Annotated in this window: 50 protein-coding genes and 2 pseudogenes (1 of these 52 only partly in view); 20 read left to right on the top strand and 32 right to left on the bottom strand. The window is 47.1% G+C overall.

The window, feature by feature from the left end:
* Together HMPREF2872_RS02750 and hemB are read left to right on the top strand one after the other, a co-directional pair.
* Positions 1-417 carry the 3' portion of a DUF6973 domain-containing protein gene (locus HMPREF2872_RS02750; protein WP_070631032.1) on the top strand. It extends 294 nt beyond the left edge of the window, so only the last 417 of its 711 coding nucleotides appear in the window; its start codon lies beyond the left edge, outside the window; its stop codon occupies positions 415-417.
* 32 nt (positions 418-449) lie between these two features.
* A complete protein-coding gene (gene hemB / locus HMPREF2872_RS02755; protein ID WP_070631034.1) occupies positions 450-1,451 on the top strand; it encodes a porphobilinogen synthase in 1,002 nt (333 codons plus the stop codon).
* Positions 1,452-1,644: 193 nt separating this feature from the next.
* Here hemB and HMPREF2872_RS02760 read toward each other — a convergent pair whose 3' ends face one another.
* The 7 genes from HMPREF2872_RS02760 to HMPREF2872_RS02790 form a co-directional block, all read right to left on the bottom strand.
* Complete coding sequence (locus HMPREF2872_RS02760; protein WP_070631038.1) at positions 1,645-2,175, bottom strand: hypothetical protein; 531 nt, start codon at positions 2,173-2,175, stop codon at positions 1,645-1,647.
* A gap of 302 nt (positions 2,176-2,477) precedes the next feature.
* Positions 2,478-3,002: a hypothetical protein gene (locus tag HMPREF2872_RS02765; protein ID WP_070631041.1), complete on the bottom strand. Its 525-nt coding sequence runs from the start codon at positions 3,000-3,002 to the stop codon at positions 2,478-2,480.
* Between the two features lie 9 nt (positions 3,003-3,011).
* Positions 3,012-4,271, bottom strand: coding sequence for a hypothetical protein (locus tag HMPREF2872_RS02770; protein WP_070631042.1), 1,260 nt, complete (start codon positions 4,269-4,271; stop codon positions 3,012-3,014).
* On the bottom strand, positions 4,268-4,843 hold the full coding sequence (locus tag HMPREF2872_RS02775; RefSeq protein ID WP_283118969.1) for a hypothetical protein: 576 nt from the start codon (positions 4,841-4,843) through the stop codon (positions 4,268-4,270). Before HMPREF2872_RS02775 ends, HMPREF2872_RS02770 begins: the two co-directional genes overlap by 4 nt.
* Before the next feature lie 400 nt (positions 4,844-5,243).
* Complete coding sequence (lipA, locus tag HMPREF2872_RS02780; protein WP_003683323.1) at positions 5,244-6,227, bottom strand: lipoyl synthase; 984 nt, start codon at positions 6,225-6,227, stop codon at positions 5,244-5,246.
* Between the two features lie 129 nt (positions 6,228-6,356).
* A complete protein-coding gene (gene lipB, locus HMPREF2872_RS02785) occupies positions 6,357-6,959 on the bottom strand; it encodes a lipoyl(octanoyl) transferase LipB (RefSeq protein WP_070631046.1) in 603 nt (200 codons plus the stop codon).
* Complete coding sequence (locus tag HMPREF2872_RS02790) at positions 6,959-7,234, bottom strand: HP0495 family protein (RefSeq protein WP_003683543.1); 276 nt, start codon at positions 7,232-7,234, stop codon at positions 6,959-6,961. Before HMPREF2872_RS02790 ends, lipB begins: the two co-directional genes overlap by 1 nt.
* 219 nt (positions 7,235-7,453) lie before the next feature.
* Between HMPREF2872_RS02790 and lon the strand changes: the two genes are divergently transcribed.
* From lon to HMPREF2872_RS11215, 5 genes are all read left to right on the top strand, one after another.
* On the top strand, positions 7,454-9,913 hold the full coding sequence (lon, locus tag HMPREF2872_RS02795; protein WP_070631048.1) for an endopeptidase La: 2,460 nt from the start codon (positions 7,454-7,456) through the stop codon (positions 9,911-9,913).
* A 185-nt stretch (positions 9,914-10,098) separates the two neighbouring features.
* Positions 10,099-10,368, top strand: coding sequence for an HU family DNA-binding protein (locus HMPREF2872_RS02800; RefSeq protein ID WP_003683413.1), 270 nt, complete (start codon positions 10,099-10,101; stop codon positions 10,366-10,368).
* A gap of 346 nt (positions 10,369-10,714) precedes the next feature.
* A complete protein-coding gene (locus tag HMPREF2872_RS02805) occupies positions 10,715-10,984 on the top strand; it encodes a FeoA family protein (protein WP_049349822.1) in 270 nt (89 codons plus the stop codon).
* 27 nt (positions 10,985-11,011) lie between these two features.
* The gene (locus HMPREF2872_RS02810; protein ID WP_049352309.1) at positions 11,012-12,880 is read left to right on the top strand and encodes a ferrous iron transporter B; all 1,869 of its coding nucleotides are present in this window, start codon (positions 11,012-11,014) and stop codon (positions 12,878-12,880) included.
* On the top strand, positions 12,877-13,005 hold the full coding sequence (locus tag HMPREF2872_RS11215) for a FeoB-associated Cys-rich membrane protein (RefSeq protein ID WP_082156001.1): 129 nt from the start codon (positions 12,877-12,879) through the stop codon (positions 13,003-13,005). The genes HMPREF2872_RS02810 and HMPREF2872_RS11215 overlap by 4 nt, the downstream gene beginning before the upstream one ends.
* Positions 13,006-13,125: 120 nt before the next feature.
* Here the strand turns inward: HMPREF2872_RS11215 and HMPREF2872_RS02815 are convergent, their stop codons facing one another.
* Entirely contained in the window at positions 13,126-13,584 is a 459-nt protein-coding gene (locus HMPREF2872_RS02815) for a phosphatase PAP2 family protein (protein WP_283118970.1), read from the bottom strand.
* Between the two features lie 372 nt (positions 13,585-13,956).
* Positions 13,957-14,610, bottom strand: a complete 654-nt coding sequence (locus HMPREF2872_RS02820; protein WP_070631050.1) for a DUF1287 domain-containing protein — start codon at positions 14,608-14,610, stop codon at positions 13,957-13,959.
* 455 nt (positions 14,611-15,065) lie between these two features.
* Between HMPREF2872_RS02820 and HMPREF2872_RS02825 the strand changes: the two genes are divergently transcribed.
* From HMPREF2872_RS02825 to HMPREF2872_RS02835, 3 genes are read left to right on the top strand one after another with little or no spacing between them, the layout of a single operon-like run.
* Positions 15,066-16,073 carry a ubiquinone anaerobic biosynthesis protein UbiU gene (locus tag HMPREF2872_RS02825; protein ID WP_070631052.1) on the top strand — a complete coding sequence of 336 codons (1,008 nt, stop codon included), beginning with the start codon at positions 15,066-15,068 and terminating at the stop codon, positions 16,071-16,073.
* Between the two features lie 13 nt (positions 16,074-16,086).
* On the top strand, positions 16,087-17,004 hold the full coding sequence (locus HMPREF2872_RS02830) for a U32 family peptidase (RefSeq protein WP_070631054.1): 918 nt from the start codon (positions 16,087-16,089) through the stop codon (positions 17,002-17,004).
* Positions 16,991-17,431, top strand: coding sequence for a ubiquinone anaerobic biosynthesis accessory factor UbiT (locus HMPREF2872_RS02835; RefSeq protein WP_070631057.1), 441 nt, complete (start codon positions 16,991-16,993; stop codon positions 17,429-17,431). Before HMPREF2872_RS02830 ends, HMPREF2872_RS02835 begins: the two co-directional genes overlap by 14 nt.
* A gap of 262 nt (positions 17,432-17,693) precedes the next feature.
* Here the strand turns inward: HMPREF2872_RS02835 and mpl are convergent, their stop codons facing one another.
* Positions 17,694-19,070, bottom strand: coding sequence for a UDP-N-acetylmuramate:L-alanyl-gamma-D-glutamyl-meso-diaminopimelate ligase (gene mpl / locus HMPREF2872_RS02840; RefSeq protein ID WP_070631059.1), 1,377 nt, complete (start codon positions 19,068-19,070; stop codon positions 17,694-17,696).
* A 217-nt stretch (positions 19,071-19,287) separates the two neighbouring features.
* Here mpl and HMPREF2872_RS11945 point away from each other — a divergent pair.
* Together HMPREF2872_RS11945 and HMPREF2872_RS11950 are read left to right on the top strand one after the other, a co-directional pair.
* Positions 19,288-19,389: pseudogene (locus HMPREF2872_RS11945) on the top strand (hypothetical protein); the annotation flags it as partial.
* Positions 19,390-19,447: 58 nt separating this feature from the next.
* Positions 19,448-19,771 (top strand): BCCT family transporter, encoded by a 324-nt coding sequence (locus HMPREF2872_RS11950; protein ID WP_070631063.1) that lies wholly within the window; start codon positions 19,448-19,450, stop codon positions 19,769-19,771.
* Here the strand turns inward: HMPREF2872_RS11950 and HMPREF2872_RS02855 are convergent.
* A pseudogene (locus HMPREF2872_RS02855) lies at positions 19,742-20,860 on the bottom strand (low temperature requirement protein A). The gene HMPREF2872_RS11950 and the pseudogene HMPREF2872_RS02855 sit on opposite strands and share 30 nt — an antisense overlap.
* Before the next feature lie 74 nt (positions 20,861-20,934).
* Complete coding sequence (locus HMPREF2872_RS02865; RefSeq protein WP_070631069.1) at positions 20,935-21,648, bottom strand: aldo/keto reductase; 714 nt, start codon at positions 21,646-21,648, stop codon at positions 20,935-20,937.
* Here HMPREF2872_RS02865 and HMPREF2872_RS11725 point away from each other — a divergent pair.
* On the top strand, positions 21,634-21,861 hold the full coding sequence (locus HMPREF2872_RS11725) for a hypothetical protein (protein WP_003683601.1): 228 nt from the start codon (positions 21,634-21,636) through the stop codon (positions 21,859-21,861). The genes HMPREF2872_RS02865 and HMPREF2872_RS11725 overlap by 15 nt on opposite strands.
* 255 nt (positions 21,862-22,116) lie before the next feature.
* Here the strand turns inward: HMPREF2872_RS11725 and HMPREF2872_RS02875 are convergent, their stop codons facing one another.
* The 6 genes from HMPREF2872_RS02875 to yhbY all read right to left on the bottom strand — a co-directional run bounded on the left by HMPREF2872_RS02875 (position 22,117) and on the right by yhbY (position 31,390).
* Entirely contained in the window at positions 22,117-22,455 is a 339-nt protein-coding gene (locus tag HMPREF2872_RS02875; RefSeq protein ID WP_003683576.1) for a P-II family nitrogen regulator, read from the bottom strand.
* Between the two features lie 89 nt (positions 22,456-22,544).
* Positions 22,545-24,329: a dihydrolipoyl dehydrogenase gene (gene lpdA / locus HMPREF2872_RS02880; RefSeq protein ID WP_070631070.1), complete on the bottom strand. Its 1,785-nt coding sequence runs from the start codon at positions 24,327-24,329 to the stop codon at positions 22,545-22,547.
* Between the two features lie 78 nt (positions 24,330-24,407).
* A complete protein-coding gene (gene aceF, locus HMPREF2872_RS02885; RefSeq protein ID WP_070631071.1) occupies positions 24,408-26,018 on the bottom strand; it encodes a dihydrolipoyllysine-residue acetyltransferase in 1,611 nt (536 codons plus the stop codon).
* 148 nt (positions 26,019-26,166) lie between these two features.
* Complete coding sequence (gene aceE, locus HMPREF2872_RS02890) at positions 26,167-28,830, bottom strand: pyruvate dehydrogenase (acetyl-transferring), homodimeric type (protein ID WP_070631073.1); 2,664 nt, start codon at positions 28,828-28,830, stop codon at positions 26,167-26,169.
* Between the two features lie 620 nt (positions 28,831-29,450).
* Positions 29,451-30,878, bottom strand: coding sequence for a tetratricopeptide repeat protein (locus tag HMPREF2872_RS02895; RefSeq protein WP_070631074.1), 1,428 nt, complete (start codon positions 30,876-30,878; stop codon positions 29,451-29,453).
* A 224-nt stretch (positions 30,879-31,102) separates the two neighbouring features.
* Positions 31,103-31,390 carry a ribosome assembly RNA-binding protein YhbY gene (gene yhbY, locus HMPREF2872_RS02900; protein ID WP_070631077.1) on the bottom strand — a complete coding sequence of 96 codons (288 nt, stop codon included), beginning with the start codon at positions 31,388-31,390 and terminating at the stop codon, positions 31,103-31,105.
* A gap of 111 nt (positions 31,391-31,501) precedes the next feature.
* Here yhbY and HMPREF2872_RS02905 point away from each other — a divergent pair, with 111 nt between their 5' ends.
* Positions 31,502-32,122, top strand: a complete 621-nt coding sequence (locus tag HMPREF2872_RS02905) for an RlmE family RNA methyltransferase (RefSeq protein WP_070631079.1) — start codon at positions 31,502-31,504, stop codon at positions 32,120-32,122.
* 70 nt (positions 32,123-32,192) lie between these two features.
* Positions 32,193-34,154 carry an ATP-dependent zinc metalloprotease FtsH gene (gene ftsH / locus HMPREF2872_RS02910; protein ID WP_070631081.1) on the top strand — a complete coding sequence of 654 codons (1,962 nt, stop codon included), beginning with the start codon at positions 32,193-32,195 and terminating at the stop codon, positions 34,152-34,154.
* A 103-nt stretch (positions 34,155-34,257) separates the two neighbouring features.
* Here ftsH and tpx read toward each other — a convergent pair whose 3' ends face one another.
* From tpx to trpS, 3 genes are all read right to left on the bottom strand, one after another.
* Positions 34,258-34,752, bottom strand: a complete 495-nt coding sequence (tpx, locus tag HMPREF2872_RS02915; RefSeq protein WP_070631083.1) for a thiol peroxidase — start codon at positions 34,750-34,752, stop codon at positions 34,258-34,260.
* A 43-nt stretch (positions 34,753-34,795) separates the two neighbouring features.
* Positions 34,796-35,335: a hypothetical protein gene (locus HMPREF2872_RS02920; protein ID WP_070631086.1), complete on the bottom strand. Its 540-nt coding sequence runs from the start codon at positions 35,333-35,335 to the stop codon at positions 34,796-34,798.
* Positions 35,336-35,416: 81 nt separating this feature from the next.
* Positions 35,417-36,427, bottom strand: coding sequence for a tryptophan--tRNA ligase (gene trpS / locus HMPREF2872_RS02925; RefSeq protein ID WP_070631088.1), 1,011 nt, complete (start codon positions 36,425-36,427; stop codon positions 35,417-35,419).
* A 258-nt stretch (positions 36,428-36,685) separates the two neighbouring features.
* On the opposite strand from trpS, the gene clpB reads away from it, so the two are divergent.
* Positions 36,686-39,259, top strand: a complete 2,574-nt coding sequence (clpB, locus tag HMPREF2872_RS02930; RefSeq protein WP_070631090.1) for an ATP-dependent chaperone ClpB — start codon at positions 36,686-36,688, stop codon at positions 39,257-39,259.
* A gap of 229 nt (positions 39,260-39,488) precedes the next feature.
* Positions 39,489-41,477 (top strand): site-specific recombinase, encoded by a 1,989-nt coding sequence (locus HMPREF2872_RS02935; protein WP_070631092.1) that lies wholly within the window; start codon positions 39,489-39,491, stop codon positions 41,475-41,477.
* 65 nt (positions 41,478-41,542) lie between these two features.
* Here HMPREF2872_RS02935 and clpP read toward each other — a convergent pair whose 3' ends face one another.
* The 11 genes from clpP to HMPREF2872_RS11955 form a co-directional block, all read right to left on the bottom strand.
* On the bottom strand, positions 41,543-42,163 hold the full coding sequence (clpP, locus tag HMPREF2872_RS02940; protein WP_049328347.1) for an ATP-dependent Clp endopeptidase proteolytic subunit ClpP: 621 nt from the start codon (positions 42,161-42,163) through the stop codon (positions 41,543-41,545).
* 89 nt (positions 42,164-42,252) lie between these two features.
* Positions 42,253-43,563 carry a trigger factor gene (tig, locus tag HMPREF2872_RS02945; protein ID WP_070631094.1) on the bottom strand — a complete coding sequence of 437 codons (1,311 nt, stop codon included), beginning with the start codon at positions 43,561-43,563 and terminating at the stop codon, positions 42,253-42,255.
* A 192-nt stretch (positions 43,564-43,755) separates the two neighbouring features.
* Positions 43,756-46,200, bottom strand: coding sequence for a DNA translocase FtsK (locus HMPREF2872_RS02950; protein ID WP_070631095.1), 2,445 nt, complete (start codon positions 46,198-46,200; stop codon positions 43,756-43,758).
* 188 nt (positions 46,201-46,388) lie between these two features.
* Positions 46,389-46,940 carry a hypothetical protein gene (locus tag HMPREF2872_RS02955; RefSeq protein WP_070631097.1) on the bottom strand — a complete coding sequence of 184 codons (552 nt, stop codon included), beginning with the start codon at positions 46,938-46,940 and terminating at the stop codon, positions 46,389-46,391.
* Between the two features lie 36 nt (positions 46,941-46,976).
* The gene (locus HMPREF2872_RS02960; RefSeq protein ID WP_070631099.1) at positions 46,977-47,330 is read right to left on the bottom strand and encodes a nucleolar protein; all 354 of its coding nucleotides are present in this window, start codon (positions 47,328-47,330) and stop codon (positions 46,977-46,979) included.
* A gap of 47 nt (positions 47,331-47,377) precedes the next feature.
* Positions 47,378-49,297, bottom strand: coding sequence for an ATP-binding cassette domain-containing protein (locus tag HMPREF2872_RS02965; RefSeq protein ID WP_070631100.1), 1,920 nt, complete (start codon positions 49,295-49,297; stop codon positions 47,378-47,380).
* Positions 49,298-49,463: 166 nt separating this feature from the next.
* Complete coding sequence (locus HMPREF2872_RS02970) at positions 49,464-50,231, bottom strand: amino acid ABC transporter ATP-binding protein (RefSeq protein ID WP_070631103.1); 768 nt, start codon at positions 50,229-50,231, stop codon at positions 49,464-49,466.
* A 9-nt stretch (positions 50,232-50,240) separates the two neighbouring features.
* On the bottom strand, positions 50,241-50,957 hold the full coding sequence (locus HMPREF2872_RS02975; protein WP_083311721.1) for an amino acid ABC transporter permease: 717 nt from the start codon (positions 50,955-50,957) through the stop codon (positions 50,241-50,243).
* On the bottom strand, positions 50,947-51,771 hold the full coding sequence (locus tag HMPREF2872_RS02980; RefSeq protein WP_070631105.1) for an amino acid ABC transporter substrate-binding protein: 825 nt from the start codon (positions 51,769-51,771) through the stop codon (positions 50,947-50,949). The genes HMPREF2872_RS02975 and HMPREF2872_RS02980 overlap by 11 nt, the downstream gene beginning before the upstream one ends.
* 154 nt (positions 51,772-51,925) lie before the next feature.
* Positions 51,926-53,563, bottom strand: coding sequence for an alpha-amylase family protein (locus tag HMPREF2872_RS02985; protein ID WP_283118971.1), 1,638 nt, complete (start codon positions 53,561-53,563; stop codon positions 51,926-51,928).
* The gene (locus HMPREF2872_RS11955; protein ID WP_283118972.1) at positions 53,538-53,828 is read right to left on the bottom strand and encodes a hypothetical protein; all 291 of its coding nucleotides are present in this window, start codon (positions 53,826-53,828) and stop codon (positions 53,538-53,540) included. Before HMPREF2872_RS11955 ends, HMPREF2872_RS02985 begins: the two co-directional genes overlap by 26 nt.
* Positions 53,829-54,495: 667 nt before the next feature.
* On the opposite strand from HMPREF2872_RS11955, the gene HMPREF2872_RS02990 reads away from it, so the two are divergent.
* Genes HMPREF2872_RS02990 through HMPREF2872_RS03000 form a run of 3 tightly spaced genes read left to right on the top strand, consistent with a single transcriptional unit; the run spans position 54,496 to position 57,424 of the window.
* On the top strand, positions 54,496-55,275 hold the full coding sequence (locus HMPREF2872_RS02990) for a (Fe-S)-binding protein (protein WP_070631116.1): 780 nt from the start codon (positions 54,496-54,498) through the stop codon (positions 55,273-55,275).
* Positions 55,272-55,973 (top strand): LutC/YkgG family protein, encoded by a 702-nt coding sequence (locus HMPREF2872_RS02995; RefSeq protein ID WP_070631107.1) that lies wholly within the window; start codon positions 55,272-55,274, stop codon positions 55,971-55,973. The genes HMPREF2872_RS02990 and HMPREF2872_RS02995 overlap by 4 nt, the downstream gene beginning before the upstream one ends.
* Positions 55,970-57,424, top strand: a complete 1,455-nt coding sequence (locus tag HMPREF2872_RS03000; RefSeq protein WP_070631109.1) for a LutB/LldF family L-lactate oxidation iron-sulfur protein — start codon at positions 55,970-55,972, stop codon at positions 57,422-57,424. The genes HMPREF2872_RS02995 and HMPREF2872_RS03000 overlap by 4 nt, the downstream gene beginning before the upstream one ends.
* Positions 57,425-57,599: the final 175 nt, after the last annotated feature.

The following is a 57,599-nucleotide window of genomic DNA, read 5'->3' on the forward strand; positions in this document are numbered from 1 at the left end:
AAATTCGACAGCATTATTGCAGAAAAAGCAGGTAATGCGCGTCTGACGGATATGGAGTTGCGTGAAGGTAAAGACGACTACTTCAGCCGCTACCTTGCCGACCAAGCGGTCGATCAACGCAACAACCGTATCGGCCGCAGTATCGGCAGTGCCAAGCCTGACAGCGATATGAAAACGCTGGCGGCAAGCATTTTGTTCTACTACAACAAAGTAGGCTTGTGGACGGCTTCCGAAGTGAAAAACCGTTGGCATATCAAACAGGAAAAACTTTCAGACGGCCAGTATGCCGAGGCATTGAAAAATATCGCCAAATTGGATCAAAACGGCATGACCGAACAGGAACGTAGCGGTTATAAAACCGATACACTCAACGAAATCAAGCGTTCGGTTAAGGCCATGCGTCAAGTCGAAGACTGATTTTAAGACTTCATCATTTAAAGGCAATTATTATGAATTTCCCTCCGCGTTATGTCTCAAACACCCGTATGCGCCGTATGCGTAAAGACGATTTTTCACGTCGCCTGATGCGCGAGCATACTTTGACGGCAGATGATTTGATCTATCCGGTTTTTGTATTGGAAGGTCAGAATCAGGAAGAGGTAGTCCCATCCATGCCCGGCGTCAAACGCCAAAGTTTGGACAAATTGTTGTTTACTGCTGAAGAGGCACTGAATCTCGGTATTCCTATGCTGGCTTTGTTTCCCGTGGTAACACAAAACAAAACCGAGCTTGCGGAGGAAGCTTATAACCCTGAAGGCTTGGTACCGACAGTAGTACGAACACTGCGCGAGAAATTCCCAGAGCTGGGTATCATGACCGACGTTGCCTTGGACCCTTATACCATTCACGGCCAAGACGGTTTAACCGATGAAAATGGCTATGTCCTCAACGATGAAACCATTGAAGTTTTAGTAAAACAGGCTTTGTGTCATGCTGATGCGGGCGCACAAGTCATTGCCCCATCAGATATGATGGACGGGCGTATTCTTGCCATTCGCGAAGCTTTGGAAGATGCCGGACATATCCATACACGCATCATGGCATATTCTGCAAAATATGCTTCAGCATTCTACGGCCCATTCCGCGACGCTGTCGGCAGCTCCGGCAATTTGGGTAAGGCAGACAAGAAAACCTACCAAATGGATCCTGCAAACACTAACGAAGCCTTGCACGAAGTAGCATTGGATATTCAAGAGGGCGCAGATATGGTAATGGTAAAACCGGGTCTGCCGTATCTTGATGTCGTCCGTCGAGTTAAAGATGAGTTCGGCGTACCGACTTATGCTTACCAAGTTTCCGGCGAATATGCCATGCTTCAGGCAGCCATTCAAAACGGTTGGCTTGATGGCGAAAAAACCATTTTGGAAAGCTTATTGGCATTCAAACGCGCCGGCGCCGATGGCATTTTGACTTACTATGCGATTGAAGCGGCAAAATTGTTGAAGAAGTAAAATAAAGAAATAAATCAAAAAGCGGCAAACAGTGTTTATTCTGTTTTGCCGCTTTTTTGTATTACTTAAGATTGGCTCAATCATTATATTTCAGACGGCCTTAACACGGACAGATGTAATAGTTATTAAGATATTTATTGAGATTTAAGCTACTGAATTTCAATTTATGCAATTTGAAATTGATAGTTTGTTTTTAATAATATCGTCTGGTACCTAAGGCTTCCAATACGTTTTCAAGTAACGGCATGGTAACGAAGGATAGTATTAAGGAAGATACGATGCTTATCAAAATAATCTTATTTAAAAATTGAGCATATTGAGTTTTTGAAAAAGCCAAAGCCACAGCAATAATGAAATACAGTAATGTCATGAAAGGTGGGAACGCCAAGTAGTAAAAAGCAGCACCGCATATCACGCCGGATAGGACGATTTTGCTTAATTTGGATAGTTTCTCAAACTCAAGAGGAACGATAACTAGTGAAAGCACAAATGGTTTAAAAAATAGATAATTCATTTGTGTAAATAGTGGATCAAATGCCCAATATTCTTTTATGCGGACGTATTTCAAAAAAATAAAGGTCTGTAGGAATATGAATAGTAATACACCATAGAAAATAACTTGTTTTCCAAGCTGCTTCTTAGAGTAGAATCCAGCAAGCCTGATAAAGGCAATGACAGCTGCAACTAAGCATAGACCCATTAGGAGGAAAAGGATAAATCCCATTTTTTTCTCTATTCATTATAAATATCGGTGGATTGAATTTTTAGTTTTCTTTAGAGCCTGACTAAGGTTTATTTTTTGAAAATCTAAAAAAATCTTGTATAGTAATTTTGACCAAATAAAGGTCGTCTGAAAAATAGCCTACTGATTTTTCAGACTAAGTAGCCTAGAAGGTGATCCGAATGTCCAATTATCGAATATTCAAGGAGGAAAAGGGGAAATAAAGGGGAGATTTGGAACAAAAACAGCTGAAATCCTGTATTTGGATCTCAGCTGTTGGGTAGAGTTTTTGCCCAGGCATAGACTTATTGATCCAATCGGATTGACTTACCTTTTATTCTGGTGCAAATACCTCCATCCTCTCCACATCGCATCAGTTTACCATTGTCAATAGCTTTATTAATTTCCTCAACCCATTCTATACGTTTTATCTGGGTATTAGCCAGTTGAATAGAATAAACTATTGTACCTAAACATAATAGAGCAGTTAGGCAAAATAGAGTGATTGATGCTATTACCAAATATTTTAAATTTTTAGCTGATTGCTGCTGCTGTTTTTCAATTTCACGAGAATTTTCGAGCAACCATCTTCCACTTGTCTCCATCCTTTCGGTAAATTTATCTACTGACTGATTTAAACCACGATGTACTTCTTCTGCGGCTGTTTGCTTAATAGTATCTGCTGAGTGGTTCAAATTGGTAGTTGCTGTATTCAATTCTTGGAATGCTTGTGAAATTAATAGTTCAGCATTTTTTGCCCGCTTTTCCGTTTGCCCAGCTAAAGCAATAATATTATCAGTCAGATAATCAATTTTTTGGTCCAGATCCATATGCTTTCCTTAGCTTCGGGATATACCTGAAGCCCTTGATTGCTCTTCAGCCAATCTCATACTTTCCTGCTCCTGAAACATTTTTTCCGTATTTTGTTGTAAACCTCGATTAATGTTGGAAGCAAGTAGACTGTCTAGCGAATGTTGCATTGTTTTGTCGTCTGCTAATAATGCTGCAAAACCGTATTCACGGAATTCTTTAGAGGAAGCATTTGAAGCTAAAGGTTTGCTAAGATCAAGTTTATTTGCATCAGCATAAATAGTTTTATCGCTATGAGGATGTTTACCCTTATCTTGCATAAGATGCATTGACCGACTATCGAATATAGATTTTGGAGTAGGCGCACTATTAATAAACTCCTTAATCTTTTCCTGATCTCTATCAAATTTTTCTGTCATGTTACGTATGATTTTCATTTTTTCGAAAAGATTGGCATTCGCAAAACTGGCTGCAGCAAATAAAGTTTTTGCGGTAGCTACATCACCTCGATAGTCTGAAATCATAAATTTATTTGCTTCCGCTAGTTGGCGAGCACGAGTGTAATTATGTTCAGAAAGGATCGAATCTTTACCCACAAAATGATCAGATGAATGAGCTTTATATGATCTTGCTGCTGCAGTCACCGCATGGTAAGCAGACGTATTGCTGTTATTGTTATAGTCAGATTTTTTTAAAGGGGCAAGGTCGTCTTGTTCGGCTAGAATAATAACTTTACCGTAATGCGGATTAGCAGCAGAAACGGCATCTGCAGCTTTAACGTAATTGATCACATCACCATTACCCTGTCGTACACCATGCATACGGACAGCGCCATACGCATTAAAGGTCACTCCTTCATGGCCAAAGCGGTATGTTTGAATTTGAACGTGTGTCCCACCGAGTGAGTGTCCGGTATGAGTAACAGAAGGTTTGGGTAGATATGGGCGATTACGATGAAACTCTTCTGCTTTTGAAATAGCCATGCGTGTTAGTTTTTCTGCATCGGCTGATTGATTATTCATACTCCGGGTAACCATTTTTAAGTCTGTATACACATCACTCAAATCATTAAGACTGATTAAGGTTCCTCGATGGGCAGCGATAAAGTCATTGGTACGGACATCTTGATATACAGCACCATAATATCCAGTTTTCGGATTATTCCATACAGCAGCTACTTTATATTCATTACCTCCGATTCTAATAGTTTCATTTCCTTTGGTAACGGAGCGTGTGATATAAGCATCTACAGCCAAATCGGCATGTTGTTGTCTAGTAATTTCACTCATGGTTGAATTTCCTCTAAAGAAACGGTAATGCTGAATTTTTCTTTGTCTTGATCTGGATTATATAGCTCTGAGGGTGTTATGCCGTAATGAGTAGGATCATCAATATAAATGGTACCGTCTTCTTTTTTTGAAAAAGGATATGGTCGTGTTGAGAAATATTGTGTTAGTGTTTTTTTACTCAGTAGCTTTTCCAATATATCGCTAAAATTGAATCTAGTTTCTTCCGGTTTACCCGTTGCTGATAGTGAAAAACCAAATCCTTCAGGGTTCCAGTGACAAACTCCGTTGCCAAAGTAATCTTCATTTAAAACAGCATCTGCATATACAATGGATTCATATTCAAACTCATTGATTTGATGGATATCAAACTGCACATTTTTTTCAGGATGGGCGGGAGCTCCTTCAATTTTATTGATGATATATGTGCAATCCTCAGCTTTATAGCCAACGCCCATCTTTCCCATGAGTTTTAAGGGGCCTGGCGCATCATTGATTTTAATCTTGAGGCGGTATGCCTGCTTAGGCTGAGGATTTAAATGAAATTTGGCTTCTGTCTCTTGTTGAATACTCATATTGTTCTCCGAATTACTACAAGCACTTATACTGGAAATTGAAAGTAGGGTTGCAGTCAATAATACGGTCATCGGTTTCATTAGGTTATCCTATTAGAATAGAGGGATAGTCCGAAGACTGGTGCAGATGGCTTTTTATTTTACACGAATAAACTAGTGAATCAACATATTAATCATTTTGGACATTTCTTTATTGTTGGGAGAAGGTATTTTTAAGAAGCCTTTGATAGGAAATTATTGTTTTGTGGCCACACTTATTTATAATAATAGGTTTATCGAGTATAGATAAAATGCTGATACCTTTATAAAACAGCCTTTTCCTATCAATAGCCCAAAAATGTTTGAGTTCCGGTTATTGATAGGAAAAGGCTGTTTTATAAAGGTATCAAATATTTACATCTTAGTGGTGGCTACACCCGCCATGGGTCTCACGCAAAGCTTCGGCTGCTTGTTCGTCTGCGTGGTAGCTGGAACGAACCATTGCGCCGATGGCGGCATTGGTAAAGCCCAATTCGTATGCTTCTTTTTCAAAAACTTTAAATTGGTCAGGCGTTACATAGCGCAAGACGGGCAAGTGGCCGTCTGAAGGTTGCAGATATTGGCCGATGGTAATCATCTCGATATTGTTGGCACGCATATCGCGCATGATTTCGCGCACGTCCTCGTCTGTTTCGCCCAAGCCGACCATGATGCCGGACTTGGTTGGGATATGGGGCATCATTTCTTTGTAGCGGCGCAGAAGCTCGAGGGAGTGTTGGTAGTTGGCACCCGGACGGGCTTTTTTATACAGGCTTGGATGGGTTTCCAAGTTGTGGTTCATCACGTCGGGCGGTGTTTCTGCCAAGATTTCCAGTGCGATGTCTAGACGGCCGCGGAAATCGGGAACGAGGATTTCGATTTTGGTATTCGGACTGGTTTCGCGGATGGCTTTAATGCAGTCGGCGAAATGTTGTGCGCCACCATCACGCAGGTCGTCACGGTCGACGGAAGTGATCACGACATAGCGCAGGTTCATGGATTTGACGGATTCGGCCAAGTGTTTAGGTTCGTCGGGATCCAACATATTGGGGCGGCCATGACCAACGTCGCAGAACGGGCAGCGGCGGGTACAAATATCACCCATAATCATGAATGTGGCCGTACCTTTGGTAAAGCATTCGCTGATATTTGGACAAGATGCTTCTTCGCACACAGTATGCATTTTTTGTTCGCGAAGAATATTTTTGATTTCAAAGAATTTCTTGCCTGGTAATTTGGCGCGAATCCATTCAGGCTTTTTCAATTTTTGTTCCAATGGAACAACTTTAATCGGAATACGTGCAGTTTTGTCTGCGCCTTTCAGTTTGATGCCGCGTTTGGGGTCGTTTTTTACTTCTTCACTCATGGTGATGTGTTCTTTCTGTCGTTATAAAGGCCGTCTGAAAAGCTGATTGCGGCCTTTATGGCCTAAGGGCTTGTGGGTTCAGAGGGGCTGTTAAAGGATGGCGTTGGAGCTGAATATTTTCAGACGGCCTTATGCCAGCTCTTTTTGTAAATGCTTGGTCAGTTTGTCTGAAACTTCTGCCAAACTGGGTGCCGGAGAGACATAGTCGGCAATTTGGGTCATTTCCATACCGGCATAACCGCAGGGGTTGATATGGGTAAACGGACTTAAATCCATGTTCACGTTGAGGGCCAAGCCGTGGTAAACGGAGCCGTCTTTAATACGCAGGCCAAGGGAAGCGATTTTACGCTCGCCGACGTAAACGCCGGGACGTTTGGGGTCGGCGGTTGCTTCGATGCCATATTCTGCCAAGGTGGCGATGATGCTGTTTTCAAGTGCGGAAACAATATGGCGGACGCTGGTTTTACGGCGTTTGAAATTGATCATCGTATAGACGACCAGTTGACCGGGACCGTGATAGGTAATTTGACCGCCTCTGTCAATTTGGACAACGGGAATATCGTCGCGGATGAGGAGGTGTTCGGGCTTACCGGCCAAGCCTTGGGTAAATACGGGCGGATGTTCGACCACCCATAATTCGTCTTCGGTATTTTCGTCACGCGAGGCATTAAATGCCTTCATGGCTTCGAAAGTCGGCAGGTAATCGACCAAGCCTTTGTGCACGATTTTCATTACAGCACCACTTTTACCAATTCGTGTGAAGTCAGGTCGCGGTAGATATTGTCGAGCTGCTCTTGGTTGTCGACATTTACTTTGACGGTTGCGCCGGTGTAGTTGCCTTTGCTGCTTGGGCGCGTAGTGATGTGGTGCGGCTCGGTATCGGGAGCGTGTTTGCGCACGGTTTCCAAGATGGCGGATTCAAATTCGGGATGAACTACGCCCATAACTTTCAAGGGGAAAGTGCAGGGGAATTCAATCAGTGATTTTTTTTCAGTTGAGTCTGTCATGGTTTACTGCCTTGTTTGGTTTACTAGGGCCGTCTGAAAAGTTTTCAGACGGCCCGAAATCCGATATATTTTATCGTAAACGTCCATATCGGGCTATTAAAATTAAAAATGATGTTTTCGAAAATAGGTGCGGATAAGCTGTTTTCAAGTCTTGAAATGCAGCGCTTCAGCCCAATTTTGAGCTACATTCTGATTTAACAATGATTGAGATTTCTAACTATGCCGACAAAAGACAAATATTTCGAGGAATACAGTGCGCTGGCTACCTTGCCTTTACGCGATGTCGTGGTGTATCCGCATATGGTATTGCCGCTGTTCGTCGGTCGTCCTAAATCGATTGCGGCCCTTGAGGCGGCAATGGCCAATGATGATCCGGTTTTCCTGTTGGCCCAGCTTGACCCTAATACAGAAGACCCTAAAGCTGAAGATTTGCACCAGACCGGTACGGTCGCCCAAGTTTTGCAGGTTTTGAAGCTGCCTGACGGTACGGTTAAAGTATTGGTAGAAGGTATCCGTCGTGCGCGTGCATTGACGGTTGATGAAACAGGCGGATTGTTTTTGTCCCATGTTGAGGCGATTGATGAGAATAGCGACAAGGACAATCCTGAAATTGAGGCCTTGCGCCGTACTCTGCTGACTCAATTTGAGCAATATGCGAAGTTGAACAAAAAAATCCCTGCCGAAGTCATCAGCACCATCAGCAGTATTGATGACAACAGCCGCCTTGCAGATACCATTGCCGCGCATTTGCAGCTGAAATTGGAGCAACGTCAATATGTATTGGAGATTGCCGGCATTGTTGACCGTTTGGAATTTCTGCTGGCGCAGTTGGAAGCCGAACTCGACATCATGCAGGTTGAGAAGCGCATCCGTGGCCGCGTGAAACGTCAAATGGAAAAATCCCAACGCGAGTATTACTTAAATGAGCAAGTGAAAGCGATTCAGAAAGAGTTGGGCGAAGAAGACGAGCGCGGCGAACTGGATGCGCTGGAGAACAAAATCAAAGAAGCAGGCATGAGCAAAGATGCTGAAGAAAAATGTCTGTCTGAATTGAAAAAACTGAAAATGATGCCGCCGATGTCTGCGGAATCGACCGTCGTGCGCAACTATATCGATACTTTGCTTGAGTTGCCGTGGAAGAAAAAATCCCGTGTCAGCAAAGATATTGCCAAGGCTGATTTGATTTTGAATGCCGATCACTATGGTTTGGAAAAAGTCAAAGAGCGCATTTTGGAATATTTGGCCGTTCAAAAACGTATGGACAAGCTCAAAGGCCCGATTTTGTGTCTGGTTGGCCCTCCGGGTGTGGGTAAAACTTCCTTGGGTGAATCGATTGCCAAAGCCACAGGCCGCCAATATGTGCGTATGGCCTTGGGCGGCGTGCGTGATGAAAGCGAAATCCGCGGCCACCGCCGTACTTATATCGGCTCTATGCCGGGCAAAATCCTGCAAAACATGGTGAAAGCAGGTGTGAAAAATCCATTATTCCTGCTTGATGAAATCGACAAGATGGGTAGCGATTTCCGCGGCGATCCGGCCAGTGCATTGCTTGAGGTGTTGGATCCTGAGCAGAACAACAAGTTTGCCGACCACTATGCCGAAGTCGATTATGATTTGAGCGATGTGATGTTTATTGCCACTTCAAACAGCTTGAATATCCCGACTCCGCTGCTTGACCGTATGGAAATCATCCGTCTGTCCGGTTATACGGAAGACGAAAAAATCAATATTGCCATGCAATACCTTGTGCCGAAACAAATGAAGCGCAATGGAGTGAAAGAGGGCGAGTTGGTGGTTGATGAGAGTGCAGTGCGCGATATTATCCGTTACTACACCCGCGAGGCCGGTGTCCGCTCGTTGGATCGCGAAATTGCCAAAATCTGCCGCAAAGTGGTAATGCAGGTTACTTTGAATGAGGACAAGAAAAAAGCGTCCAAATCCAAAACAGTAAGCAAGGCCAAGCCTAAAGCGATTAAAGTTACTGAGAAAAATCTGCATGACTATCTGGGCGTGCGCCGTTTCGACTATGGTGTGGCTGAAAGCGAAAACCGTATCGGCCAGGTAACCGGTTTGGCTTGGACCGAAGTCGGTGGTGAGTTGTTGACTGTTGAGGCGGTTGCTTTGCCGGGCAAAGGTACGATTCAATGTACCGGCCAACTGGGCGATGTCATGAAAGAATCGGTATCGGCTGCATGGTCGGTTGTCCGTTCCCGTGCTGAGTCAGTGGGTTTGGCTCCTGATTTTTACGAGAAAAAAGACATTCACGTCCATGTGCCTGAAGGTGCGACGCCGAAAGACGGTCCGAGCGCAGGTATCGCCATGACTTTGGCGATGGTTTCTGCCTTCACCAAAATTCCGGTGCGTGCAGACGTGGCGATGACCGGCGAAATCACTTTGCGTGGCGAAGTTTTGCCTATCGGCGGTTTGAAAGAAAAACTGCTGGCTGCTTTGCGCGGCGGGATCAAGCATGTATTGATTCCAAAAGACAACGTCAAAGATTTGGAAGAAATCCCTGAAAATGTCAAAACCGGTCTGACCATTCATCCGGTCAAATGGATTGATGAAGTGTTGGCTTTGGGCTTGGAAACTCAGCCTGAGCAATGGGCGGCTGAATTGGCGGTTGCCGAGACCCCGCAAACTTCTAAGGCGAAGTCAAGAACAAAAGCAACCAAGCATTAAGTTGGCCGTCTGATGTTGCAAAAAATGTGGTTTTGCCCTGAATGCCACAAAAATAGGGTAATTCCACATCTTTTACTTGACATGATAATTTCAGAATTGCTATAAAGTGCGTATGTGCTTTAAAAGTGCTTAAGCCCCGAGTATTCGGGCATTTCATCATTTTTTACGATAGGAAGGGACTAATTGTGAACAAGTCTGAATTGATCGAAGCAATTGCTCAAGAAGCCGGCATTTCCAAATCTGCTGCGCAAAAAGCTTTGGATGCTACTACTAATGCCGTAACCAACGCGTTGAAAAACGGCGACACTGTTACTCTGGTCGGTTTCGGTACTTTCTACGTCGGCGAACGCGCCGAACGTCAAGGCCGCAACCCTAAAACTGGCGAGCCTTTGACTATTGCTGCTGCTAAAACTCCTAAATTCCGTGCCGGTAAAGCATTGAAAGACGCTCTGTAATTTAGAGTCTTTCCCTGAATGGGAATAAAAAACCGATTTGATTCGGTTTTTTATTTTGAAGGCCGTCTGAAACCTTTCAGACGGCCTTTAGTTTGTTGAGTGCATAAAAAGGCTGAAATCCTAATGATAAAAGGATTTCAGCCTTTTTAGTTTATCTTGTTACATTTGATTTTTATATTGATATACCTTATCATTAACGGAAACACAGTATTCAAAACAAACCGCACTTATCGAAAGAAGGGGCAAATAGCCATTCATAACCAATCTTTCAAATGTGCCACGCACTCGTCATACTTCTCACATTTTTTCAATAATCTGATTTTAAAACAAATGAAAAGAGAGGCTTATGTCTACCATTCCTTTATCAAGCCTTAAAAAAGGCGCAGTCGTACATATTGATTCCATTGCTCCCAACCCTGTTTTTGGTGATTTGGATACCTTGGTAACCCGTCGTCTTTCGGATTTGGGTTTTTCCAGCGGAATGCCGTTGCAAGTGATTGCAGTGGGTGGTTTTGGGAGAGGCCCGTTTGCGGTACGTTTGGGTAACCAATCCCAATTCTCCCTGCGTTTGGAAGAGGCCGGGAAGATTATGTGTCGTATCGTTGAGGCCGTTTAAGGCCATCTGAAAGAATAAGGAAAAATGATGGAACTAAGCTATTTTGCCTTGATTGGCGCGCCAAACTGCGGCAAAACCGTTTTGTTCAACGGTTTGACCGGCTCACATGCCAAGGTTGCCAATTATCCGGGCGTAACTGTCGATAAGCGCGAGGGCGCCTTCCTCGACGACGAGGCCGTCCGCATTATCGACCTGCCGGGCACATACAGCCTACGCACGACCAGCCCTGACGAAGCGGTGGCGAAAGATGTAATGGTAGGCAAGATGGGCATTCCGCCCGATGCCATTATTGCCGTTGCCGACGCGACCAACCTGCGTATGACCCTGCGCATGATTTTGGAACTGAAAACGCTGGGACTGCCTATGGTGGTGTCGCTGAATTTGAGCGACGTGGCCCGCAAAAGGGGCTTGAATATCGACGCGGCCAAACTGAGCGAGTTGTTGGATGCACCTGTTTTGGAAACAGTTGCAGTGAGCGCGTCGGGCGTACAGGCTGTACGCGAAGCCGTGGCGAAGCTGCCGCGCAAACGCTCTTTCCCCGCAAACCCCGCCTCTGCCGAACGCACGCTCGATGCGCTGGATAGCGACAAACTTTATCAAGAAGTCGAATCGATTTTAGCACAAGTGGTACGCACCCAGATGACGCTGCCCGCATGGCACAAAAAACTCGACGACATCGTGCTGCACCCCGTTTGGGGCATGATTATGCTGCTGGTGATCCTGTTTATGGTGTTCCAAGCGGTTTACACTTGGGCGGCACCGATTATGGATGCCATCGAAGGCGGCTTTGCCGCGCTGGGCGAATGGATAGGCGCCAACATGGAGCCGGGCATCCTCAACGACTTGCTCGTCAACGGCGTCATTGCCGGTTTGGGCAGCGTGTTGGTGTTCCTGCCTCAGATTACGATTTTGTTTGCCTTTATCCTGCTTTTGGAAGACTCGGGCTATCTGCCGCGTGCAGCCTTCCTGTTGGATAACATCATGGCGAAAAGCGGTTTGTCCGGCCGTTCGTTTATTCCCCTTTTGTCCAGCTTTGCCTGTGCCGTTCCTGCCGTGATGTCGGCGCGAACCATTAACGACCCGCGCGAACGCCTTGTTACCATTGCGGTTGCGCCGTTGCTGACTTGTTCCGCACGTTTGCCGGTATATGCGCTGATTATCGCCGCCGTCATTCCTGACCGTACAGTGGGTGGTATTTTCAACCTGCAAGGCCTGACACTGTTTATTCTTTATATCGCAGGCATCCTGTCGGCTGCATTAGCGGCATATATCATGAAACGCTTGGCGCGAATGAAAGGCAACGTGCAACAATTCCCACTCTTGATGGAATTGCCGACTTTCCGTACGCCTAACTTTAAACACATCATGACCAGCCTGTGGGATAGGGTGAAAGCCTTCCTGAAACGCGCGGGTACCATCATTTTTGCGTTGGCCGTGGTTCTGTGGGGCTTGGTAAGCTGGCCGCAACCGCCTGAAGGCGCAACCGGTGCAGCCATCGATTACAGCTTGGCAGGTACGCTTGGTCATGCTATTCAGCCGTTGTTTGCACCTTTGGGCTTTACTTGGGAAATGTGTATCGCCATGATTCCGGGTATTGCCGCGCGTGAAGTAGTTGTCGCCGCTTTGGGTACCGTTTACGCCGTCAGCGCGTCGTCTGAAGATGCGGTACAAAACGCACTGATTCCTATCGTACACAACAACTGGGGCTTGCCGACTGCCTTTGCTTTCTTGGCTTGGTATGTGTATGCTCCGATGTGTGCCGCGACTTTGACCGTGATTAGACGCGAAACCAAATCCACGAAAAATATGCTTATGATTACAGGCTATTTGTTCCTGATGGCTTATTTTGCCGCATTCGTGGTTTACCAAATTTCTTCAAGGATACTATCGTCATGACTCAATATATTATCGTCGGCTTGATTATGCTCACCTGCGTATTCTTCCTCTTGCGAAAATTCGTGTTCAAACCGAAAAAACGCGACTGCAGCAGCGGCTGCGGCAAATGCGGCGGTTGCGGTTAAATAAAGAGGGTTAGGTAAAAGTAAAAGGCCGTCTGAAATGGTTTCAGACGGCCTTTTTGTATGTTTGAACTATGGTTCAATCGTTGTTGTAGGGTTTTCTAAGATTCTGTGACAAAACGCTTAAACTGTCTTTTTTCTTGGGAAAATGATGCAAGTGATTAAAAATATCAATGTTCCCCCTACGAAATCAATCAAATGGTGCTGATAGACAAATAAGACCGAAATAGCGAGTAAAAATCCCCAGATACCAAAAAATGATTTTAAGAATTTGGATTTGAATTCTCTACAATAAACCTCAGCCGAAAGAAAAGCGAAACTCACATGTAATGACGGGCGTTGATTAAAACTACTGTCCAATTTTCCCAAAATATAAAAGAAGGATTTTAAAATTTGGTTATCGACTTCAGGCTTGGGAAAATAAAATTTCATAGGAGATATTACAAATAGAGCAGTAGAAACTCCGATTAAAAAGGTTGCTCTTTTTATCAGTAATTTCAGACTGCTTTCGTTCTTTTCCAAAAATATAGTGACCAAGAAGAAAAACGGTGGCGTCATATAAGGCAACATAAATATGGGCAAGAAAGGAATATTCCTTTCCCAGTCTATAAAATATGAAGGCACATTATCGACTGTATATGTATAAAACTCAGCTCCCTTTTAAAAAACGATAAAAAATATTGATATAAAAATTGTATATTTAATCTTTAGTTTCGATAGCTTATCCACTTACCAATTTTCTCCATCCATGATTCCAATATAATTAAAATCGTAAAAGTTCATCACACTATCATATATATCAGTGATATGGAATATGTCGCACTGTCTCTAATATTTTGTCGGATGGTTATTCCATCTATGGTTTCAGACGACCTCGAAAGGTGGATTGTAAAAAAAGCGCAAAATTACAGATTAGGTATGATATTGAAGTGAATCTTTCAGTAGTCTCATGATTTATTGAACGGGAAGTATGAAATGTCCGGTAATGGTGTAGCGGTTGAGGACATCGTCTTCACGGGTTCCCGAACCGATATTATGGATAATCAGTGGCCTGTCGCCGATTTTTCGATCGGAGACAATGCCGATATGGGGACGGTTGCCTTTTAGTTCCCAAGTTACAATATCGCCAGCTTGATAGTTTGTATCTTGAACGGCCCAGCCTTGACGCGTGAAATAAGTCATTAGGTTAGAGGCACGGCGGTGGTCGATATTGGTATCAGGTTGTTTCAAACCCCAGCGTTTAGGATAGACGGAAAAGTTACGGCTCATTTCTTGATGAACAAGCTCTTGCAAATCTATATTTTGCTCACGCAATGCACGGATGACCACGTCTGTACAAACGCCTTTTTCCATCGGCACATCGCCCATCGGATAAGTGAGCTTCGTGTAAGCCGGGTCGTAACGAAGGGTTTTACCAATTTGATTTCGTGCAGATTGGACAATTTGCGGAGATGGTTCTTCGGGTTCGGTAATCTCTTGTTGTAGGAAATCGGTATTAATACTTGGGATAGAGTTGTGATGACGGGCAAAAAATACAGCTGTTGTAATCAGAAGGATAGAAAGCACAATACTGATAACTATGGGCTTAAAGGCTGTTTTGTGTTTCATGATATATACACGGCTTAGATGTTGTTTGCATTATTATCAAATTTTTGGGTGGGTTGGCAATGCATAATGGAAAAATGGTCTTTAGCAAGTATGTATGGGTAAATAATAGATGAGTGTTATTTGGGTATTACTAAAACGTTTTTCGTAAATATAGATTTTAAATTGGTACATGATAAAAGGTCGTCTGAAACAGGTTTCAGACGACCTTTTATTGTAAAAATCTATAAATTTAATAGATAATAACTATTCTCATATTATCAAGCTAGAAAAGATAACCCGCTGATTAACTTGATATTTTATATGGTTAAATTATGTTAACTAAAACATACGCTATCCAAACCTGATTTCACAGTTGATTTAAATCATAATGTCTTGTGTCCAAATCTCTAAAATACCCGAAATCATATTAGATATTGATTTTCGAATAACAAACTACAAGAGTCGAGGAACGCAAAATGCCGAAAATCCCTGAGTTGGTTTGTCCTGCCGGTAATCTGCCTGCTTTGAAGACGGCGGTGGACAATGGCGCTGACACAGTTTATATGGGGCTGAAAGATGCGACGAATGCGCGCAATTTTCCGGGACTGAATTTCGATATGAAATCGGCGCAGGAAGGGGTAGCTTACGCCCATGCGCGCGGCCGCAATGTGTTGATGGCAATCAATACTTTTGCCCAGGCGGGGCAAATCGAGCGGTGGCATCGGGCTGTCGATACGGCGGTGCAACTGGGGGCGGACGCGATAATCGTTGCCGACCCTGCGATTATGGCTTATGCCGCCGAGCGTCATCCTAATTTGAGGCTGCACATGTCGGTGCAGGGTTCGGCGACCAATTACGAAGCCATCAATATGATGAAGGAACTGTTCGGCGTCCGCCGTGCCGTGTTGCCGCGCGTTTTAACGGTCGATCAGGTCAAGCATGTGATTGACAATACGGATGTGGAAATCGAAGTGTTCGGTTTCGGCAGTTTGTGTGTGATGGTAGAAGGGCGCTGCATTTTGTCGAGTTATGCGACGGGCGAATCACCGAATATGCAGGGCGTGTGTTCACCGGCGAAGGCGGTGCGTTGGGAGCAGCTGCCCGACCGCATGAACGTGCGGTTGAACCAGGTGTTAATCGACCAGTACAAACCGAACGAACCGGCAGGCTATCCAACACTGTGCAAAGGCCGTTTTGAAGTCAATGACGAAACCTATTACGCGCTGGAAGAGCCGACCAGCCTGAATGTTTTGGAAATGTTGCCCGAACTCATCAAAATCGGTGTATCCGCCATTAAAATCGAAGGCCGCCAGCGCAGCCCGATGTACACGGCGCAGGTTACCAAATCGCTGCGGCAGGCTTTGGACGCGGCCGCTGCCGATCCGGCTCATTTCAAAGTCAATCCGGTGTGGAACAACGCGCTGAGCAAGGTTTCGGAAGGGCATCAGACGACCTTGGGCGCATACAGCCGTCCGTGGAAATAAGGGAGGAGGAAAAATGAATCCGATGAAATTATCGTTGGGGCCGGTTTTGTTTTTCTGGCAGAAGGAAGCCCTGCTGGAATTTTACGCCGCCATGCTGGATGCGCCAGTGGACACCATTTATCTGGGCGAAGTGGTGTGTTCGCGCCGCCAGAAAATGCGTTTTGCCGACTGGGTCAGCTTGGCGGAAGATTTGGCGGAAAGCGGCAAAGAGATTATCTTGTCGTCGCAGGTGCTGCTGGAAAGTGAATCCGATTTGAAGCGCCTGCGTAAAATCACGGGGCAGGACAAATTCAAAGTCGAAGCCAACGACATGGGTGCGGTCAAATTGGAGCGCGAACACGGTATTCCGTTTGTCGCCGGCGCCAGCCTGAACATTTACAATGAAAGTACGCTGGCATTGTTTCAGAAACTTGGCGCATACCGCTGGATTGCGCCGTCCGAGTTGAGCCGCGACAAAGTTGCTGAAATCATCAAGGCTTCAGACGACATCGAAACGGAATTGTTTGCTTGGGGCAAAATGCCTTTGGCGTACTCTTCACGCTGCTTTACCGCGCGACATTACAACCTGAACAAAGACGGCTGCGAATTCCGCTGCTTGGATTACGAGCAAGGCATGGACATGAACACCCGCGAGGGCAAGCCGTTTTTAACCATCAACGGCATCCAAACCATGTCTTACGGCTGCCAAAACCTGCTGCCGCACCATGAGGATTTGCGACAAATCGGTGTGAACATGCTGCGCCTGTCGCCGCAAATGCACGGCATGGCGGAAATCGTCCGTATCCACCGCGATGTATTGGACGGCAAAACCGCACTGGCGGATGCGCTGCCCGAATTGGAAAGATTGACCACCGGCACGCTGGTGGACGGCTATTGGCACGGCCAGCCGGGTATCGAAGCCGTGAAGGAGGAATATTATGGCGTTGCCTGAAATCGTATTGCCCGCATGGGCGGGAAAAATCGGCGGTAAACTACCGGGCAGGCCGCCGCGTTTCGCTTTGGTTTTTGCCCTCAACACCATGCTCAAACGTGGATTGCTGCCCGCCGATATGAGCCTGTTTGACGGTCGAACCTTCGAAATTGACGTATTGGACGCAGGCATCAAGGTGCGTTTCACCGCCAATGCCGAAAAATTCATCGATGCGGATTTTTTGGGTACGCCCGATTTGCGCCTTGCCGCCAACGGCATCGACTTTATGCGCATGATGATGCGCGAGGAAGACCCGGATACTTTGTTTTTCAACCGCAAACTGCAAATCGAAGGCGATACCGAGCTTGGGCTGATTACCAAAAACCTGCTCGACAGCGTGGACTGGCCGTTCGGAGATTGGTTTTTGAAGCGGCAGATGTCCGACTGAATGCCGGTTCGTGCAAGAATAAAGCAAAGCATTCATCCATTAAGTTTATGATTTAAAAATAAAATATCCAATACCTTTTACAAAATTCCCAAATCCCTAAATTTCTACCAAGGTATTTAGGGATTTGGGAATTTGTGTTTGGATTTTGGCCACCGGGTAAAAAGGTATTTTGCAAAAGTCTCAATCCACAACAAAAAGGCCGTCTGAAAACCAAATTCCGGTTTTCAGACGGCCTCAATCATTTAAAACTTTCAACAAACTCTTATTTCAACGCTTCCAACAGCTTTCCGTGTATTCCGCCGAATCCGCCGTTGCTCATGATCAAAATATGGTCGCCTGCTTCGGCATTTTTCACAATTTCGGCAACAAAGGTATCGAAGTCTTTGCCGACGTGCAGCTTGCCGCCCAAAGGCGCGAGTGCCTCGGCAACGTCCCAGTCCACGCCGCCGGCGTAGCAGAACACTTGGTCGGCGCCTTTGAGGCTTTCGGGTAAGGCGGCTTTCATGGTGCCGAGTTTCATGGTGTTGGAACGCGGCTCGAGGACGGCGAGGATGCGGGCGTTTCCGACGCGCTGACGCAGGCCTTCGATGGTGGTTTCGATGGCGGTCGGATGGTGGGCGAAGTCGTCGTAAACGGTGATACCGTTTACCGTGCCTTTGATTTCCATGCGGCGTTTGACGTTTTTAAACGCGCTCAAGGCTTCGCAGGCCGTCTGAATATCGACTCCGGCATGACGTGCGGCGGCGATGACGGCGAGCGCGTTCATGCGGTTGTGTCCGCCCATCAAATCCCATGCGACGTGTCCGGCTTTTTTGCCGTCAAGCAACACGTCGAACGAGCCGTCGGTATTGACTTCGCCGACCTGCCAGCCGTGTTCGGTGCCGAATTTTTCCACCGGCGTCCAGCAGCCTTTGTCTAAAGTGTCTTGCAGACTTTGCTGCTGTCCGTTGCAGACGATTAAGCCTTCAGACGGCACGGTGCGCACGAGATGGTGGAACTGGGTCTGTATCGCGCCCAAATCGGCGAAGATGTCGGCATGGTCGAATTCCAGATTGTTTAAAATGGCGGTACGCGGACGGTAATGTACGAATTTGGAGCGTTTGTCAAAAAAGGCAGTGTCGTATTCGTCGGCTTCGATAACGAAGAATGGGGATTTTGAATTAGGATCTTGGCGCGGCGTTTGCGGCAGACGGGCGGAAACGCTGAAGTTTTCCGGTACGCCGCCAATCAGGAAGCCTGGTGCGAGACCGGCATATTCCAAGACCCAGGCGAGCATGGAGGCTGTAGTCGTTTTGCCGTGTGTTCCGGCTACGCCGAGTACCCAGTGTTGGTGTAATACGTTTTCAGCAAGCCATTGTGGGCCGGAAATATAAGGCAGGCCGCGGTTTAAAATCGCTTCAACCACATCCATGCCGCGTTTGGCAACATTGCCGATAACGTAAATATCGGCTTTAAATTCGTCTAATTGAGCGGCATCAAAACCTTCGTGTACGCCTATACCTAAGGCTTCAAGCTGGGTGCTCATCGGTGGATACATCTTCGCGTCGCAACCGCTGATTTTAAAACCTGCTTCTTTGGCAATAGCCGCTACGCCGCCCATAAATGTGCCGCCGATACCGATAATGTGGATGTGTTTCATGATAAGACCGTCTTGGGAATGAATTAATTTTAAAGCCGTCATTATAACGGAGTTTGGATAAAGGGGTCGTCTGAAAAGTAAAGCGGCAATAAGAATAGGGGAGAGATAGGGAGGATTGAATCTTAATAGGGAATTTTTAGGTTATAGTTGCTACTGAAATATTTATACTTTGGGTGCTGTGATGCCGATTGAAAAAGGTATGAAATGGCTGGGCGATATGACTGTAGTTCTGTCTTTGCTCATGCTGGTGTTTGTTTTCTTGGTTGACCCGACTCACTACTTCCTCAGCAACTTGGTTGTCTCTATCGATAATATCCTTACTCAAACCGTTCACCATTCTTTCGAGCTGTACTTGTTCCACAACCGCGATTGGTCTAATGGCTTACTGGGTATGGTGGATTACTTGGGCACCATTTGTGGGCGTGTTCTTAGCGAAAATTTCCAAACGCCGTACTTTGCGCGAATTCGTGCTGGCATCCATTATGGTACTAGCCGGCTTCCTCGTGATTTGGTTCTCCGTATTCTCCGGCTTCAGCCTGCTTGATACTGTTGAAGGTACTGGACGCTTGGCAGAAATTGTCAATAAAGGCGACTACGAAGGTACATTCTATTACCTGCTCAATATGCTGCCTCTGTCTTTCGCAACCAAACCGTTGACCGTTATCCTGTTCTTAGGTTTCGTGGTTCTGGTTTGTTTGTGAAAGTTGTCGGGTGCGACGTTCAAAATACACTGTTGCCATGGCAATCGCAGCGGTCATCAATGCCGTTGTGGTTAAGATAACAAGGGGCTGCGGCGGTAAAACGGTGGCCAGCCCTGCGCCGATAACGAATAAGGTCGTCTGAAAAATCCAAAGCCGTTGCGGTCGGCGGTGTTCGGGCTTGTTGTACGGTGTGTTGGCGGCAACCCCGAGATAAAACACGCCTAAACCGAGCCACAGCATTCGGACGGACTCAGCGGTAGCGGTGCTGTTTTGGTGCAGCCACGCCAGTGCCACCGTTGTCAAAGCGATGCCGATCAGTACGGCATAATGGCTGTACGAGGGCAATGCGCCCGAGTTTTGCGCTTTGTGTTCGTCGATAAAATAGGAAAACTGCATCACATAAACCGTAAACATCGCAAACAGAATCACAATCACGGGCAGTGCGCCGATTTCAAACTTCGCCACGTGGAAATAAGGGGCGATGTCGATCACGGTTTCGCCGAAAAAAATAATCACCAGCCCGTTTAGGCGTTCGAGTAGATGCGGAAAATTCACCGCAGGTTGCTTGTGGCTGACAAAGGTGGGCAAAATCCAACCCAAACCGAAACCGCCCAGCGCAACCCACTGTCCGATATGGGCGGGAAACAACAGCGAACCGAGCACCATCGCCGCCGTCAATCCGCGCAATCCCGCCACCAGCTTGATTCTGCGGCGTTGTTCGGGGGAAGCGTGGCGGGCAAGCTGCAACAGATATTGCAGGCAGACACTGCCGACCAGTAGCCCCAGCGCAAGATTAAACGGCACAAAATTCGCCAGTCAGTCGCTGCCCACCGCATTGGACAAAAACAGCAGCAAAAACATATCGGCAAACAAAAACAGCCGATCCCGCCAAGAGTTGTTGCCGAAGCGGTTGATGTAAATGCTCTGGTATAACCAAACGGTAAACAGAATCACCAGCGAAATCAGAAACGTGACGTAATCGGCTTCGTCGGCGTGGTGCACCAGCTCGGTGGTGCGGGACAAAGCATATACAAACACCAAATCATAAAACAGCTCGGGCAGCCCGACTTTTTTCTCTCCAACAGGCATAAGCCCTCCGGTTGTGATGAATAATTTATTGAAGAATAACAGTTTTTACCGACAAGTACCATTGACTGGGCGGCTTAAAAATAGCTCTCGTCAATGTCCATTTTGCCCAGTTTTTGGTTAATGGCGTGCAATTCGTCCGCAGTCAGGCGGATTCGCAGTGCGCCGAGGTTTTCCGCCAAGCGGTGTTTTTTGGTGGTGCCCGGAATCGGTACGATAAAGGGCTTTTGCGCCAGTTCCCACGCCAACACGATGTGCGCGGCGGTGGCGGATTTGGCGGCGGCGAGCTCGTGCAGCAAGTCCAACACAGACTGGTTTTTCGTCATCACATCCGCCGAAAAACGCTTCATCGTGCGGCGGAAATCGCCTTTGGCGTATTGGGTCTGCGCGTTAAAACGGCCGCTTAAAAAGCCGTTCCCCAGCGGGCTATATGCTACAAAGCCGATATGGTTGGCTTCGCAAAAAGCAAACAATGCTTTTTCGGGGGCACGGAACACCATGGAATATTGGTTCTCCGTGGCGGTAATGGGCGTAACGGCGTGGGCGGCGACCATATACTCAATCGGCGTGTTGGACACGCCCCAATGATGGATTTTGCCTGCCTTAATCAATTCGCCCATTACTTCCGCTACCGCCTCGGCGGGTACATTCGGGTCAATGCGATGCTGGTAATACAGGTCGATGTAGTCGGTTTGCAGATTGCGTAAGGATTCGTCCACTTGCTTGCGGATGGATTCGGGGCGGCTGTCCAGCACATTCTCCACGCTGCTGGCGGAATGAGTTTGCCCCACAATGCCGATCCAACCGTAGGCGACAACAGTACGGTAGTAAATTTTGCTTTTGCACCGACTTCAGTAGGCGGCTTGGGCATCAACTACACAATCACGCCGGAAGGCTGGTTGTATACGGTAAGCCATACTCAAGAGCAACAAGAGAAAGTCAACATATTCGTCAATGCTCTGAAAGTAGGCGGAAAAAATCTGCTCGAATTTCTTAATGCTTGATAATGTGAGATTTTTGGTAGATTGAACCTAAGTCAATCATAGAAAACGGATACATAAAATGCTGCTTGTTTGATAAGCGGCATTTTTATTATCTATGGTTTCTATGTTTATTCAGGCTGGCAGTGATGGTTTGATGTCTTAGAAAAGTTGTGGCTGTAATTGTGAAAATAATGCCGTCTGAAAAATAAGTTCTGAGCAAACCACGCTACGACTTATTTTCAGACGGCATTTGTCTTCTGTATTTTACGATTTCTATTAAAGTGCTGCTTCTGAGCGTTCTCCGGTACGAATACGGATCGCTTCTTCAACGGGATAAATAAAGATTTTACCATCACCGATTTTGCCGGAATGCGCGGTTTCTAAAATGGCGTCCACAGCCTGATCGACTTTGTCGTCAGCCAATACCAATTCGATTTTCACTTTAGGCAGAAAATCGACTGCGTATTCTGCGCCACGATAAATTTCCGTATGGCCTTTTTGGCGGCCGAAACCTTTGACTTCGCTGACAGTCATGCCGGTAATGCCGATTTCAGTCAGGATTTCACGTACATCGTCGAGTTTGAAAGGTTTGATAATGGCTTCGATTTTTTTCATATTGAGTCTCCTTATTTGCGAAAAGGCCGTCTGAAACATTCAGACGGCCTTTGTTCCATCAAGTTCGTTCAAATTTTATTTGAGTGAACTTATTTCTTTTTCTGAGCAGGCAGGTCGGTACATACGCCCAATGCCACTTCCGCAGCCATACCGATGGATTCGCCCAGAGTTGGGTGTGGGTGGAGAGTTTTACCGATATCGGCTGCATCACAGCCCATTTCAATCGCCAAGCAGACTTCGCCGATCATATCGCCGCCGTTAGGACCAACGATACCGCCGCCGATGATGCGGCCGGTTTCAGCATCAAAAATCAGCTTGGTGAAACCATTGTCGCAACCGTTGGCAATCGCACGGCCGGAAGCAGCCCATGGGAAGTTGGCTTTGGTGATTTTGCGGCCGGAAGCTTTGGCAGACAATTCGGTTTCGCCAACCCATGCCACTTCAGGAGAAGTGTAGGCAACGCCCGGAATAACGCGCGCGTCGAAGTAGGCTTTGTGGCCGGCACAGTTTTCAGCGGCAACGTGGCCTTCGTGTACGGCTTTGTGTGCCAACATCGGTTGACCGACGATATCGCCGATAGCGTAGATGTGCGGCACGTTGGTGCGCATTTGTTTGTCCACTTCGATGAAGCCGCGATCAGTTACAGCAATACCGGCTTTCTCAGCGCTGATGAGTTTGCCGTTAGGCGCACGACCGGCAGCTACCAGTACGGCATCGTAACGTTGTGGCTCTTTAGGCGCATTTGCACCTTCGAAGGTAACGTAAACGCCGTCTTCTTTAGACTCGACAGCAACAGTTTTGGTGTTGATCATGATGTTGTCAAAACGGTATTCGTTTTGTTTTTGCCATACTTTAACCAAGTCGCGATCTGCGCCTTGCATCAGGCCGTCCATCATTTCAACAACATCCAGGCGAGAACCCAGAGTGCTGTAAACCGTACCCATTTCGAGACCGATAATACCGCCGCCGATAATCAGCAGTTTGCCCGGTACTTCTTTCAGGGCCAATGCGCCGCTGGAGTCAAAAATTCGAGGATCTTCAGGGATGAAAGGCAGTTTGGTTACGCGGCTGCCTGCTGCAATGATACAGTTTTTGAAGGCAACGATTTTTTTCTCACCGGTAGGAGTAGCTTGCTCGTATACTTCGCTGGTCGTCAGAGAAACTTCCAAGTGGTGCGGATCTAAGAATTGGCCGTCACCTTGGATAATGTCTACTTTACGGCCTTTCGCCATGCCTGCCAAACCGGTAGTTAAGCGGGAAACAACGCCGTCTTTGTAAGCGCGCAGCATGTCGATATCGAGTTCAGGCTCAGGATATTTGATACCGTTGGCAGCCAAGTGGCGTACTTCATCGATAACGGCAGCATTGTGCAACAGGGCTTTGGAAGGGATACAGCCGACGTTCAAGCAAACGCCGCCCAAAGTTTTATAACGTTCAACGATGGCAACTTTCAAGCCTTCGTCAGCAGCGGCAAATGCCGCAGAATAACCGCCAGGGCCGCCACCCAATACAACTACGTCGTATTCGGCATCGGCAGAACCGCCGAATTGAGCAGCTTGAGGAGCAGGAGCCGCTGCTTTAGGTGCTTCTTGTGCAGGAGCGGCAGGCGCTTCGACTTTAGGGGCAGATGCTGCACCTTCGGCCTCAACGACAACAATCAAACCGCCTTCGGAGATTTTGTCGCCCACTTTAACTTTAACTTCTTTGACTACGCCTGCAACTTCGGCAGGGACGTCCATAGTCGCTTTATCGGTTTCCAAAGTAATCAGTGTATCGTCCACAGCAATGGTATCGCCCACATTTACTTCAACCGCAATAATATCTACATTTTCGTGACCGCCAATGTCGGGCACTTTCAATTCAATTAAGCTCATGTCTAATCTTTCTGAATGATGTTCGGGCTTCTTTTTTTCAGACGGCCTTTCTATTCAGGCCGTCTGAAAATGCTCGGATTACAGAGTAATGCGGCGGAAGTCTTTCAACAGGTTAGCCAGGAATACGGTGAAGCGCATACCGGCGGCACCATCGATGACACGGTGGTCAAAGGACAGGCTCAATGGGCACATCAGGCGTGGAGCAAATTCTTTGCCGTTCCAAACCGGTTTGATTTGGGATTTGCACACGCCCAAGATAGCAACTTCAGGAGCATTCACGATTGGTGTGAAGCCTGTACCGCCGATACCGCCCAAGCTGGAAATGGTAAAGCATGCGCCTTGCATTTCTTGAGGTTTGAGTTTGCCTTCGCGGGCTTTTTTAGACAATTCGGTCAGCTCTTGGCTGATTTGTTTCAAGCCTTTTTGATCCACGTCTTTGATGACTGGAACAACCAAGCCGTTTGGCGTGTCTGCTGCGAAACCGATGTTGAAGTAGTTTTTCAGCACCAAGTTGTCGCCATCCAGAGAGGCGTTGAATTCAGGGAAGGCTTTCAGCGCAGCAACAGAGGCTTTAATGATGAACGCCAATGGGGACAATTTCACGCCTTCGCGTTCCCATTCTTTGTTCAGCTGTTTGCGGAATTCTTCCAATTCGGTCATGTCCGCTTCTTCGTGTACGGTAACGTGAGGAATCACAACCCAGTTGCGAGACAGGTTTTGACCGGAGATTTTCTTAATGCGTGACAGTTCTTTAACTTCGACGCTGCCGAATTTAGAGAAGTCAACTTTAGGCCATGGCAACAAGTCCAGACCGCCGCCCAAAGAAGCAGCGGCAGGTTTGCCTGCACCGCTTTGCATAACGGATTTAACGAAGGCTTTAACGTCTTCGCCCATGATACGGCCTTTCAGACCGGTACCTTTGACTTGGCCCAAATCTACGCCCAATTCGCGCGCCAGTTTGCGTGCGGAAGGACCTGCATGCGCTTTTGCAAATGCAGCTTCATCGATTTTGGCAGCAGCAGGAGCAGCAGGAGCAGCAGGTGCAGGCGCAGCTGCTGGTGCAGTAGGAGCAGGAGCGGCAGCTGGTGCAGGTGCGGCAGCTTGAGCGGCAGGAGCAGGGGCTGCTGCGGCAGAGCCGGCAGTTTCTACTTCAATAATGGCGGAGCCTTCGGATACTTTGTCACCAACTTTCAGGAATACGGCTTTAACCACACCGGCTTCGGTACATGGTACGTCCATGGTGGCTTTGTCGGTTTCCAGAGTAATCAGGGTGTCGTCAACGGCAACAGTGTCGCCGACTTTAATTTCAACGGCAATAACGTCAACGTCAGAGTGACCGCCGATATCAGGTACAACAACTTGTACGGTAGCGCCACCGGCAGGAGCGGCTGCAGGCGCAGCAGCTGGAGCAGCAGGAGCTTCTGCTGCAGGAGCGGCATCTGCAGCGGCAGCACCGGTTTCAACGGTCAGAATAACGCCGCCTTCAGAGATTTTATCGCCAACTTTAACTTTAACTTCTTTAACAACACCGGCTGCATCAGCAGGTACGTCCATAGTGGCTTTGTCGGTTTCCAAAGTAATCAGGGTGTCGTCAACGGCAATGGTGTCGCCTGCTTTAACTTCTACAGCGATGATGTCGACGTTTTCATGACCGCCGATATCAGGGACTTTGATTTCTACGATACTCATTTGAGTTCCTTTAATATTTTCAGTTTGATGCCGTCTGAAAACTGTTTCACACGGCATCGGTACAGTTTATCTGTTCAAACCATTCAAGCATTTGGTTTTCAGACGGCCTAATGTTGGCATGAAGCAAACAGGCTGTCTGAAACATCAATTAGCGTTTCCAGCTAGGAGCTGCATCGGCTTTGATACCATATTTTTCAATGGCTTGTTGAACGGTTTCTTTGCTGACTTTGCCCTGTTCGGCCAGAGCGCTCAATGCAGCAACGGCAACGTTGTAGCGGTCAACTTCGAAGAAGCTGCGCAGGTTGGCACGGCTGTCGGAGCGACCGAAGCCGTCAGTACCCAAGACGTGGTAGTCGTTAGGAATATAGGCACGGATGCGGTCAGCATAGCTGCGGATATAGTCGGTAGCGGCAATCACTGGGCCGTCATGACCTTGCAGTTGAGAAGTAACAAACGGTACTTTTGCAGTTTCCAATGGGTTCAGACGATTGAAGCGTTCCACTTCGATGGCATCGCGGTGCAGCTGGTTGAATGATGGGCAAGACCAGATGTCTGCTTCTACGCCGAAGTCGGCTTTCAACAATTCGGCACCGGCAATTACTTCTTGCAGGATGGTACCGGAACCCATCAATTGGACTTTTTTATCGCCTTTGCCGCCGGCTTTCAGCAAGTACATACCTTTCAGGATGTCTTGTTCTACGCCTTCAGGCATGTCCGGATGAGTGTAGTTTTCATTCATCAGGGTGATGTAGTAGAACACGTCTTCGTTATTGGCATACATACGGCGCAGACCGTCTTGTACGATAACAGCTACTTCGTATTGGAAGGTCGGATCGTAAGAAACGCAGTTCGGGATCAAATCGGCTTGAATGTGACTGTGGCCGTCTTCGTGTTGCAGGCCTTCACCGTTCAGTGTTGTACGGCCGGCAGTACCACCCAACAGGAAGCCGCGTGCGTGCATATCGCCGGCAGCCCATGCCAAATCGCCGACACGTTGGAAACCGAACATAGAGTAGTAAATGTAGAAAGGAATCATGGCAAAGTCGTTGTTTGCGTAGCTGGTCGCAGCAGCAATCCAGTCAGCCATGGCACCTGGTTCGTTAATACCTTCTTGCAAGATTTGACCGTCAACAGACTCTTTATAGAACATCAGTTGGTCTTTATCTTGAGGGGTGTATTGTTGACCTTTAGGGTTCCAAATACCATATTGGCGGAACATACCTTCCATACCGAAAGTACGGCTTTCGTCAGGAACGATAGGTACAACGCGTTTGCCGATTTTTTTGTCTTTCAGCAGAGTAGACAGGATGCGTACGAAAGCCATGGTGGTTGAGAATTCACGGTCACCACTGGATTTCAGTTGGGCATCAAATGCTGACAACTCAGGCACTTCCAGAACGTCTTGGGTAGGGTTGCGTTTAGGCAGGTAACCGCCCAAAGATTCACGGCGTGCGTGCAGGTATTTGTATTCTTCGCTGTCAGGAGCAAAAGTCAGGTAAGGCAGGTCGCCACTGTCGATTTGCTCGTCAGTTACCGGAATGTCAAAGCGGTCACGGAATTGTTTCAGAGACGCTTTGTCCATTTTTTTGGCTTGGTGGGCAACGTTTTGACCTTCGCCGGATGCACCCATACCGTAACCTTTAATGGTTTTCGCCAAGATTACAGTAGGTTTACCGTCTGCGTGGTTCACAGCGCGGTCGTAAGCGTTGTACACTTTTTGAGGGTCATGACCACCACGGTTCAATGCCCAAATTTCGTCATCAGTCATATCGGCGACTAATGCTTTCAGTTCAGGCGTATTGAAGAAGTGTTCGCGAACGTATGCACCGTCTTTGGATTTGTAAGTTTGGTAGTCACCGTCCAAGCACTCTTCCATACGTTTGCGCAGGATACCATCTTTGTCTTTTGCCAAGAGGCGGTCCCAGCGACGACCCCAGATGACTTTCACAACATTCCAGCCGGCGCCGGCAAAGTTGCCTTCCAGCTCTTGAATGATTTTGCCGTTACCGCGTACTGGGCCGTCCAAACGTTGCAGGTTACAGTTGATGACGAATACCAAGTTGTCCAAGCCTTCGCGTGAAGCCAGAGCAATAGCACCTTGGCTTTCAGGTTCGTCCATTTCGCCGTCGCCACAGAATACCCATACTTTACGGCCTTTGGTTTTAGCCAGACCGCGAGATTCCAAGTATTTCAGGAAGCGTGCTTGGTAAATTGCCATCAATGGGCCAAGACCCATAGATACGGTTGGGAATTGCCAGAAGTCAGGCAACAGGTGAGGGTGAGGGTAAGAAGGCAGACCTTTGCCGTCAACTTCTTGACGGAAGTTGTTCAGCTGGTCTTCAGTCAGACGGCCTTCAACGAAAGCGCGTGCATAGATGCCAGGGGCAACGTGGCCTTGGAAGAATACCAAATCGCCTTCTTCGCCTTCGCCTTTAGCTTTCCAGAAGTGGTTGAAGCCGACTTCGTACATAGTGGCGGCTGATTGGAAAGATGCAATGTGTCCACCCAATTCCAAATCTTTTTTACCCGCGCGCAAAACGATAGCGGCAGCGTTCCAACGAACGAATGCACGGATGCGGTGTTCGATGTTTTGGTCGCCAGGGATGCCTTTTTCGTCTTCAACGGAAACAGTGTTCAAGTATGGAGTAGTGGTGCCGTGAGGCATACGGATGCCTTTGTCACGGCTGTATTTGACCAAACTTTCCAGCAGGTATTGGGCGCGCTCGCTGCCTTCATATTCTAAAACAGAGCTTAACGCGTCTAACCATTCTTTGGTTTCAATTGGGTCAACATCGTGTAATTGGGTGGACATAATATCTATCCTTGTGTTGAGTGTTTTTCAATGACGGAGTATTACTCCGATATTTTCGTTTGCGAACAAATGTGAGTTAAAAACGAAAATTCCTAGAGTCAAATTCGAAAAAGTTTTAATTACTGAAATATTTTCAATACGTTATAACCATTGATGAAAAATCAGAAAGAATTGAACTTTTTGCGAACCGGCTAACCTGCAAATGCTATCAGTAATTGGGCAAACTGGCAAATCATGCTGTAGATATTGATAGGATGTAGAGGTTGGAATTAGGATTTTTTAAAAGAGTTATAGAGTTTGTTTTAAATCGAGATATTGAGTGGATACAGTAAAAAGTATCAGGTGTTTGAGTAAATAGATTCGAATACGAAAAACATTTTTAAAATTTTGTTGTAAATTGAAAGTTTGGATTGGGTTTAGGGTTTGAAAGGGAAAATTTAGATTATCTGATTCTTTACAAAGAGAGTAGGCCGTCTGAAGACTTTAAAGAGATTAAGAGGGAATGGGATTTGAAGATAACGATTATTGAGGAAGGGTAAATGAAAAAAATGACATGTACAGGCTGTTTAGTTTAGCTCTGACATGCCATTTATGTAGGAAGTTAGAATTTCAGACGGCCTTTAATCGGCAGAGCCTTTTTGAGCGAATTGCTTCCATTGAGCCAAAAGCTCTTTGAGAACGTCTTGCTGTTCATGTCCATGTTGGATGGCTTCTTGCAGCCAGAAACAAGCATTATTGATGTCTTTTTCTACGCCCATACCGTGATAATACAGACAGGCAAGATTATATTGAGCCATCGTGTCTCTTTGTTTGGCTGCTGCTTCAAACCATTTTGCAGCTTGGGCATAGTCGACAGGTACACCTTGTCCACTGTAATACATCATGCCAAGATTGGTTTGGGATTTGCTGTGCCCACGTTCTGCGGATTGGTGGTATAGATCCAGTGCTTCAGCGTAATTCTGTTGGCGTTTTAAGCCATAGTGCGCTGCAAATGCCAGCTTGTATAGACGTTCAGCCTCCTGACGTTGGAGGGCGATTTCTTTCGTCAGCTCATAATTTTGCTGGTTATTCAATGCGCTGTCAGACAGAAGTTTTTGGTAAGCGACAAGATTACCTAAATCAGCCGAGCGTTGATAATATTGACGTGCGGTGTCTGCATCAACTGCTTGTCCCAATCCGTAGCGATAGATATCACCTAAAAGGCGCAATCCTTCCGGATCATTTTGATCCGCAGCAAATTTAGCGTGCTGATAGGCCTTTTGAGGGTCTCGTTCGGTGTTTTTACCCAATAGATATATTTCGGCAAGTGCTACATGCGCATTACTGTCACCTTGTTCGGCAGCTTTTTCGAACCATTTCAATGCTTCAGCAGGATTTGATGCGGCTAAGAGTTCTCCAAGAGAAGTTTGCGCCGGAACAATGTCGTAATCGGCGGCAATACGCAAATGTTCGATGGCTTTTTCAGGATTTTGTGTAACACCTTGCCCCAATTTGTATTGAAGGCCGAGTTGCCAGTGGGCCGCAATAAATCCCTGTGCAGCGGATTGCTGATAAAGTTTATGGGAATATTCCAAATCAGGAGAGCTGGAGTATTGGTAATGTTGGGCTAAGAAGTATTGTGCCTGAGGATTTTGTTGTTCGGCAGCTTTTAATGCCCATTTGACTGCTTCTTGGTCATTGCCATTGTCTGCGTATAAACGCATCAGGCGCAGTTGGGCAGGAGCCAATCCTTCTTCGGCAAGCTCTTGATAGGTTGCAATGAGCTTTTCTACTTCTATTCCATTATTTTCTTGTAACTGGAGAAGATTATAGCGGGCATATGGATGACCAGCTCTTGCAGCTTGTTTTAAATATTCAACTGCAATTACTAAATCTTGCTCATTTTCATGGTGTTCGATCAGGCATCCTGCCAGCTGAAATGCAGCCTCAATATGCCCGGCTTCTGCTGCTTCGCAGAGCAATGGAATGGCTCGTGCAAAGTCAGGTGGGTTTTGAGTGATTAATTTTTCTGCTAGCAGAAAAGATTCTTCATATTGTTGAGCATTCATCGGTTTGCTTTTATATTTTGTGAAGGATTAAGAATAAAATTATCGGCCGACAAGGTGCGGCCGTTATGATTTTGTAATTTTGAGGTTATTTACAAAAACAGACAACCGGATTTGTATTTTTATACTTAGAATAATGGAATAATTTGTTTTATGCTGCATAAATACAACAGAAGGGTGTGATAAAGTGGGTTGAGAAAATACTTCTGCTGTTTATTCAGTTTAAATTATTCATCGTCCGGTTTTTTACGCCACAAAACAAGTAATTTACCAATATGTTGCACCAGTTGGGCACCCAGTGTTTCACACAGGGCATCACAAATTTCAATACGTTCAGCACGATCATCGCCAAAAACACGGACTTTAATCAATTCGTGTGCTGTCAATGCGGCATCGGTTTCTTTGATGACCGAGTCGGTCAAGCCTTGTTGGCCAACCATAACGACAGGGTGGAGGTGGTGTGCTTGGGCTTTCAAGGCCAAAATTTCTTTGGTGCTTAATTTGTTGTCGCTCATATTAATAAGTATCCAATTAAAAAGAATAATGGCTATATTGTACGCGATTTAGAACATTTACGGGGGAAATAACGTACAATGCTGATTTTAACTTAAGCATTTCAAATCAAGATGGCTGTACGCTCAAAATCTTCAAAAGCATGGCTGCATGAGCACGTCAACGATCATTATGTCCATATGGCACAAAAGGACGGATATCGTGCCAGAGCGGCTTATAAATTATTGGAAATCAATCAGAAAGACAAATTAATCAAGCCAGGTACAGTTTTGGCGGATTTGGGCAGTGCGCCGGGAAGTTGGTCACAAGTTGCGGCCAAGCTGGTCGGTAAAACAGGGGCAGTGTTCGCTTTGGATATTTTGCCAATAGATGCTATTGAAGGTGTGTCGTTTATTCAGGGTGACTTTAGGGAAGATGCTGTTTTGGAGCAGTTTGAAGCCTTATTGGATAATCGTCCGTTAGACCTTGTAATCTGTGATATGGCACCCAATATGTCAGGCAATGCCGTAACCGACCAGGCACGCAGTTTTTATTTGTGTGAACTGGCTTTGGATTTTGCCTCCCAGCATTTGAAAACCGGAGGCAGTTTTTTGGTGAAGGTGTTTCAAGGCGCGGGTTATCAAGAGTATACGGCGGCTATGCGTGAAATTTTTGCCAGTGTACAAACCCGAAAGCCGGATGCTTCCCGCAATCGTTCCAGTGAGATTTACCTATTAGGTAAAAATAAACGCTGACAATGTAGGGTGGGTGCTTTAAAATTCTTTCCCTTGATTTTATTTATTTTGTAACCATGGAGCCTGTTCAGTGGGGAATACCATTAAAAACATATTAGTCTGGGTAGTGGGTGGTGCTATGCTTTTAGCAGCATTCAATGCACTCAGCGATAAGCAGGAAGATAAACAGCAAATCGAATATTCTCAATTTATTCAGCAAGTTAATAGTGGCGAAGTATCCAATGTCAATATTGAAGGATCTGTTGTCAGCGGCTATCTGATTAAAGGTGAGCGCACCGATAAAACTGCCTTCTATACCAATGCGCCTTTGGATGACAACTTGGTTAAAACACTGTTGGACAACAAAGTACGCGTCAAAGTGACTCCGGAAGAAAAACCAAGCATGTTGGCCAGTCTGTTTTACAGCCTGTTGCCTGTTTTGTTGTTGATTGGCGCATGGTTCTACTTCATGCGCATGCAAAGCGGCGGTGGCGGTAAAGGCGGCGCATTCTCTTTTGGTAAGAGCCGTGCACGTTTGTTGGACAAAGATTCCAATAAAGTGACTTTTGCCGATGTTGCCGGTTGTGATGAGGCAAAAGAAGAAGTACAAGAAATCGTGGATTATCTGAAATCGCCTAACCGTTACCAAAGCCTGGGTGGTCGTGTACCGCGCGGTATTTTGTTGGCCGGTAGCCCTGGTACGGGTAAAACATTGCTGGCTAAAGCGATTGCTGGTGAAGCCGGTGTGCCATTCTTCAGTATTTCAGGTTCTGACTTCGTAGAAATGTTTGTCGGTGTCGGTGCGAGCCGTGTCCGCGATATGTTCGAGCAGGCCAAGAAAAACGCGCCATGTATTATCTTTATCGATGAAATTGATGCTGTCGGCCGTCAGCGCGGTGCCGGTTTGGGCGGTGGTAATGACGAGCGTGAGCAAACATTGAACCAATTGTTGGTTGAAATGGATGGTTTTGAAAGCAACCAAACCGTTATTGTGATCGCAGCAACCAACCGTCCTGATGTACTTGACCCTGCGTTGCAGCGTCCGGGCCGTTTTGACCGTCAAGTCGTTGTTCCATTACCTGATATCCGTGGCCGTGAGCAAATCTTGAAAGTACACGCTAAAAAAGTACCTTTGGATGCATCCGTAGATTTGACTTCTTTAGCACGCGGTACCCCTGGTTTTTCAGGTGCGGATTTGGCAAACTTGGTCAATGAAGCAGCTTTGTTTGCCGGCCGCCGCAATAAAGTTAAAGTCGATCAAAGTGACTTTGAAGATGCGAAAGACAAAATTTACATGGGTCCGGAACGTCGCAGCATGGTGATGCACGAAGATGAAAAACGTGCGACAGCCTATCATGAGGCCGGCCATGCCATCGTAGCGGAAAGCCTGCCGTTTACCGATCCTGTTCACAAAGTAACCATTATGCCTCGTGGCCGTGCATTGGGTTTGACTTGGCAGCTGCCTGAGCGTGACCGTATCAGCATGTACAAAGACCAAATGCTGAGCCAGCTCTCAATCTTGTTTGGTGGCCGTATTGCTGAAGATATTTTTGTCGGCCGTATTTCTACCGGCGCATCTAACGACTTTGAGCGTGCAACTCAAATGGCACGCGAGATGGTAACGCGTTATGGTATGAGCGACAAAATGGGTGTGATGGTTTATGCTGAGAACGAAGGCGAAGTATTCTTGGGTCGCAGCGTAACCCGATCTCAAAATATTTCCGAGAAAACCCAACAAGATATCGATGCGGAAATCCGCCGTATTTTGGATGAGCAATACCAAGTCGCTTACAAAATCTTGGATGAAAATCGCGATAAGATGGAAACCATGTGCAAAGCGCTGATGGATTGGGAAACCATCGATCGAGACCAAGTTTTGGAAATTATGGCCGGTAAACAGCCTAGTCCGCCTAAGGATTACAGCCACAATGTCCGCGATGACAAAGTAGAAGAGCCTGAAGCGCCTGTTGCTGAAGCTGTTGAACCTGTTGAGCAAAATGAGGTTCAGAATACTGAGCCAGTAGAAGCAGACAAAACAGATAAATCTGTATAAGGTTTGAAACAGAAAACGGTAGCTTTTAAGCTACCGTTTTTATTTTTAAGATAAGCAAAAGGCCGTCTGAAAATTTTCAGACGGCCTGATTTTATTTGGTTGATTACAAAACAGCCAAAGCCGCTTCGTAGTCAGGCTCGTTCGCAATTTCAGAAACCAATTCAGCGTGGAGAACTTGGTTTTGCTCATTTAAAACCACCACTGCGCGGGCAGTCAGGCCGCGTAATGGGCTTTCTGTCAGTGTAACACCGTAATCGTTAGAAAAGCTGCTGCGGAATGTAGAAAGTGTCACTACATTTTCCAAACCTTCTGCGCCGCAGAAACGGGCTTGTGCGAACGGTAAATCGGCAGAAATACACAAGACGACGGTATTTTCTAACGAAGAGGCACGTTTGTTGAAAGTGCGGACGGACTGGGCGCATACGCCGGTGTCAATGCTGGGGAAAATATTCAGCACTTTGCGTTTACCTGCAAAGTCAGCCAATGATTTCTCAGATAGGTCTGCCGCTACCAATGTGAAATCAGGTGCAACTTGGCCGATAGCGGGCAAATTGCCGTTTGTAGAAATAGGTGAGCCTTGGAAAGTAACTTGGGCCATGATTCAGTCCTTGTGTCAGGGGGAAAATAGGATGGTCAGGAGTTTAGTAATGACGGCGACGGAAATAGAACGTGCCTTCACTGTCAATTTCTAAAATATAGCGGCCGTTTTGTACGGCGGCATAACCGCTTTTGCCTTCGGTATAAGGTTGCAAAGCAGCGTGTGAAATCAGATAGTCGGTCAGTTTGCTGCCGTCTTGGGCAATATTGTCCACCATTTTTGCAAAGGCAGTGTGGCAGATGCCGTTGGCTGACCAGCCGGCTGAAATGCCTTTTTCATTTTTTTCCATGCATTGGCCGCTGATGACTTCTAAGTCGGTAGGGTGCTTGCCAATCAGATTGATGACGCCACCCTCTATGCCGTTAATCGGATAGGTGCGTTGTTTTTTACCTTCTTTCGTTTCGCCTTCTTGAGCTGTACCTAAATCCAAACCGGCTATGGCTTGTTCATCGATATATTTAACTTTGAAGGTAGGCTTTGGCGCTTTGCCTGAAGCAGCATCATTGGCTGCATTATCTTCAGATTTACCGCCGCAGGCAGCCAATGAAAGGCTGAGCAAGATAAGGGGAAAGGTTTTTTTCATATAAGAAACCCTAGAAAAACGATTATATTTTAAATAATAAACGATATTATGGCCGTCTGAAATTTTCAGACGGCCTTGCTATTATTTCAACGGACGAATACCTACTGCATCGCGTACTTTATCCAACAATTCGCGTGCTTCTTTACGTGCTTTTTGTGCGCCGGACTGCAAAATGTCTTCAATTTGAGAGGGTTTGGCGGTCAATTCATTGTAGCGCTCGCGCGGCTCTGCGAGTTCGGCATTGATTTTTGCGCCCAAGAGTTTCTTGGCCTCACCCCAAGCAAGGCCTTCGGCCAGCATTTGCGTGAACTCGGCAGTTTCAGACGGCGTGGAGAAGGCTTTGTAGATTTCAAACAGAGGACTTTCATCAGGCTGTTTCGGCTCGCCGGGTTCTTTCATATTGGTGATGATTTTGTTGACCGATTTTTGGGTTTTCTTGTCGTTTTCCCAAAGCGGAATGGTATTGCCGTAGGACTTGGACATTTTGCGTCCGTCTAAGCCGACCAAGAGTTCGACATTTTTGTCGATTTTTACTTCTGGCAGGGTGAAGAGTTCTTGGAAGCGGTGGTTGAAGCGGCCGGCAATATCGCGTGCCATTTCAACGTGTTGGATTTGGTCGCGACCGACTGGTACTTCATGGGCATTGAACATAAGGATGTCGGCAGTCATGAGGATAGGGTAGCTGTACAGACCCATTTCCACGCCGTGATCCGGATCTTCCTGACCGTTTTCGGTATTTGTCTGTACTGCGGCTTTATAAGCGTGGGCGCGGTTCATCAGGCCTTTTGCGGTGATACAGGTCAGAATCCAGTTTAGCTCCATCACTTCGGGAATGTCGCTTTGACGGTAGAAAGTGGTCTGTTCCGGATTGAGTCCGCAGGCGAGCCATGTGGCGGCAACAGCTTGAGTAGATTGATGAATCATTTCCGGCTCATGACATTTGATGATGCCGTGATAGTCGGCTAAAAAGAGGAATGATTCAGTATTGGAATCTTGCGCCGCGCGGATAGCCGGGCGGATGGCACCGACATAGTTGCCTAAGTGTGGAATACCTGTTGTGGTAACGCCTGTTAAAACTCGTTTTTTGCTCATGAAAGTATCCTTCGGCACAAAGGCCGTCTGAAAATAAATATGGTGCCGATTATACCTGATTATTCTTGATTTTTCAGACGGCCTTTTGGGCAAAGGGTAACTGGATAATAAAAGTTATGCACATAAAATTATAAAAATAAAACTTTATAAAACAATAACATAGTAAAAATTTTTGATTAATGGAGTAAATAGCTATTGAGTTATCCACATTTGCGCTTATATAGGCTCTAACAGAATATATTTGAAGAGGAACGTAAAATGAGATTTGATAAATTGACTGCTAAATTCCAGCAAGCTCTGCAAGAAGGTCAAAGTTTGGCTTTGGCTGCGGACAGCAGCTACCTTGAGGCCGGCTTTATCTTAAAAGCGTTGCTTGACGATCAAAACAGTGGTGCTGCTGCGTTACTGGCTCATGCAGGCGTGAATGTGCCTCAAGTAAAACAACGTTTGCAGCAACATTTGAGCAGCTTGCCAAAAGTATCCGGTCAAGGCGGCGATATTATGCCTAGCCGTGAGCTGCAAGCTGTATTGAACTTGATGGACAAGGCTGCAACCAAACGCGGCGATGCCTATATCGCCAGCGAACTTTTCCTGCTGGCTTTGGTTCAGCAGAATGATGCTACCGGCAACATTTTGAAAGAAGCCGGTGCGACCGAACAAAATATCAATGCCGCAATCGATGCGGTACGAGGAGGACAAAACGTGAACGATGCGAATGCCGAAGACCAACGAGATGCTTTGAAAAAATACACACTTGATCTGACTCAACGCGCCCGTGATGGTAAGCTCGACCCTGTTATCGGTCGTGATGATGAAATTCGTCGTGCGATTCAAGTATTGCAACGCCGTACCAAAAACAACCCTGTGCTGATTGGTGAGCCAGGTGTGGGTAAAACCGCTATTGTTGAAGGCTTGGCGCAACGTATTGTTAACGGCGAAGTACCTGAATCCCTGCGTAACAAACGCCTTTTGGTTCTGGACTTGGCGGCTTTGATTGCCGGCGCGAAATACCGCGGCGAATTTGAAGAACGCTTGAAAGGCGTGTTGAACGACTTGGCTAAAGACGATGGCAACACTTTGATTTTCATTGACGAAATCCATACCTTGGTTGGCGCGGGCAAAACCGACGGCGCAATGGATGCGGGCAATATGTTGAAACCGGCTTTGGCACGCGGCGAATTGCACTGTATCGGTGCGACTACTTTGGACGAATATCGTCAATACATCGAAAAAGACGCGGCACTCGAACGCCGCTTCCAAAAAGTATTGGTTGGCGAGCCAAGTGTGGAAGATACCATTGCTATTCTGCGCGGTTTGCAAGAGCGTTATGAAATCCACCACGGCATCGACATTACCGACCCCGCCATCGTTGCCGCCGCAGAGTTGAGCGACCGCTACATTACCGACCGCTTCCTGCCCGACAAAGCGATTGATTTGATTGACGAAGCCGCCAGCCGTATCAAAATGGAGCTGGACAGCAAACCCGAGCAGATGGACAAACTCGACCGCCGCATCATTCAGCTCAAAATGGAAAAAATGCACGTTGCCAAAGAGAGCGATGACGCCAGCAAAAAACGTTTGGAGCTGATAGACGAAGAAATCGACGGCTTGCAAAAAGAATACGCCGATTTGGACGAAATCTGGAAAGCCGAAAAAGCGGCATCTTCCAGCACCGCCGACATCAAGAAACAGATGGACGACATCAAAGTCAAAATCGAGCAAGCCAAACGCCAAGGCGACTTCGCCCGCGCGTCCGAACTCGAATACGGCGAGTTGCCGAAATTGGGCGCGCAGTTGCAGGCGGCGGAAAGCAACCCCGATGGCAAAAAACAAAACAAACTTTTCCGCACCGAAGTCGGCGCAGACGAAGTGGCCGAAATCGTATCGCGCATGACCGGCATCCCCGTGTCCAAAATGATGGAAGGCGAACGCGACAAGCTGCTGAAAATGGAAGAAGTATTGCACCGCCGCGTGGTCGGTCAAGATGAAGCCGTGCGCGCCGTGTCCGATGCTATCCGCCGTAGCCGTTCCGGTTTGGCCGATCCGAATAAACCTTATGGCAGCTTCTTGTTCTTAGGCCCGACCGGCGTGGGTAAAACCGAATTGTGTAAGGCATTGGCAGGTTTCCTGTTTGACAGCGAAGATCATCTGATTCGTATCGATATGTCTGAATACATGGAAAAACATGCTGTTGCCCGCTTAATCGGTGCGCCTCCCGGCTATGTCGGCTACGAAGAAGGCGGTTACCTAACTGAGCAAGTCCGCCGCAAACCATACAGCGTGATTCTTTTGGATGAAGTGGAAAAAGCCCATCCGGATGTATTCAACATCTTGCTGCAAGTATTGGATGACGGCCGTTTGACCGATGGACAAGGTCGAACCGTGGACTTCAAAAATACCGTTATCGTGATGACTTCCAATATTGGTAGCCAACATATCCAACAAATGTGTACTCAGGACTACGAAGCGGTAAAAGAAGTTGTGATGGAGGATGTGAAAGAACATTTCCGTCCTGAAATGATCAACCGTATTGACGAAGTAGTCGTGTTCCACGGTTTGGATCAGGCCAATATCCGCAGCATTGCGAAAATCCAGCTTAAAGGTTTGGAAAAACGTTTGGAAGCACAACATCTGCATCTGAAAGTCGATGATGCTGCCTTGGATCTGATTGCTAAAGCCGGTTTTGATCCTGTGTATGGTGCCCGTCCGCTCAAACGCGCCATTCAGTCAGAAATCGAAAACCCGCTGGCAAAAGCATTGCTTGAAGGTAAATATGCACCGGATAGCACAATCCATGTTAAAGAAGAGGGTGGTAAGCTCTTGTTTGCATAAGGTTAAAACAATGTAGTATGCTGTTGTAAAAGGCCGTCTGAAAGAATTCAGACGGCCTTTCCTAGTTATTGATTCACATCATATATTTGTTATGTAATTTGATTATTCATTGAATTTTAGAGAATATTAATCGAAAATCTTGTGCCATCGGTTGATAAAGAATGCGATATAATCCGACCTGTTTGCCGAGGTTCTTGCTAAATATCTCATTTTGTGTAATAATACTACAATGCAAAAACTGACTAATCAAAATCTTCACATTGTTTTGTCGGAGCGCTTAAATGATACCGACTTTGTTCTTATTCTCAATGCATTAATCAAATTTTTGCGCCGAGGAGGTAAAAAACAGGCTTCCGAGCGTTTCGATTTGATTTTATCTACTTTAAAACAAGACGATGCTTTATGCCGTCAATTCAGCCTGCGCTTCTATGCATGGTTGTCCAAGGTTCACATCTATCCTGCGCTGATTAAGCTGGGTATTTTCTCGCGCCATAGTTTTACTCGGGAAATGGGCATACGGATTTACGAACGTTTCAGCCCGTCTTATAAAGATTTTTCCAATCTGCGCGAAGTATTTTTATATCTTTTTCATTCGAAAAACGATGATAAATGGTTGCAGACTTTGAGTTTGCGTCAATGGTTGAGCATGTATGAATTGCTGCAGGGTAAAGCGGATCCTGCTTTGCTTCAGACGGCCAGCCGACAGTTGGCAGATGCCCGTTTGCGTGCAGTGGAAATGCTGTCTATTTGGATTGCTTCCGAAGCGATTGAGCCGGATTTAATACGGATCGCCCCCCGTTTGTTGGAGGCGGATTCGGCATTTGTTGCTTTGCAACGTGAAATTGCAAAATTGGTTGAACACTATCGCCATAGCGAAGAAACTTACGATACGGCGCACTTGGAGGTCATGTTTGACCAGTGCGACAAGCAAATTGAGTATCTGCGTCGTAGAGGGACTGGGGCAGGGTCTGGCTCGTCAGTGAAAGTTGCGCACTTGTTGGAGCGCCTGCAACAAACCATAGACCGTCTGAAACTGTTGACCAATATTCAAATCGAAACCGGCAGCCGTACCCGCTTAACCATTAATCTGATGAATGCGATGATTTATGCGGCGGTAGAGCAATACAGCACCAGCCACTTGCGTAAAAGCAGTATCCGAATGCTGGCGCGCAGTATTACGGAAAACAAAAGCCATCATGGTGAGCATTACATTACGCGCAACCGTAGCGAATATTTCAAAATGTTTTATTCCGCAGCAGGAGGCGGCGTGATTATTGCTTTGATGGCATTGAATAAAATCCATATTGCGTCTTTAGGATTCGGCGAGTTTACTACTTCATTCCTTGCCGGGCTTAACTACGGTTTAGGCTTTATGCTGATTCATATGCTGCATTGCACTGTTGCGACCAAGCAGCCTGCCATGACGGCGGCGAGCTTTGCCGAGCAGGTGGACTCAATTGAAGGCAGCAAAGCGGTGGACAACAAGTTGGCAAAACTGCTGATTGATGTGTGCCGTTCGCAAAGTGTTGCCGTGTTTGGCAATGTATCGATTGCCGTATTGTTGGCGGCGGGGATTGCTTGGGGTTATGCCTACACGCATGGCCAGCCCTTGTTGAACGAAGCGGTTACAGCCTACCAGCTTAAATCTATTGAGATTTTTACCCAGCCGACTTTATGGTATGCCGCTATTGCCGGTGTATGGTTGTTTTGCTCGGGGATTATTGCCGGCTTCTTTGACAACCGTTCCGATTATCTGAACCTGCGTCAGCGTCTGCCATTTAATCCGTTTTTACGAAAAATCATGCGTCCACAGCCGCGCCGCCATTTGGCCGCTTATATTCATAAGCATTACGGATCGCTTATGGGCAATTTTATTTTCGGTATGCTTTTGGGTATGACCGGCTATTTTGGCCATCTTTTCGGCTTGCCGCTGGATATTCGCCATGTGGCGTTCTCTTCGGCAAATTTGGGTTATGCCGCGATTAGCGGTCATACAGATATATTCACTTTTATTCTTGGCTTGGCAAGTGTATTGGCAATCGGCATGGTGAATCTGGTGGTCAGCTTTTCTTTGGCTTTGACTGTTGCGCTTCGTTCTCGCGGCACGCGTTTGGGCAGTATGCGTAATCTGCTGAAGAGCTTCTGGAGTCAAGTGAAAGCCAATCCTTTGATTTTGTTGTATCCGGTTCAAGTGAATAACAAAGATAACACGAAGTAAGATTGAAGAAAGGCCGTCCGAATATATACTTTTCAGACGGCCTTTTAATTTAAAACCGATAAAGATTAGGCTTGCAGAGAGGCGCGGTTTTCCAAAACTTGGTCAATCAAACCATATTCTTTAGCTTCATCGGCAGACATATAATTGTCGCGGTCGGTATCGCGCTCCAAGTCGGCCAAATCGCGGTCACAATGTTTGGCGAGTAAGCGATTCAGTTTCTCTTTGATTTTCAACAGCTCTTTAGCGTGAATTTCAATATCGGAAGCCTGACCGGCCAAACCGCCGCTGATGAGCGGTTGGTGAATCATGATACGGCTGTTTGGCAGGGCAAAGCGTTTGCCTTTTTCACCTGCGGACAACAGGAATGCGCCCATACTTGCCGCTTGGCCCAAGCATAAGGTAGAAACATGAGGCTTGATGAAGTTCATGGTGTCGTAAATCGACATACCTGCAGTAACCGAACCGCCCGGAGAGTTGATATAGAAGAAGATATCTTTATCAGGGTTTTCACTTTCCAAGAACAGCAATTGCGCAACAACCAAGTTGGCAGATTCGTCCGTCACCGGGCCGACCAAGAAAACGATGCGCTCTTTCAAAAGGCGTGAGTAGATGTCGAATGCGCGCTCGCCGCGACCACTTTGTTCGATAACGGTAGGGACAAGGTAATTATTGAGATCGAAGGACATTTTTGTCTCCTGTTAATGATGGAAAAGCACCAAAGCATTTAAAGCGCTTCGGTGCTTTTGATTGTCTGTTTCAGACGGCCTTAGAGCAATTAAGCTTGTGCGCCCATTACTTCGTCAAAAGACAGCGCTTTTTCAGTTACTTTAGCTTTGCTCAGAACGAAATCAACAACGTTGCTTTCTACTGCCAAAGAAGTCGGGCCTTGCAGGCGGGAAGGCTCTGCGTAGTACCAGTCGATAACTTCTTGAGGATCTTCGTAGCTTTCAGCAAAGTTGGCAACAACGGCTTTGATTTGGTCTTCAGTCGGTTCCAGTTTGTTTTCTTCAACCAATTTAGCCAAAATCAGGCCTAAAGAAACGCGGCGTTCTGCTTGTTCTTTGAACATATCCAAAGGCAGATCCAAGTTGGCAGCGTCAGCCATACCTTGGTTAACGAAGTTTTGTTTCATTTCGTTTGCCAAGCGGGCGGCTTCTTCGTTGACCAAAGTAACAGGAACTTGCAAATCGGCTGCTTTGAGCAGGGCGTTCATTACAGATTCTTTAGTTTGTTCACCGATGCGGCGCTCAACTTCGCGGCTAACGTTTTTCTTCACTTCTTCACGCATTTTGGCAACGTCGCCGTCTTCAATACCCAAAGCTTTAGCGAAGTCTGCGTCAACTTCAGGCAAAGTAGCTTCAGAAACGTTGTTCAGAGTGATGGTGAATACGGCAGATTTACCGGCAACATCTTTACCGTGGTAGTCTTCAGGGAAGTTTACGGTAACATCTTTGCTTTCGCCGGCTTTCATGCCGACAACACCGGCTTCGAATTCAGGCAGCATTTGACCTGCACCCAATACGAAAGCGTAGTTTTTAGACGCACCGCCAGCGAAAGGTTCGCCGTCGATTTTGCCTTCAAAGTCGATGATGACGCGGTCGCCGTTTTGGGCTTTGCGATCAACATGGTTGAAGCGGGTGCGTTGTTTACGCAGGATTTCTACAGTTTGGTCAACTTCGGCATCGCCAACAATCGCAGTAACTTTTTCTACTTCTTGGGCAGACAGGTCGCCAATAGTTACTTCAGGGAAAACTTCAAAAATAGCGGCAACTTTGAAAGACTCTTGATTGTCTTGTTCTTCAACGGCTTCAAAGCGTGGGTAACCGGCAACTTTCAATTCTTGGGCAACGGCAACTTCGTAGAATTCGCGTTGTACCAATTCGTTGATAACGTCGTTTTGTGCGCTTGCACCGTACATTTGGGCAATCATTTTGAACGGTGCTTTACCCGGACGGAAGCCGTCAATTTTTGCACGGCGTTGGGTTTGTTTCAGTTTTTTCTCAGTTTCTGCGTTGATTTCGGACCAAGGCAGAGACAATACTACTTTGCGTTCCAGATTTTCTAAAGTTTCAACAGTTACGCTCATCGTAAGCCCTTAAATTTGTTGTGTTTAAACGGTTATCCTTCTGCTCAGTATTCCGAAGAATTTCGGAAGCGTGCATAAGGTCAAAATTTAGCTGCTTAGTATAACACAATGTTTCACGAATAACATAAAAAGGCCGTCTGAAAAGTGGGAAATTCTTTTCGGACGGCCTTTTCGTTTCGATATTGTTGTTTTTTACAGCTGGTCTTTTTGTGCCAGAATCCGTCGGCTACCGTTGATGTCTGCCGGAGAGAGGACACCGGCATTTTCAAGCGCATCTATCAAATTGGCGGCACGGTTGTAGCCGATGCGCAATTGGCGTTGCAGGGCAGAAATGGAAGTCTTGCGGCTCTCCAATACGAAGGCAACGGCTTGATCGAATAGCTCATCGCTGTTTGCGTTCGGATTGACAATATTGGTGGTTTCGATGGCCGCTTCGCCACTGAGCAGGCCTTCAACATAATTGGTTGGAGCCTGTTCTTTGACGAAATTGACGACTTGATGTACTTCATCATCAGAAACAAATGCACCCTGCAGGCGTGTCGGTTCTGCGTTGCCCGGTTGCAGGAATAACGAGTCGCCGTATTTGAGCAATTCATCTGCACCCATTTGGTCAAGAATGGTGCGGCTGTCGATTTTACTTTGTACGGTAAAGGCCATGCGGGTAGGAATGTTGGCTTTAATCAGGCCGGTAACCACGTCGACACTCGGGCGTTGGGTGGCGACAATCATGTGAATGCCTGCCGCACGTGCTTTTTGGGCAAGGCGTGCGATTTGCTGCTCAACGGATTTGCGTTCGGTCATCATCAAGTCTGCCAACTCATCGATAACAACCACAATCAACGGAAGTTTTTCCAGAGGCTCAGGATCGTCAGGATTTAAGCTGAACGGATTGAGTAATGGTTTGCCTGCTGCTTTGGCTTGTTCGACTTTTTGGTTGAAGCCGTCCAAATTACGCACGCCGGCGTGAGAGAGCAGGCGGTAGCGTTTTTCCATTTCGGCAACACACCAGTTCAACGCTTGTCCAGCCTCACGCATATCGGTCACAACCGGACAGAGCAGGTGCGGAATGCCGTCGTAAATGCTTAATTCCAGCATTTTCGGGTCAATCATAATGAAGCGAACCTCGTCGGGCGTGGCTTTGAAGAGCATGGACATAATCATGCCGTTCACACCGACGGATTTACCTGAGCCGGTCATACCTGCGACCAAAAGATGCGGCATTTTTGCCAAGTCGCCGACAACGGGCGTACCCGCAATATCTTTACCCAAGGCAACAGTCAGTTTGGACTTGGCGTCGGTAAATACGGGTGAAGAGAGGATTTCGCTCAACATCACGTCTTGGCGTTTCTCATTGGGCAATTCAATGCCCATGGTGTTTTTACCGGCAATGGTTTCTACGATGCGTACAGCTTGCAGAGACATTGAGCGCGCCAAATCTTTGGACAGGGCGACAATTTGACTGCCTTTGACACCTTGTGCCGGTTCGATTTCGTAGCGGGTAATCACGGGGCCAGAAGTGGCGGAAACAACCTGTACGCCGATACCAAATTCAGCCAGCTTGGCTTCGATCAATTCTGCGGTTTGTTGCAATTCATCCGGATTGACGGCGACCGGTTCTTCAGACGGCATACGCAATAGGTTTATGTTGGGTTTGTGGTATTCGCCGTTGTTTTTAGGTTCAGTATCGTCAAACAGGGAAGTTTGGATTTTAGGAGGCGGCGCAACGGATACGGCAACGGTTTTACGGTTGCTGCTGCTGCCTGCCAACGGAGCAACCGGAGTGGCGGTAATGGTTTTGGCCTCTTTAACCATGCGGCGCGTATTTTGAGTTTCCAAAGCTTCGGTGCGGATATCTTCTTTTTTATTTTGGAATTGAGACAGTTTTTTCATCAAATTGCCAAACAGACCGCCCATATGGCTGCCGGATTTGGCCATGACTTCCAACCATGACACCTGAGCCAGCAGGGAAATGGATAAAAGCAACATTACGAGCATAATTAACAGACTGCCCGATTTGCCCAACAGCCAAGCCAAGCCTGAACCGGCCAACAAGCCGACTAAGCCGCCCGCACCGACGGGAAGGGATTCGCTCAATGCATTGTCAAACAGGAAATGTTCGATAATCGGGCTGCACACCAGCAGGAGAAACAATGCCAAAGCGGCTACGCCGTGATTGTAGGGCTTGTGGTTTTCCTGCTTTTTCATGGGGCGGAAATTTTTGTAGAGGAAGACGCAGGAGGCGGCTATCCACCACCAAAACGATAAGCCGAACAAATAATATCCGACATCGGAAAGATAGGAACCAAAGAGGCCGCCGAGGTTGGCGACATCATTGCTTTTGGGAACGCTGCGCGACCATGCAGGGTCGTCCATGCTGAAGCTGGCCAGAGAAATGGCCAGATAAATGGTGATAACCAAGCCAAACAGCCATAAAGCATCATTAATCAAGTTAACGACATGCTCGGGACGCGCTTTTTTTTCTTCATTTTTTTGCAGCTCTTTGGCGGCTTTCAGGCGTTGGGAGACTTTATTGTCGGCTTGAGTTTGTGCTTTAGTGGATTTGCGTGTAGTCGGTTTGGCTGCCGGTTTGGTAGAGACGTGTTTTTTTGTTTGGGTTTTAGAAGATTTTGCAGTCATGAGATAAAGGCCGTCTGAAAAGACCGGGGGTAATGTGCGTAAAGGGCAAATTATACCGTATTTACTAGGCACAAGAAATTGAAACGGGAGTAATCATTATAGGATGCAGGCCGTCTGTTTGGCGTGACGAAAATATTGGATTTCGTTTCCACCTGTTCAGACGGCCTGATGTTTTGATTGATTTGGACTTACATTCTGCCCAGTTCGCGCTGGAGGGCTTGAATGTTTTTTTCCCTATCCAAAACAGCGCCTTGCAGCGTACTGATGGCCTGTTGATTGACGCTGCCGCCTTTGGCTGTCCGTGCTTGGCTCAGTTGCTTTTTGGCATCGGCCAAAGCCGCGCGTTCATTGGATAACTCGGTTTCCAAAATAGAGCGGCGACTGTTGACACCGGAGGATTTTGGAACCGGAGGAGGAGCCGTTTCAGAAGCAGTGTGGACAGGGGCAGGTTTGGGTGTTGCTTTGTGGTTGGATTTTGCCGCTGTGTTTTTGCTTTTTGCCGGAGCCGTTTGTGATGTCGGCGCGTCGAGTGTAGGCGCATCGCTAACCGGGGCATCGTATCGGCTGCTGCTGTATTTGCCGACAATCGGTAAGTCGTTGACAGTTTGGCAGTTTCCGCTTGGGCGCGAGGTATAGACAATTGAGCCGTTGATTTCACAGGTGTAGATTTTTGCGGCGTGTGCTTGGCTGTTGAAAACGGCAAGCGGCAGCAGGGATAGGGTAAGCAGATATTTTTTCATGATTCAGGTAGGGCTGATTCGTTGCAGTTGAGCATTTTATTCTTGTTCAGATGGCATGGGCTGCTGTTTTTTAGCTTTTGAACTGTTTTTGTTTTTGCTCGGTTTGTCGGCTTTTTTCTCTTGTTTATCGGATTTTTCCACGCGTGCCTTTTTCTTAGGCTTTGCAATTGCGCGTTCATTAGAGGCGTTGAGGCTGCGGATGTTGAGGTGGTAACCGCTGCCTTGATGGCCGCTGATTTTAGGCAATTCGGCCTGTGCACAGGAGGATTTGGGTTCGGAAGTATAGCTGCCGTTGCCGCAGGAATAAACTGCGGCGGCAGCGTGAAGAGAAGTGCCCAAGACGAAAGAGGATACAAAGAAGTATCCGGCTTGTTTGATGGTTGAAGTCATGTTTTTCCGTATTGTGTTTTATTTCAGACGGCCTGACGGCTCTATTTTTATTGGGAAAACTCGGCTTCGACATCAACTTGGATTTGCTCAAGCTCTTCCTGCCATTGCAGCCAGTTTTCTTCCAGTTGCGTTAATTTTACTTTAGTTTCTGTTAATTGTGCGAGTGTCTCTTGCAATTTGGGTTTATTTTCTTCTGAATAAGCAGATTCTTGTGCCAAAAATGCTTCACAGGCCGTCTGAATATCAGTCAAACGCGCGATTTCTTTTTCGGCTTTGTCGATTTTCTGCTGAATCGGTTTGCTGCGTTTGGCTTTTTCCTGACGGATTTGTGCTTCTATGCGCTTTGTATCCTTACGGCTTTGGCTTTGTGCAGAAGCGGCGGGGGCTGCTGCGGCGTTTTCTTGTGCCAACCGCCATTGACGGTAGTCGTTCAAATCGCCGTCGAAGTTGTTCAGATGGCCTTTATCAATCAATAGGAAGCTGTCGGTAGTCGCTTCAAGCAGGCTGCGGTCGTGCGAAACGACAATCAATGCACCTTGGAAACTTTGCAGGGCAAGTGTCAGGGCGTGGCGCATATCCAAGTCTAGGTGGTTGGTCGGTTCGTCAAGCAGTAGCAGATTAGGTTTTTGCCAGATAATCATGGCAAGGGCGAGCCGCGCTTTTTCCCCACCGGAGAACGGCTCGGTCTTTTGAACCGCCATATCGCCGACAAAGTTGAAACCGCCTAAAAAGTTGCGGATTTCCTGTTCGCGGACTTCGGGCGAAAGCTGCTGGATATGCCAAACCGGACTTTGGTCGGCGCGTAAGGTATCCAGTTGGTGTTGGGCAAAATAGCCGATATTGAGCTTTTCGGAGCGGACGATGCTGCCGGAAAGTAAATCGATTTTTCCTGCCAATGCTTTGATAAATGTGGATTTACCGCTGCCGTTAACGCCCAGCAGGCCGTAACGTGCGCCGCTTTCCAAAGACAGGGTAATGTTGTGCAAAACGGTATTGTCGCCATAACCCAAGTCGGCATGGTCAAGTTTCAACAATGGATTGGGCAGGTGGGTTGGATTGGCAAACTCAAAGGAAAACTCGCTATCCAAATGCGCCGGGGCTATGCGCTCGAGCTTGGCTAATGCCTTCATGCGACTTTGAGCTTGTACGGCCTTTGTGGCTTTGGCTTTGAAACGGTCGATAAAGGATTGCAGATGTTTGATTTGTGCCTGTTGTTTGACGTAAGCGGCTTGTTGTTGCGCCAGACGTTGGGCGCGTTCGGCTTGGTAGAAATCGTAATTGCCGCCGTATTGCGTGAGCTTTTGCTGGGACAATTCGATGGTTTGGGTGGTGGCCGCATTGAGGAAATCACGGTCGTGGGAAATGATGATTTGCGTGCAAGGTAAAGAGGCAAGGTGGTTTTCCAGCCACAATACGGTTTCTAAATCCAAGTGGTTGGTCGGTTCGTCCAAAAGCAGCAAATCGGCACGACAAATCAGTGCTTGGGCAAGGTTGAGGCGCATACGCCAGCCGCCGGAAAAAGATTTGACGGGGCGGGTATGTTCTTCTTGTGCAAAACCCAAGCCGTTAAGCAGTTTGGCGGCGCGTGCCGGAGCGGTATAGGCATCGATTTCTTCAAGTTTGGCGTGATATTCGGCTTGCTTCATACCGTCGTTTTGCGCTTCTGCTTGGGCTAAGGCCGTTTGAAAAGCCTGTAATTCGGCATCGCCTTGCAAAACGTAGTCTAAAGCGGAAATATCTAAATCAGGCGTTTCTTGAGAGACGGAAGCCAGACGCCATGTTTTGGGAATAAGGATTTCGCCGCCATCTTGAGTGATTTCACCTTTTATCAGCGCAAACAGACTGGATTTCCCCGTACCGTTTTTGCCGATTAAACCAACGCGTTGGCCGGGGTTGATTACGGCATCGGCTTTATCAAGCAGGACTTTCAAACCGCGTTGCAGGGTGAGTTTTTTAATTTCTATCATGATGGCAGGCAAGGGGGAAAACAAAAGGCGTTATTTTACCTGAAAAGACATATAAAAGGCCGTCTGAACAAGTATGAAAACGAAATCAACGATTTCTATTTCACTTATTCAGACGGCCTTTATGAAATGACAGTCGGAAAGGCTTTCAAATTGTCTGTTGTTTCAATTAAATTTGAAGATCGGTATTGTCTGCACGGATTTGACGCAGGAATTTTTGTGTCCGCTCATGTTTGGGATGATTGAACAAATCTTGCGGGCTGCCTTGTTCGACAATAACTCCGCCGTCCATCACGACAACGGTGGTTGCCACTTCTAAGGCGAATTTGATTTCATGCGTAACGACAACCATGGTCCAGCCTTCTTGCGCCAATTCCTTCATGGTATCCAAAACATCTTGCACCAATTCAGGGTCAAGCGCGGAAGTCGGTTCGTCAAACAGCATTAATTCAGGCTGAATTGCCAACGCGCGGGCAATGCCGACACGCTGCTGTTGACCGCCGGAGAGTTGGTAGGGGTAGAGGTCAATCTTATCGCCCAAACCGACTTTTTCAAGCAATTTGACAGCCTCTTCACGCGCTTTGGCGACAGGCTTGCCTTGTACGGCAACCGGCCCTTCCATGACGTTTTCCAACGCAGTTTTGTGCGGAAAGAGGTTGTATTGTTGGAACACCATGCCGGATTTGCGGCGCAGTGCCAAAATATCGTGTTTGCTTGGTTTTTTGGAAAAATCGATGCTTAACGGCTGCGCATTGTTAAACTCGATCTGACCTTGTTCAGGCATTTCTAAAGCGTTTAAACAGCGTAAAAACGTGGTTTTGCCTGAGCCGGAAGGACCTAAGATAACAATCACTTGTCCTTTGCCGACATCCAAATCGATGCCGCGCAAAATGGTATTTTCGCCAAAGGTCTTATGGATATTGCGGATTTTAATCATGACAACTCCTTATTTGGCGACATAGCGGTCGAAACGTTTTTCCAAACGCGCCTGAATCAAAAACAGCACTTTGCAGAAACACCAATAGACCAATGCGGCTTCGATATAAACCGGCAAGAAGTCATAAGTACGGTTTGCTGTCTCTTGAGCGACACGGAAAAGCTCCGTTACCGTTACCACGGCGGCAAGCGAGGTGTTTTTGAACAAGCCGATAAATTCGTTGCTTAAAGGTGGTACGGCAACGCGGAATGCCTGTGGCGCGACAATGCGGCGGAAAGTCTGCATATAGGTCATACCGATGGAGAAACCTGCTTCCCATTGTCCTTTAGGTACGGACAAAATTGCCGCGCGTATGGTTTCGGAAGCGTATGCGCCGACATTGAGCGAAAAGCCGATGATGGCGGCAGGAATCGGATCGATATAGATGCCGACGGAAGGCAAACCGTAGAATACGATGACCAACTGCACCAATAGCGGCGTACCGCGAATGACGGAAATATAAAATTCAACCAGCTTCAGCAAGCATTTTTGGAAAATGCTGTCGGAGGGCATGATTCGCACCAAAGCAACGGCTACGGCAATAATCATGCCGATAACGAAAGAAGCGATCGCCAAAGGCAAAGATACTGCGAAGCCGGCTTTGACCATAGGCCAAAACGCGCTGATGAGCATATCAGCGCGTGTTTCCGTCATAAACGGCAGAGAGGCAAGGAAATTATTTAACACTGATGTCTTTTCCGAAGAATTGTTCGCCTAGTTTTTTCAGTGTGCCGTCGGCTTTCAGCTCGTTGATTGCCGTGCTGAATTTGGCCACGACTTCGTCATTGCCTTTATTGACAATCAGGCCGGAACCGACTTTTTCGTCAGCAGGGGCAGACCAAACGATTTGTACGCCGGCATTTGGGTTTTTCTTCAGGTAGTCCAATACCGCCAATTCGTCGTTCAGGGTTGCATCGGCACGTTTTTGTTCAATCAGGGTCAGAGATTGCGCCAAACCGTCTACCGGTACGAGTTCTGCGCCCGCAGCTTTGGCTTTTTCGCCATAGTTGCTGGTCAGGGATTGTGCGGTTTTTACGCCTTTGATGTCGTCGATGGATTTGATGTTGCTGTCTTTACGGGCAACCAATACGGCACCGCTCCAGCTGTAAGGCTCGGATTTGTCAAAAGTCGCTTGACGCTCAGGGCTGGTCAGGCCGACTTGGTTGGCGACTACGTCAAAACGGCCGGCTCTCAAACCTGCCATCATGGAATCCCATTGAGTTTCTTTAAATTCAACTTTGATGCCCAGTTTGTCGGCAACTGCGCGGGTTACTTCGACATCGTAGCCGGTCAATTTGCCGTCTTTATCGTGGTAGGTGAATGGTGCGTAAGTACCTTCCGTACCGACAGTGATGGTACCTTTGTTGTTGATACGCTCAATCAGTGAACCGGAGGCCGCACCGGATTGTGCCGGAGCAGAAGAAGCTGAGTTGCTGCCTTCTCCGCCGCAAGCAGCCAAAACTACTGCAGCGATGGTGCCAAGTACGAATTTTTTCAACATGGATTTTTACTCCTGACTTTAAGTGTGTCATTTGGTATTAAAGCGTGCATTCTAAGCGAAACTGCCCAAAATACAAAATACATCTTATGCCTTAAAAGGCCGTCTGAACGCTGATTTGTTCAGACAGCCTTGAATGATGTATAAAAAATTCAGCTTATGCAATTTCAAGCCACATGACTTGATAGGGTTGCAGTACCAAGTCCTGATTCAGAGAAACGGTTTGGCCGCTGATCAAATCCTGCGCTTTAAACGGCATGGCTTGCAGGGTGTGCGCGCTGATGGTTTGCGCGTGCTCGCTGAAGTTGCCGAACGCCAAAAGCGCGTTGTTGCGGATGTAGCCGATGATGTGTTTGTTGTTGGTGTTGAAAGTAACCAGACGGCCGCCGTTCAAACGCGGGTTGTTTTGGCGGATGTCTATCATGTGGCGCAGACCTTGATAGATTTGTCCGGCTGCGGTGGATGCGTCGTGGCGTTGTTCGTACAACTCGGCGTTGTAACGCGGACGGTGCGCCCAGCGGCTGTCGTCGCTCTTATTGCTGTCGCTTGACCAGTCGTCGTTGAGCGTGCCGACTTCGTCGCCGAGATAAATCAGCGGCAGACCGCCGGTACTCAGGGCGATGCTGTACAAGAGTTTGATGCGGTCAACGGCGTGTGGGTCGTGTTGCGCCAGACCGGCGAGGGCGGCGGCAGTGCCGCTGACGCGGCAGTCGCCGGTGTTGGGGTTGTATTGGAAAGGGACGCCGCGCGCGAAGCTGCCGTCGAAATGGTTGACGAAGAAACGGTTGAGGAATTGGCGGTGGTCGTAGCCGTGGATGCCGAATTGCGATGCGTCTTCGTCGGCGAACGTCCAGCCGATGTCGTCATGGCTGCGGACGTAGTTGACCCATGCGGTATGGTTGGGCAGGTTGTGGCGGTAGGAAAGGGCTTGGTGGAGCAGGTTGACTTCGCGGGTGGCGAGGGTGTTCCACAATAATGCCATTTGCAGTGGGTTGTAGCCGATTTGGCATTCGTCTTGTCCGATGTATTGGACGACTTGGTCAGGGTGGACGATGGCTTCGGATTTGAAGAACACGGCAGGTGCGGCGATGCGCATGACGGCGTTGAACGCGCGGATTAAGGCATGGGCTTGCGGCAGGTTTTCGCAGCTTGTGCCCATTTGTTTCCAAATAAAGGCGACGGCGTCCATGCGCAGGATGTCAACGCCTAAATTGGCGAGGAACATCATTTCGCCCGCCATGGCGCAGAATACCCAAGGATTGCTGTAATTCAAATCCCATTGGAAGGAATTGAACGTCGTCCATACCCAGCGTCCGTCTTCTAATTGGGAGAATCCGCCCGGATGCTGGTCGGGGAAGATTTCGCGCAGGGTGCGGTCGTATTGGTCGGGCATCCAGCGGTCAGGGAAGATATAGTAGAAATTGTCGAAAAGCGGATTGCCGGCGGCGCAGCCTTTCGCCCATTCGTGTTCGTTGGACGTGTGGTTGAAGATGAAATCGACGACGGCGGAAATACCCGCTTCGTGCAGCGCAGCAATGACATCGCGCAAATCGTCTATCGTACCCAAAGCCGGATTGACGTCGCGGTAGCTGCTGACTGCATAGCCGCCGTCGCTTTTGCCTTCAGGGCATTTAAACAGGGGTATCAGGTGCAGATAGGTCAGCCCCAATTCTTGGAAATAAGGGATTTTGGCTTTTAAGCCTTGCAGATCGCCAGCGAACAAATCGACATAGTATACGCCGCCAACCTGTTTGTTGGACAAAATCCAGTCAGGATCGTTTTCGCGCGCAATCAATATCTTTTAAGGATGAGTTGCGTTGTGAATAGCTTTGCCATGCTTGGGCAATCAGTTGCTCCAGCATGGGGAGGACGGCTTCGTTGTTGTAAACATTGTCCAGCTCATGCATCAGTTTGGGGAAGCGTTCCTCAAGTCGTCTGTCAAACTGTTTCCAGTCTTCAGATGTCTCGATACTTGCACGCTGTTCGGGGGTATAAATCGATAGGGTGCGTTCTTTAAGGTGATGCAAGGTCAAATCAACCTGTTGAGTCTGGGTCAACATAATGCCTACTCCGAAGTTAAGGTGAAATTGTTTTGAAGCTTGGTTTCAATTCTTTTGCAAATCCATGCCGATTGTGGGCGGCTAAGACTGTAATTATGCGTCAAGAAACTGTCACAGTAATACTGGAAGTGCTTGAGTGTGTATAGGGTTTTCAAGGTTGGGAACGATGATTTTTCAAGTGTTTGATTTTGATTAAAAGTAGGATTGAGCATATGGAAAGCGGCCTTTTGACGAACTTATCTTTCAGACGGCCTGAGTCTTGTGAAAAAAACTTTTATTTTTATTATATTAGACATCTTTTTATGCTAAGTATGGCCGTCTGAAACATATGTGCAGCATAACGGGTTGCTTATTTTGTTTAAAAACGTGTCATAGAGATTAAGTTCATGACTTCTGATGTAAATCAAGATTCTATAAAAAGGCAGTTATTCTGATTTGAGAGAGAGGGGATGTACGATTTTTATTTATTAAAAAATGAATCCTTAAATTCAGTTGTTGATATTGGTTATTATGTAGATTATCAAGTTAATAAAGGAAAGGTGTTTGTCTGGTTTGTCATGCTTTTTTAATATTATTTTTTAAAATTAGACTTGACCCATTACAAGCAATTACTTAAAGTACCCATCTTATTTTTACACAAGAAAACGGGTTGTCCCGTTCCAAAAAAATGAGCGCAATCAAACCACCACAAATCACCGTATTCGACAGCAAGCCAACCGATGCTTATTTCTTCGGTACTTGCGTTCTTGACCTTTTCATGCCAGAGGCAGGTATGGATGCCATCACTTTAATCGAACAGCAGGGTATCCGTATCCATTATCCTATGGAGCAAAGCTGCTGCGGCCAACCTGCCTATTCGTCAGGTCATCCTAAAGAAGCTTTTGATGTTGCCAAAGCGCAACTGGATTTATTCCCTGAAAATTGGCCGATTGTCGTGCCTTCCGGTTCTTGCGGCGGCATGATGAAACACCACTGGCCGATTTTGTTCAAAGGCACCGAGTACGAGCAAAAAGCGATTGATTGTGCCAACCGTATCATTGAATTTACCCACTTCCTGCTGGCGATTGGTTACAAACCTGAAGATAAAGGCGAGCCGGTTAAAGTGGCCGTTCATACTTCCTGCGCGGCACGTCGTGAGATGAATGTCCATTTGTCAGGCTGGCAGCTGATTGACGGCATGGAAAATGTTGAACGTATCGTTCACGACCATGAAAGCGAGTGCTGCGGTTTTGGCGGTACATTCTCTGTGAAACAAGCCGATATTTCCGGCGCGATGGTAACCGACAAAGTTGCAGCCTTAAAAGAAACAGGTGCAACTGAAATCATCAGCGCGGATTGCGGCTGTATGATGAATATCGGAGGCAAAATTGCCAAAGACGAACCCAATATGCCACGTCCGAAACATATTGCATCTTTCCTGTTGGAACGTACCGGAGGTAAAGCATGAGCGCGCGCGAAAATATTTTAGCGAAATTGAAAAAAGCCGATGCCTTGCCGATGGAAGAGCCGCCGGTTTTCGATTATTACCGTGAAATGGGTGTTTCTTGGGCAAACGATGTCGAACGCTTGAAACATTGGGCGGCTGCCATGCGTGCCGTCAAAACGGAAATCTATTGGGTTACTAAAACCAACTGGCCGCAAGTCTTCCGCCAAGCAGCCGAAGGCAAAGGCTTGAAAAACATTCTGCTCCCATTGGAAACAGAACATGGTCAGCTGGCCCGTGCAGCTTTGGCCGATACTAATATTGAATCGCGTGGTTTTGAGCGAAAAATCGACGATTGGAAAAACGAATTCTTTACCGATATTGAGGCTGGTTTTAGCGGCTCTAAATGCGGTATTGCCCGTACCGGTACGATTATGCTGGAGTCCAGCCCTGTTGAGCCGCGCAGCCTGAGTTTGGTTCCGCCTGTGCATTTCTGCCTGTTTGACACCAGCAAAATGTACAACGAATTCCATAATGCTGTTGAAGGCGAAAAACTGGTAGAAAAAGGCATGCCTACCAACGTTATTTTGATTTCCGGTCCGTCTAAGACTGCCGATATTCAATTAACTTTGGCCTATGGTGCACACGGTCCGCGCGATTTGGTAGTTTTGGCCGTTCTGCCTGATCATATTTCCCCTGCCGATTTGGAGGAAAAAGCATGAGTTCTCAAACCATTAAATTCCATATGAAGCCGGAAACATTCAAGCAAAACGCTGCGATTTCTTTGCAAAACAAGCCTCTGCGTAAAAGCTTACGCACGGCGATGGATATGCTGATGACCAAGCGCAAAGCCGTTTTGACTGATGAAGAAGAGCTGCAAAGCCTGCGTGACTTGTGTGAGCATGTCCGTCAACGTTCGTTGTCCAAATTGCCTGCATTGTTGGAACAATTGGAAGAAAACCTGACCAAGTTAGGCGTTAAAGTCCACTGGGCGGAAACCCCTGCCGAAGCCTGCCAAATCATTCACAACATCATTACCGATAAAAACGGTAAGCTGATGGTGAAAGGTAAATCTATGGTCAGCGAAGAGATTGAGCTGAACCATTATCTGCAAGATCAAGGCATTAAAGCGGTTGAGAGCGACTTGGGCGAGTTTATCGTTCAAATGGCCGGCGAGAAACCAACCCATATCGTGATGCCTGCCATTCACAAGACCAAAGAGCAGGTTAGCGAGCTTTTCCATCAAAATCTTGGCACTCCATTAACAGACGATGTAGACCAGTTGACCGGATTTGCGCGTAAAGCCTTGCGCGATATTTACAGCACTGCCGATGTCGGTTTGAGCGGTGTAAACTTTGCCGTTGCGGAAACAGGCACTTTGTGTCTGGTCGAAAACGAAGGCAACGGTCGCTTGAGTACCACTGTACCGCCTGTGCACATTGCCATTACCGGTATTGAGAAAGTGGTTGCGAAGCTGTCGGATGTTCCGCCTTTGTACAGTCTGTTGCCACGTTCTGCCATCGGTCAGAACATTACCACTTATTTCAATATGATTACCGGTCCTCGCCGTAGCGAAGAGCTGGACGGCCCTCAAGAAATGCACTTGGTACTGCTTGATAACGGCCGTAGCCAAGCTTATGCAGAAGATCAAATGCGCCGTACCTTGCAATGTATCCGTTGCGGTGCATGTATGAACCACTGTCCGGTTTATACCCGTATCGGTGGTGCGGCTTACGGTACGACTTATCCCGGCCCGATTGGCGAGATTATCTCTCCGCATTTGTTGGGCTTGGATGCGACACGCGATCTGCCGACTGCGTGTACCATGTGTGGCGCCTGCGTTGAAGTTTGTCCGGTACGCATTCCGATTACCGAACAAATGCAACGTCTGCGTGTTGAAGCGCAACGCTCGCCAACAGAAACCGTTCCACATCCTATCCGTGGTCAAGGCGCATCGCATACTTTTGGCGAACAAATGGCATGGCGTACGTTTAACGGTATTTTCAGCGGCAGTAAAGCTTACCGTGCATTCGGTTGGACGGCCTCTAAATTCCGTGCATTGACGCCTAGCAAGCAGTTGGGCTGGACCAATAACCATGTTCCGATGAAACCTGCCAAGCAAACATTGCATGAGATGATGGCAGAAAGAAAACGTCAGCAAGAAAAAGCATAAGACTTGAAAATAAAACCTGGGGGATAAAAGCCTCAGGTTTTATTTTTTATTGAATACTGCTGGTGTAGCATCGCTATTTGTAAAGGCATTTGATTTGATTATTGTATTTTGGTTCTTTTGAATAAAAAGGCCGTCTGAAAGATTTGAACTGGCCCCCAAATCTTGGACACTCATA

The organism is Neisseria sp. HMSC069H12 (genome assembly GCF_001812735.1).
Classification (GTDB): Bacteria; Pseudomonadota; Gammaproteobacteria; order Burkholderiales; family Neisseriaceae; genus Neisseria; species Neisseria subflava.

Coding starts and splice junctions, on each gene's coding strand:
- HMPREF2872_RS02770 (WP_070631042.1), bottom strand. CDS start 4,271: ATGAGTGAAATTACTAGACAACAACATGCCGATTTGGCTGTAGATGCT.
- lipB (WP_070631046.1), bottom strand. CDS start 6,959: ATGAAAATCGTGCACAAAGGCTTGGTCGATTACCTGCCGACTTTCGAA.
- HMPREF2872_RS02805 (WP_049349822.1), top strand. CDS start 10,715: ATGTCTACCATTCCTTTATCAAGCCTTAAAAAAGGCGCAGTCGTACAT.
- lpdA (WP_070631070.1), bottom strand. CDS start 24,329: ATGAGCTTAATTGAATTGAAAGTGCCCGACATTGGCGGTCACGAAAAT.
- yhbY (WP_070631077.1), bottom strand. CDS start 31,390: ATGAGCGACAACAAATTAAGCACCAAAGAAATTTTGGCCTTGAAAGCC.
- HMPREF2872_RS02775 (WP_283118969.1), bottom strand. CDS start 4,843: ATGAGTATTCAACAAGAGACAGAAGCCAAATTTCATTTAAATCCTCAG.
- HMPREF2872_RS02950 (WP_070631095.1), bottom strand. CDS start 46,200: ATGACTGCAAAATCTTCTAAAACCCAAACAAAAAAACACGTCTCTACC.
- HMPREF2872_RS02895 (WP_070631074.1), bottom strand. CDS start 30,878: ATGAATGCTCAACAATATGAAGAATCTTTTCTGCTAGCAGAAAAATTA.
- HMPREF2872_RS11955 (WP_283118972.1), bottom strand. CDS start 53,828: ATGTTGACCCAGACTCAACAGGTTGATTTGACCTTGCATCACCTTAAA.
- HMPREF2872_RS02810 (WP_049352309.1), top strand. CDS start 11,012: ATGGAACTAAGCTATTTTGCCTTGATTGGCGCGCCAAACTGCGGCAAA.
- HMPREF2872_RS02965 (WP_070631100.1), bottom strand. CDS start 49,297: ATGATAGAAATTAAAAAACTCACCCTGCAACGCGGTTTGAAAGTCCTG.
- HMPREF2872_RS03000 (WP_070631109.1), top strand. CDS start 55,970: ATGAGTTCTCAAACCATTAAATTCCATATGAAGCCGGAAACATTCAAG.
- HMPREF2872_RS02995 (WP_070631107.1), top strand. CDS start 55,272: ATGAGCGCGCGCGAAAATATTTTAGCGAAATTGAAAAAAGCCGATGCC.
- aceF (WP_070631071.1), bottom strand. CDS start 26,018: ATGAGTATCGTAGAAATCAAAGTCCCTGATATCGGCGGTCATGAAAAC.
- HMPREF2872_RS02830 (WP_070631054.1), top strand. CDS start 16,087: ATGAATCCGATGAAATTATCGTTGGGGCCGGTTTTGTTTTTCTGGCAG.
- lipA (WP_003683323.1), bottom strand. CDS start 6,227: ATGAGTGAAGAAGTAAAAAACGACCCCAAACGCGGCATCAAACTGAAA.
- HMPREF2872_RS02990 (WP_070631116.1), top strand. CDS start 54,496: ATGAGCGCAATCAAACCACCACAAATCACCGTATTCGACAGCAAGCCA.
- trpS (WP_070631088.1), bottom strand. CDS start 36,427: ATGAGCAAAAAACGAGTTTTAACAGGCGTTACCACAACAGGTATTCCA.
- HMPREF2872_RS02790 (WP_003683543.1), bottom strand. CDS start 7,234: ATGACAGACTCAACTGAAAAAAAATCACTGATTGAATTCCCCTGCACT.
- HMPREF2872_RS11215 (WP_082156001.1), top strand. CDS start 12,877: ATGACTCAATATATTATCGTCGGCTTGATTATGCTCACCTGCGTATTC.
- HMPREF2872_RS02765 (WP_070631041.1), bottom strand. CDS start 3,002: ATGGATCTGGACCAAAAAATTGATTATCTGACTGATAATATTATTGCT.
- tpx (WP_070631083.1), bottom strand. CDS start 34,752: ATGGCCCAAGTTACTTTCCAAGGCTCACCTATTTCTACAAACGGCAAT.
- tig (WP_070631094.1), bottom strand. CDS start 43,563: ATGAGCGTAACTGTTGAAACTTTAGAAAATCTGGAACGCAAAGTAGTA.
- HMPREF2872_RS02960 (WP_070631099.1), bottom strand. CDS start 47,330: ATGACTTCAACCATCAAACAAGCCGGATACTTCTTTGTATCCTCTTTC.
- mpl (WP_070631059.1), bottom strand. CDS start 19,070: ATGAAACACATCCACATTATCGGTATCGGCGGCACATTTATGGGCGGC.
- HMPREF2872_RS02970 (WP_070631103.1), bottom strand. CDS start 50,231: ATGATTAAAATCCGCAATATCCATAAGACCTTTGGCGAAAATACCATT.
- lon (WP_070631048.1), top strand. CDS start 7,454: ATGCCGACAAAAGACAAATATTTCGAGGAATACAGTGCGCTGGCTACC.
- HMPREF2872_RS02835 (WP_070631057.1), top strand. CDS start 16,991: ATGGCGTTGCCTGAAATCGTATTGCCCGCATGGGCGGGAAAAATCGGC.
- HMPREF2872_RS11725 (WP_003683601.1), top strand. CDS start 21,634: ATGAGTTTGCCCCACAATGCCGATCCAACCGTAGGCGACAACAGTACG.
- clpB (WP_070631090.1), top strand. CDS start 36,686: ATGAGATTTGATAAATTGACTGCTAAATTCCAGCAAGCTCTGCAAGAA.
- HMPREF2872_RS02935 (WP_070631092.1), top strand. CDS start 39,489: ATGCAAAAACTGACTAATCAAAATCTTCACATTGTTTTGTCGGAGCGC.
- HMPREF2872_RS02875 (WP_003683576.1), bottom strand. CDS start 22,455: ATGAAAAAAATCGAAGCCATTATCAAACCTTTCAAACTCGACGATGTA.
- clpP (WP_049328347.1), bottom strand. CDS start 42,163: ATGTCCTTCGATCTCAATAATTACCTTGTCCCTACCGTTATCGAACAA.
- HMPREF2872_RS02920 (WP_070631086.1), bottom strand. CDS start 35,335: ATGAAAAAAACCTTTCCCCTTATCTTGCTCAGCCTTTCATTGGCTGCC.
- HMPREF2872_RS02955 (WP_070631097.1), bottom strand. CDS start 46,940: ATGAAAAAATATCTGCTTACCCTATCCCTGCTGCCGCTTGCCGTTTTC.
- hemB (WP_070631034.1), top strand. CDS start 450: ATGAATTTCCCTCCGCGTTATGTCTCAAACACCCGTATGCGCCGTATG.
- HMPREF2872_RS02820 (WP_070631050.1), bottom strand. CDS start 14,610: ATGAAACACAAAACAGCCTTTAAGCCCATAGTTATCAGTATTGTGCTT.
- aceE (WP_070631073.1), bottom strand. CDS start 28,830: ATGTCCACCCAATTACACGATGTTGACCCAATTGAAACCAAAGAATGG.
- HMPREF2872_RS02980 (WP_070631105.1), bottom strand. CDS start 51,771: ATGTTGAAAAAATTCGTACTTGGCACCATCGCTGCAGTAGTTTTGGCT.
- HMPREF2872_RS02760 (WP_070631038.1), bottom strand. CDS start 2,175: ATGGGATTTATCCTTTTCCTCCTAATGGGTCTATGCTTAGTTGCAGCT.
- HMPREF2872_RS11950 (WP_070631063.1), top strand. CDS start 19,448: ATGGCTTACTGGGTATGGTGGATTACTTGGGCACCATTTGTGGGCGTG.
- HMPREF2872_RS02905 (WP_070631079.1), top strand. CDS start 31,502: ATGGCTGTACGCTCAAAATCTTCAAAAGCATGGCTGCATGAGCACGTC.
- HMPREF2872_RS02825 (WP_070631052.1), top strand. CDS start 15,066: ATGCCGAAAATCCCTGAGTTGGTTTGTCCTGCCGGTAATCTGCCTGCT.